At 73.4% G+C, this 57671-nt stretch carries 14 protein-coding genes (1 of these 14 running past the window's edge); 7 read left to right on the forward strand and 7 right to left on the reverse strand.

Annotated elements, in window-relative coordinates:
• Positions 1-284 (reverse strand): carboxyl transferase domain-containing protein (locus tag ABZZ17_RS13880; protein WP_356875468.1); only part of this gene is annotated, 284 nt, incomplete at its 3' end.
• A gap of 487 nt (positions 285-771) precedes the next feature.
• On the opposite strand from ABZZ17_RS13880, the gene ABZZ17_RS13885 reads away from it, so the two are divergent.
• The 4 genes from ABZZ17_RS13885 (at position 772) to ABZZ17_RS13900 (ending at position 7234) form a co-directional block, all read left to right on the forward strand.
• On the forward strand, positions 772-3702 hold the full coding sequence (locus ABZZ17_RS13885) for a LuxR C-terminal-related transcriptional regulator (RefSeq protein WP_356875470.1): 2931 nt from the start codon (positions 772-774) through the stop codon (positions 3700-3702).
• On the forward strand, positions 3683-4660 hold the full coding sequence (locus tag ABZZ17_RS13890) for a metallophosphoesterase (protein ID WP_356875472.1): 978 nt from the start codon (positions 3683-3685) through the stop codon (positions 4658-4660). The genes ABZZ17_RS13885 and ABZZ17_RS13890 overlap by 20 nt, the downstream gene beginning before the upstream one ends.
• On the forward strand, positions 4657-5397 hold the full coding sequence (locus ABZZ17_RS13895; RefSeq protein WP_356875474.1) for a 4'-phosphopantetheinyl transferase superfamily protein: 741 nt from the start codon (positions 4657-4659) through the stop codon (positions 5395-5397). Before ABZZ17_RS13890 ends, ABZZ17_RS13895 begins: the two co-directional genes overlap by 4 nt.
• 175 nt (positions 5398-5572) lie before the next feature.
• The gene (locus tag ABZZ17_RS13900) at positions 5573-7234 is read left to right on the forward strand and encodes an NAD(P)/FAD-dependent oxidoreductase (protein ID WP_356875476.1); all 1662 of its coding nucleotides are present in this window, start codon (positions 5573-5575) and stop codon (positions 7232-7234) included.
• A gap of 85 nt (positions 7235-7319) precedes the next feature.
• Here ABZZ17_RS13900 and ABZZ17_RS13905 read toward each other — a convergent pair whose 3' ends face one another.
• The 3 genes from ABZZ17_RS13905 to ABZZ17_RS13915 all read right to left on the reverse strand — a co-directional run bounded on the left by ABZZ17_RS13905 (position 7320) and on the right by ABZZ17_RS13915 (position 10344).
• Positions 7320-8732, reverse strand: a complete 1413-nt coding sequence (locus tag ABZZ17_RS13905; RefSeq protein WP_356875478.1) for a class I adenylate-forming enzyme family protein — start codon at positions 8730-8732, stop codon at positions 7320-7322.
• Between the two features lie 314 nt (positions 8733-9046).
• Positions 9047-9691: a thioesterase domain-containing protein gene (locus tag ABZZ17_RS13910; protein ID WP_356875480.1), complete on the reverse strand. Its 645-nt coding sequence runs from the start codon at positions 9689-9691 to the stop codon at positions 9047-9049.
• An 80-nt stretch (positions 9692-9771) separates the two neighbouring features.
• Positions 9772-10344, reverse strand: a complete 573-nt coding sequence (locus ABZZ17_RS13915; RefSeq protein WP_356875482.1) for a sugar phosphate nucleotidyltransferase — start codon at positions 10342-10344, stop codon at positions 9772-9774.
• Between the two features lie 320 nt (positions 10345-10664).
• On the opposite strand from ABZZ17_RS13915, the gene ABZZ17_RS13920 reads away from it, so the two are divergent.
• From ABZZ17_RS13920 to ABZZ17_RS13930, 3 genes are all read left to right on the forward strand, one after another.
• Positions 10665-11723 (forward strand): ABC transporter ATP-binding protein, encoded by a 1059-nt coding sequence (locus ABZZ17_RS13920; RefSeq protein WP_356875484.1) that lies wholly within the window; start codon positions 10665-10667, stop codon positions 11721-11723.
• Positions 11720-12580, forward strand: a complete 861-nt coding sequence (locus ABZZ17_RS13925) for an ABC transporter permease (RefSeq protein WP_356875486.1) — start codon at positions 11720-11722, stop codon at positions 12578-12580. The genes ABZZ17_RS13920 and ABZZ17_RS13925 overlap by 4 nt, the downstream gene beginning before the upstream one ends.
• Positions 12581-12757: 177 nt before the next feature.
• On the forward strand, positions 12758-13801 hold the full coding sequence (locus ABZZ17_RS13930; RefSeq protein ID WP_356875488.1) for an ACP S-malonyltransferase: 1044 nt from the start codon (positions 12758-12760) through the stop codon (positions 13799-13801).
• A 109-nt stretch (positions 13802-13910) separates the two neighbouring features.
• On the opposite strand, the gene ABZZ17_RS13935 is transcribed toward ABZZ17_RS13930, so the two are convergent.
• The 3 genes from ABZZ17_RS13935 to ABZZ17_RS13945 all read right to left on the reverse strand — a co-directional run.
• Positions 13911-30824 carry a type I polyketide synthase gene (locus ABZZ17_RS13935; RefSeq protein ID WP_356875490.1) on the reverse strand — a complete coding sequence of 5638 codons (16914 nt, stop codon included), beginning with the start codon at positions 30822-30824 and terminating at the stop codon, positions 13911-13913.
• A 67-nt stretch (positions 30825-30891) separates the two neighbouring features.
• The gene (locus ABZZ17_RS13940) at positions 30892-53343 is read right to left on the reverse strand and encodes an SDR family NAD(P)-dependent oxidoreductase (RefSeq protein ID WP_356875492.1); all 22452 of its coding nucleotides are present in this window, start codon (positions 53341-53343) and stop codon (positions 30892-30894) included.
• Positions 53344-53388: 45 nt separating this feature from the next.
• A protein-coding gene (locus tag ABZZ17_RS13945) for a type I polyketide synthase (RefSeq protein ID WP_356875506.1) crosses the window boundary here: on the reverse strand, positions 53389-57671 show its 3' portion. 5404 nt of this gene lie beyond the right edge of the window; 4283 of the gene's 9687 nt are visible here — the last part of the coding sequence; the start codon falls outside the window, past its right edge; it ends in the stop codon at positions 53389-53391.

The following is a 57671-nucleotide window of genomic DNA, read 5'->3' on the forward strand; positions in this document are numbered from 1 at the left end:
TGCGCGTACACGAAGACCGTCCGGCCCTCGACCGTCCCCCACCCCGTGATCACACCATCGGTGTAGGGCTTCTTCGCCTCCAGACCGAAACCGGTCGCCCGGTGCCGGCGCAGCTGCTCGACCTCCCGGAACGAACCCTCGTCGAGCAGGAGCGCGATCCGCTCCCGGGCGGTCAGCTTGCCCTTGGCGTGCTGCGCCTCCGTCGCCCGGTCACTCGGCCCACGCCGCGCCTCCTCACGGAGGGAGTGCAGCTCGGCCACTTTCGCGGTGAGGCTCGTCGTCATGTGCCCTCTCGACCCCTGCCCCGCGGTGCGGGCGGCTCATCGGTTCCCGCGGGCCTCCGAAGGCCCGCCCCCCACCATTGAACGAGCAGCCGCGGCGGCTTCTCCACCGCTTGCGACCCCTATTCTCCGCGCGCCCACCCCTAGAGCCGGAACTGTTGAATGCCCGTGCATTTGAGGTTTCCTTGAGGTTTCCCATCGTGACGGAACGGACTCGCGCCGATTTCGATGAACCAGACTCGACTTGGCCGCGTCTCATCTACGAAAGGAGTTCGAGCAGTTGTCCGTCCGGAAGTTGGTAGAGTTCCGTCCAACCTGCCGAACGGGAAGAACAGGTCTGCCGTTTGACCAGCGGTGAGCGCTGAATTCCATGCGCTCCTCGGGCACCCCTTCCTGCCCGCGCGGGAACTCGAAGGAATAGCCATGTCATGCCATGGAACCGACATGCAGCGTTTCGCATCTCATTGGGGAGGCTTCCACAGCCATGTTGGTGGAGCGGGATGAACAGATCGTCAAGCTGACCTCCTGGATGACCGGCGCCGCCCGGTCCCACGGCACCGCTCACGGAGCCGGACAGGCGATGCCGCACGGCCCCGCTCCCGACGACCCCTCCAGACCCGGCCGGACAGCGGTGATCAGCGGCCCGGTGGCGTCCGGCAAGACGGCACTGCTCCACCGCGTGCTGGAGCGGACGTCCGACGCGGGCGTCCGGCTCCTGAGCGCCGTGACGTCCGCCGCCGAACAGGACATCCCCTTCGGCGTGGCGGAGGAACTGCTGCGCGACACCCGGGACGCCTCCGGCCCCCTCCCGCTGCACGGGCAGCCGGGCAGTGAGGGACTCGTCCCCGCGCAGACCCTCGTGGCGTTCCACGCCCGGCTCGCGGGCCTGGCGGCACGCGGACCGCTCCTCATCGCCATCGACGACGTGCAGTACGCCGATCCGCAGTCCCTGCACTGCCTGCTGTACGCCCTCGGCCGGGCCCGCGGCACGGGGGCGGACCTCTCGCTGCTGGTGACACGTGGCCCCGACGCGGGGGCGACACCGCCGCACGTGCTGGAGGAGCTGCTCCGCCAGGCCGGGGGACCCCGCCTGCGGCTGGGCCCGCTCACCGCGCGCGGGGTGGAGGCACTGCTGGCCCACCGGACGGGGAACGCGGACCCCGCGGACTCCGGCACGGCGGCCGCGCCGGCGCACACCGCCCGCCTGGCCGCCTCCCTCCACGCGGCCACCGGCGGCAACCCGCTGCTGGTCCACAGCCTCGTCGACGAGCTGATACCCCGGCTCCGGGACGCGGAGCCGGCCGACGGGCCCGTCCACGCGGGCGAGCAGTTCCTCCAGAACGCGCTGATCTGCGTCCACCGCACCGGCATCGAGGGTCTGCGGGTCGCCCAGGGCATCGCGCTGCTGGACGACGCCGGCCCGCTGCCGCTCCTGGCCCGGCTGGTGAAGGCCGAGGAGCGCACGGTGGAACAGGTGGTCGCCGCCCTCGCCGAGGCGGGCATCCTCCACGGGGCGCGCTTCCGGCACGGGGCGGTGCGGACGGCCGTGCTGGAGAGCCTGGCCGACGACGCCGTGGCCCGGCTGCGCCGGCGGGCCGCGCGGCTGCTGTACGAAGCCGGGGCGGCGCCGGTGGCCGTCGCCGCGCACCTGCTGGGCCACGGGGCGGAGGTTCCCGACGAGGAGTGGGCCCCCGGCGTGCTGAGCGAAGCCGCGCACGCGGCGCTGGCCTCCCAGCGGATCGGGTTCGCGGTGCGCTGCCTGCGGCTGGCGGAGGAGTGCTCCCGGGACGAGCGGGAGCGGCTGCAGCTGCGTACCAGCATGGCCAAGTTCATCTGGCGGGTGAACCCCTCCGCGTGGGCCCACGAACTCCGGCCGCTGAACGCCGCCCTGCGGGACGGCACGCTGCCGGTCACCGACTCCCTGCGGCTCGTCGGCGACCTGCTGTGGAACGGCTGGATCGACGACGCGGCGACCGCCATCCAGTACGCCGTCACGGACATGCCGGGTACCGCCGACCCCACGCTCACCACCGAACTGCGCGGCGTGCGCCTCGTGCTGGCCTCCACGTACCCGACCCTGCTGGACCGGCTGGACGGCGCACTGGGGACGGCGGGGGTCGGTGCGGAGCACCCGGCGGGCGCCCCGAAGGACGGCATGACGGCCGCGATGGAGGTGCTCCAGGGTGTCCTCGGTACGCAGACGGGCACCCCGGCCGCGGACCGCCGGGACCGGGCCTCGGCGGACGAGGCGTTCACCGAGACCGCCGAGCGGATCCTCGCGGGCACCCGCCTCACCGAGGAGACCCACGTCACGGTACGGGCGTGCCTGCTGGCCCTGCTGTACGCGGACCGGCTCGGCCCGGCGGCCCTGTGGACGGACCGGCTGCTGGTGGAGGCATCCGAGCGCGACGCACCCGGATGGACCGCCGTGATGCAGGCGATGCGCGCGCACATGGCGCTGCGCCGCGGTGAACTCGTACAGGCGCGGCGCCTGGCCGAACAGGCGCTGGAGCAACTCCCGCCGCACGCCTGGGGCGTGGGCATCGGCATGCCGCTGGCCGCCCTCATCGAGGCCCGGACCGCCATGGGCGACCACGAGGCCGCGGCCGCGCTGGTGGACCACCCGGTGCCGGAGCAGATGCTGCTGACGCGCTACGGCCTGCACTACGTCTACGCGCGTGGCAGGCACCAGCTCGCCACCGGACGGCACCACGCGGCGCTCACGGACTTCATGACCTGCGGAAGGCTGATGCGCGACTGGGCCATCGACCGCTCGGGGCTGGCGCCCTGGCGGGTCGGGGTCGCGGAGGCCTCGCTGGCCCTCGGCAACCGGGAACAAGCGGAGCGGTTCGCCCGGGAGCAGCTCGCCGCCGACGCCGGACCGCGGGTACGCGGCATGGCCCTGCGCGTCCTGGCGGGCGCACGGCCCCTGCCCGACCGGCCCGCCCTGCTGGACCGGGCCGTGGCCCTGCTCCAGGAGGAGGGCGACTCCCACGAGCTCGCCCGGGCCCTGGCCGATCTCGGGGCGGCCTACGAGCGGCTCGGCGACGCGGCCCGCGGGAAGACCTGCACCCGCCGGGCGTGGCGGATCGCCGAGGCCTGCAACGGCCGGGAGGAACCCGCGCAGCCCCACCAGGGCGGCGACCAGCCCGCGCCGAGCGAGCCGCCGACGCCCGTGGCCGCCCCGCAGCCGGGCCCCGCGGGGCCGCGGCCCGCGGCGGTGTCCTCCCTGACGGACGCCGAGCGCAGGGTGGCGACGCTCGCCGCGCACGGGTACACGAACCGGGAGATCAGCGACAAGCTGTTCATCACCGTCAGCACCGTGGAACAGCATCTGACCCGGGTGTATAGGAAGATCAACATCACCCGTCGTCAAGACCTACCGGTCAGTTGGGACATCGATGTCGCGCACACTGCCTGATCCGCCCGCCCGCCCCGCTCCCGCCGACGGGTCCGCCACCGCGGCCGGACCCCGGCTGCTCGCGGTGAGCGACCTGCACATCGGGATGGCCGACAACCGGCCCATCACCGAATCCCTGCGGCCGACGCACCCGGACGACTGGCTGATCGTCGCCGGGGACGTCGGCGAGCTCAGCGAGGACATCGAGTGGGCGCTGCGCCTGCTGTCCGGACGCTTCGCCAAGGTGGTGTGGGCCCCGGGCAACCACGAGCTGTGGACGCCGCGCGAGGACCCGGTCCAGTCCCGCGGCGAGGAACGCTACCGGTACCTCGTGGAGCTGTGCCGCGGGCTGGGCGTGAGCACCCCCGAAGACCCCTGGCCGGTGTGGCGCGGCCCCGGCGGCCCCGTCGCCGTCGCCCCGCTGTTCCTGCTGTACGACTACACGTTCCGGGTGGCGGGCGTCACGACGAAGGAGGAGTCGCTGGCGCGGGCGCACGAGGCCGGTGTCGTCTGCACGGACGAGTACCTCCTGCACCCCGACCCCCACCCCGGCCGGGACGCCTGGTGCCGGGACCGGGTCGAGCGCACGCTGCGCCGGCTGGAGGCCCACGACCCCGCGGTGCCGCTGGTCCTGGTCAACCACTTCCCGCTGGTCCGCGAGCCCACCGACGTGCTGTGGCACCCGGAGTTCGCCCAGTGGTGCGGCACCGTGCTCACCACCGACTGGCACCGCAGGTTCCGTACGGCCGCCGTGGTCTACGGGCACCTGCACATCCCCCGGACCACCTGGTACGACGGGGTGCGCTTCGAGGAGGTGTCGATCGGCTACCCGCGCGAGTGGCGGCGCCGCGGCCACCCCAAGGGCCTGCTGCGGCAGATCCTGCCCTACACCGGCCTGCCCGAGGAGGGCACGGCCCGGACGGGGACCGCGGCCACCCTGCCGGGCCCCACGACCGACGACGGGAAGGCCCGGACGTGATCGAGACCCTGCTGCCCGATGCGGCGCGCGCCGACGAGGCCTTCGGGCCGGACGGATCCGCGGTCCTGTACCCGGAGGAGGCGGCCCTGGTCGCCACCGCCACGGAGGGGCGGCGCGAGGAGTTCACGACGGTACGGGGCTGCGCCCGGCGTGCGCTCAAGGCCCTCGGACTGCCGCCCGCTCCCGTCCTGCCGGGGAAGCGCAACGTGCCGCAGTGGCCCGCCGGGGTGGTGGGGGGCATGACGCACTGCGCCGGGTACCGGGCCGCCGTCCTCGCCCGGGACAGCGACCTGATGGCGGTCGGGATCGACGCCGAGCCGGACCGGCCGCTGCCCCGGGGAGTCCTGGAGTCGATCGCGCTCCCCCAGGAGCTGGCCTGGGCCCGCACCGCCCCGGTGGGCGGGGCGGCCGGGCTGTGCCGGGACCGGCTGCTGTTCAGCGCCAAGGAGGCCGTGTACAAGACCTGGTACCCCTTGGTGGGTACCGAGCTGGACTTCGAGGACGCCGCCCTGTCCTTCCGCACGGACGACGACGATCCGCGGACCGGCACCTTCCGGGCGCGGGTCCTGCGTCCGGGGACCGGCCCCGACGGCCGGCCGGTGACGGCGTTCACCGGCCGGTGGCTCGTGCGGCGCGGTCTGGTCGTGACCGCGATCGCCGTGCCCGCCCGCCGGGTGGCCGCGGCCGGCGCCAGTGCGGGCGGCGCCGCGGGCGGGGTGGGTCACCCGGGTCGATAGGGGTTGTCCGGCTCCGGGGCCGCTGCGTAGCGTGCGGGGACCGGACCGACCGTGCACGGCGGCGCGTGGGTCTCCCGCCGTCCGGTCCCGCTCCGACGCCGCGTCCCCGGCCGCGCCGGCTCGTCTCCGGTTTCCCCCTCGAAGCGATGCCGAACCGGCCCGAGAGGTACTCCAGATGACATCAGCAAGCCCGGCCCCCCTCACCATGCTCGTGCCGGACTTCCCGTTCTCCTACGACGGCTGGCTCCACCATCCGGCGGGCCTCGGGGCCCTGCCGCCGGGGCGCGCCGGAACGCCGGTGGCCGTCGTGGGCGGCGGCATGGCGGGGATGACCGCCGCCTACGAGCTGATGCGCCTCGGTCTGCGCCCGGTCGTGTACGAGGCCGGCCCGCTGGGCGGCCGGATGCGTTCGGTGCCCTTCCCGGGGCGGCCCGACTGCGTGGCGGAGATGGGCGCGATGCGCTTCCCGCTGTCGGCCCGCGCGCTGTTCCACTACATCGACCTGCTGGGGCTGCGGACCAGCCCGTTCCCCAACCCCCTCGCGGCGCACACCCCGAGCACCCTCGTCGACCTGGGCGGCGTGCGCCACACCGTGCGCCGCGCGGATCAACTGCCGGGCGTCTACCAGGAGGTGGCCGACGCCTGGGAGAAGGCGCTCCAGGAGCGGGCCGAGCTGGCGACGATGCGCGACGCGGTCCGGCGGCGCGACGTCGAGACGCTCAAGCACGTCTGGGACCGGCTGGTGCGGGAGTTCGACGACCAGTCCTTCTACGGCTTCCTCGCGACCAGTACGGCGTTCCGGTCGTTCCGGCACCGGGAGATCTTCGGGCAGGTGGGCTTCGGCACCGGCGGCTGGGACACCGACTTCCCGAACTCGCTGCTGGAGATCCTGCGCGTGGTCTACACGGGCGCCGACGACGACCAGGTGGCCATCCGCGGCGGCTCCCAGCAGGTACCGCGCGGGCTGTGGGAACACCGGCCGCGCCAGTGCGCGCACTGGCCGGCGGGCACCTCGCTGGCCTCCCTGCACGGCGGGGCGCCCCGGCCGGGGGTGCGGGCCGTCGCGCGCGACGGGGAGGAGTTCACCGTCACCGGCGCCGACGGGCGCGGGGACCGGTTCGCGGCCGTGGTGTACACCCCGCACGTGTGGACCCTGCTGAACCGTGTGGAGGCGGATCCGGAGCTGCTGAGCGCGCCGCTGTGGACGGCGGTGGAGCGGACCCACTACATGGGCTCGTCCAAGCTGTTCGTCCTGACGGACCGGCCGTTCTGGCGCGACGTGGACCCGGCCACCGGGCTGCCGGTGATGAGCATGACCCTCACCGACCGGATGCCGCGCGGGGTCTACCTGTTCGACGACGGCCCGGACCGGCCGGGGGTGATGTGCCTGTCGTACACGTGGAACGACGACTCGGCGAAGATGGCGACGCTGAGCGCACGGGAGCGGCTCGACGTGCTGCTGGAGAAGCTCGCGGCGATCTATCCCGGGCTGGACATCAGGTCGCACGTGATCGGCGATCCGCTGACCGTCACGTGGGAGAGCGAGCCGCACTTCATGGGCGCGTTCAAGTCGAACCTGCCGGGCCAGTACCGCTACCAGCGGCGGCTGTTCACGCAGTTCATGCAGCGCGGGCTGCCGGAGCGGCAGCGCGGGTTCTTCCTCTGCGGCGACGACGTGTCGTGGACGGCCGGGTTCGCGGAGGGCGCGGTGACCACGGCGCTGAACGCGGTGTGGGGCGTGGTGGACCATCTGGGCGGGGCGACCCACCCGGACAACCCCGGCCCCGGTGACCTCTTCGAGGCGCTGGCGCCCGTGGAACTGCCCTACGAGGCCTGACGCGGGACCGTGCCGGGGGCGTCAGCCCGTACGGGTGAGGGCGCCCCCGCCGGGCGGGGGCGCCCTCACCGTGCCGCCGGGACGGTCACGCCTGGGCGGCGGCCAGCTCGGTCAGCGCCTTCTTGTCGGGCTTGCCGTTGCGGTTGAGCGGGAACTGCTCCAGCACCACCACCTTGTTGGGCTGTTCGAAGGCCGGCAGCAGGGAGCACAGCCGCTCCCGCCAGTGGCCGGCGTCCCGCAGCTCCTCGTCCTCGACGAAGAACACCAGCTGCGAACCGCGCAGCTCGTCGGGCAGGGGCACGATGCGGGTGGGGCAGCCCTGGGCGGCCACCTTCCGTTCGATGAGCTCCGGGTAGAGGGTGTATCCCATCCGGTGCACGGCGAACTTGCGGCCCAGGACGTGCAGGTTGCCGTCGGCGTCGAGGTGGCCGAGGTCTCCGGTGGCCTGCCAGCCCGTGGCGTGGGCCGGGACGACGGTGCCGTCCTCGGCCACCTGTCCCAGGAGCGCGTCGGGGGTGTCGACCTCGATCTCGCCGGTCTCCCCCGCGGGCAGTTCGCCGCCGTCCTCGCCGGTGATCCGCAGGCGGATGCCCTCCATGGCCCGGCCGCAGGCGACCGGGTTGTCGAGGGTGGCGAAGGAGATGTTGCCGAGCTCCGTGGAGCCGTAACTGTCGAGGAGCGGCAGCCCGAACTCCTGCCGGTACCGCTCCACGAGCGGCGCGTCGAGGGGCGCGGCGCCGACGCAGAACATCCGGGTGTCGGCCAGGTGGGCGCGCAGCGAGGGCTTCCGGCCGATCAGGCCGAGGATGCTGCGGTAGCTGGACGGTGTCGCGTCGATGACCGTGACCCCGGCGTCGCGGGCCATGCGCAGGGCCCGGTCGAGACGGCGGTAGGGGGCGATCACCAGGGAGCAGCGGGTGAGCCAGGCGATGAGCACCATCGACAGGCCGTACTGGTGGGCGAAGGGCAGCAGCGGCATCAGCACGTCGTCGGCCCGGTGGCCGACCTGGTCCGCGTTGCGCCGGAGGTTGCGCAGGAACGAACCCCCGGACTTCACCACGCCCTTGGGGGATCCGGTGGAGCCGGAGGTCCACATGATGAGCCCGTCGGGGAGCTCGCCCCACGCGTCGAAGGACAGGGCGCTGTCCGTGGGCTCGTGGTCGGAGACGGCCACCATGAGTTCGTACAGGTGGACGGGGTCGGCGTCGGGGTAGACGGGCGTCTCGTCGTCGACGAAGGTGATCTTCACGCCGGTGCGGACGGCGATCCGGCGGGTCTCCTCGGCGTGTTCCTGCTGGTCGACGAGGACGATGGAGGCACCGACGTGCATGAGGGCGTACAGGACGCACACGTAGCTCGCCGAGTTGCCGGCCTTCAGCATGACCCGGTCGCCGAGGCCGATGCCGCGTTCGCGGATCGCCTCGGCCACCCGGAGGGCGTCCTGTTCGAACTCTTCGACGGGACGTACCGAGTCTGCTGCACATATCTTCGCGGTCATCGGTCGCACAATGTCCTTCCTCTGGGCCGGGACACGGCCGGGCGGCGTGCGGTGCGCCGGGCCGGCGGTGCGTCGGGCCCGTTCAGGGGTGGATCGCGGGATTCGCGAGCTTCACAGGGGATGCGGGGCCGGCCGGTGCCGTCCCCGTGGGTTGGTGCGGTGAGGCGTGTCGCGTGACGCGCCGCCGGCCGTGCCGTCGTCGCCGGTCACGTACGTGGACGACACAGCTCTCCACCCCGCACGCTAGGCACGGCTCCGGGGGCCGGGTACCCCTGAACGACCCCTGAGAGCCCCTGAGTACCCCTCAACACCCGTCATTCCGGGTCTGGTTCGCCGAGCGAGATGAGCTGGTCGTGGACGACGTTGACCACCTCCCTGCGGTACGACCTCAGGTAGCCCTGGGCTCCGGGGAAGACTTCCAGGTCGAAACCGCCGGACGTGCACCGCCGCCACGCCCGGACACCGGCCGGAGCGGCGTACCGGTCGTACTGGGCGGTCAGGGCGACGACCCGGCATGTCAGGGCGGGCGGGCCGAGGCTGCCGCGGTGGCCGGGGGCCGTCCGCCCGGAGACGAAGAGGGTCAACGGCGCGGCGTAGGTCTCGCGTTCCAGCCGGCACGCCACCGAGTAGGCCAGTTCGGCGCCCAGGCGGTGGCCGAAGAGGGCGAACGGCCGGTCGGCCCAGCCCCGTACCGCTTCGAAGACCTTGCCGGCGAGCAGGGCGCGCGCCGCCGGGTCGAGGTCCTCCTCCGCGGGCATGGCGGGGTACTGGACGACGAGCAGTTCCACGGTGGGCAGCAGCAGTTCGGCCATGGCGAGGTAGCAGAGCGGGGAGTTCCGTGAGCTGGGGAAGCAGATCATGCGGTAGCTGCTCTGGAGTGCGGGCTGCCGGATCTGTATCAGGCCGACCTCGTCGGGGGTGGTCTCCCCGTCGGGGGGCCGGCCGTGCGCATGGGTCATGCTCCCTGGAACTCCGCCTCGGGTGGGTGCCTTCGACTCGTGGTCGGGCGTACGGCCGACGCCTCCCGTGCGGAGGGCCTTCATGAAGGGGTCTGTGCCTCGCGGTGGTCGCCCGCGGTGCTGGAGACGACCTCCAGGCCCTGTCCGGCCAGCCACCGCAGGACGTCCTCGATCTCCGACTCGCCGTGGGCGGTGGGCCGGACGGCGTCGAGGGCCTCGTGCACGGCGTCCGTGAAGAAGTACACCCCGGCCCGGCCCGGTACGACCTGCGCCGCCGGACGGCGGCTGCGGAACTCCTCCAGCTGCCCGCCGATGCCGCCGGGGGCGAAGACGTCCCCCGGGTGCGTCACGAAGTCCTCCTCGCCCAGCCAGTCCCGCGCGGTGCGCACGGCGCGGGCGGGCCCCAGCGGCCCGCGTTGGGGGAGGTAGGTGACCGCGACGCCGAAGCGGGCGCCGTCGCCGACGGCCGCCCGTACGTCTTCGGCGGTGTCACCGAGGACGATGCCGACGTCCGTGATGCCCGCGTCGGCGATGCCCTCGATGACGTGGAACAGGACGGGTTTCCCCGACGCCGGGTGGAGCCGCACGGCAGGGGTGGCGGGCGGGGGGTGCGGACGGGAACCGGATCCCCCCGGCAGGACGAGTGCTTTCACGGGGTCTCCTCGCGAAAATGGTGAGGTGATCGGAGTTGGTCCGCCGCGATCACCCGGAGATGCTATGAGGATATTCATCGGGACCGCAATACGTGATCACCCCTATTCCCCCCTAGCGATTTCCTCATTCCCCCTAGGTCCGGGGCCTGTTGGCCCGTGGTGCGGCCTCGCGTGCTAGACAGGGCGCGCATCACTTCCGTGTCCTATTCAGTCGGCGCCCGACGCGCGGCCGGTCACGCGACATTCCCCGCGCGAACCCGCCGGACCGCCGTCGCCGCGTCCCGCTTGATTCGCAGGAACAAATGAAACCTGAACGACCCGTGGATTCCGCTGTCGTGGTCGACGGACTGGTCAAGAAGTACCGGGACCGTGACCGGCCGGCGGTGGACGGTTTGAGCTTCTCGGTCCGCAGGGGCGAGGTCTTCGGATTCCTGGGCCCGAACGGAGCCGGCAAGACGACGACCATCGGCATCCTCACCACCCGCGTCGCCCCGACGGCGGGTCGCGCGTTCGTGCAGGGCGTCGACGTCGTGGCCCATCCCGCCCAGGCCCGCCGGGCCTTCGCCGTCGTCCCGCAGCGCAACAACCTCGACCAGTCGCTGACACTGCGGCAGAACCTGACCTTCCACGCCGGCTACCACGGCATGCGGCGGGCCGAACGGAGCCGCCTGGCCGACGAATGCCTGGAGTGGGTGGGGCTCGCCGACCGCGGCAAGGACCGCGGGGACCAGCTCTCCGGCGGCCAGACCCAACGCGTCATGATCGCCCGCGCCCTGATGCACCGGCCCGACGTGCTGTTCCTGGACGAGCCGGCCAACGGGCTCGACCCGCAGGCCCGGCTGTTCATCCACGAGCGGGTCGCCGAGCTGGGCGGGCGCGGCGTGACCACCGTGCTCACCACCCACGACATGGACGAGGCGGCCCGGCTCTGTGACCGCGTCGGCATCGTGGACCACGGGCGGCTCCTCGCCCTGGACACCCCGCAGGCGCTGATGCAGAGCCTCAGCGGCACCGCCCTCACCCTGACGGTCCGGCCGGCGGAACCCGGTACGGCAGGCCCCGGCGGGGAAGCGTCCGGTGCGGCGGAGGTCATCCGCCTGCTGGAGAAGATCGAGGCGGTGACGCGGGTCGAACGGATCGAGCCGCCGCGCCCGGACGGCGCCGCGGCCGAGCCCGCGGACGGCCCGGCTCACGGTCCGGCGCTCGGCGTCGACGCACCCGTACGGCTCCGTCTCTACAGCGACGCGCCGCCCGGCGCGGTGCTTCCGGCCGCCATCACCACCCTGACGGCGGCGAGCTGCGACATCAAGGACATCAAAGTGGGGACCGCCACGCTGGAGGACGTCTTCATCGAGCTGACCGGCAGGGAGCTGCGATGAAGACCGCCACCGCCCCCGACTCCGTCTCCGACCCCGTCTCCGGGTTCCCCCGGCAGCTGCGGCCCGCGCCCACCGGCGTCCGCTCGGTGACCCGTACCTTCTTCTTCATCCTCTGGCGGGACGTCTTCGTCACCGGGCGCGAACTGGGCACCTTCCTCGCCCAGGTGCTCGTGGAGCCGTTCTTCATCCTGTTCGTCTTCGGCAAGGTCCTCGGCGAACTCGGCTACACCGGGGGCGGCTTCGAGCAGGTCCTGCTGCCGGGTGTGGTCGCGCTCAACAGTTTCCTGGTGAGCCTCCAGAACACCGCCCTCCCCCTGATCATCGACTTCTCCTGGAGCAAGGAGATCGAGGACCGGCTGCTGGCCCCGATCCCCACCACGCTGGTCGCCGTGGAGAAGCTGGTCTTCGGCATGATCCGCGGCATCATCGCCTCACTGCTGATGATCCCGATGGGTTTCCTGGTCCTCGACCACGCCTCCTGGCCGATGGACAGCTTCCCCGCCACGCTGGGCGTGCTGCTGATGGGCGCGCTGGCCGGCAGCACGGTGGGCCTGACCATCGGCACGCTCGCCCCGCCGCGGCACATCAGCATCGTCTTCGCGGTGACGCTGACCCCGCTGATGTTCACGGGCTGCACCCAGTTCCCGTGGCACGGGCTGGCGGACATCCGCTGGTTCCAGGTGCTGTGCGCCGTCAACCCGCTGACCTACGTCAGCGAGGGCATCCGCGCGCTGCTGCTGCCGCCGGGCGGACCCGGATCGATCCCGCTGGGGGTGGACCTGGCGGCGCTCACCGCGGCGATCCTGATCTTCGGGGCGATCGGCATCAAGGGCTTCCACCGCAGGGCCCAGGACTGACCCGCCCCGCCGACCCGAACCACCGTCCTTCCCCTCCCCTTCCTCTTCCCTTTCCCTTCCCGGCCTCGTGCCCGGACCGGCGCTCCGGCGCCCGGGCCGGGTGCGGGGTCTTTTCGCATCGCTTCACGGCGATTCCCTTCCCCGCACGACTTCTCCGAAGCAAAGGTATTCAGGACCATGACTCATTCCGATGCGACTGCCGCGGCAGGTGCCGCCGGCTCCTCGGACACCCGGACCGGGACCGCGATCGTATTCCCCGGCATGGGCCCCGCGTCGTTCGCCGAGGTCGGCAAGTTCCTGCTCCTCGACCCGTACGCACGGGTCCGCCTGGCGGAAGCCGACGAGGCGCTCGGGTATTCGGTGTTCGACCGTTTCCGGGACGCCGAGGAGGATTATTCCGTCGATTTCCAGATCGCGTTCCTCGTGAACTCGATGGCGCTGGCCGACCGTGCCGTGGACGCCCTCGGTGTCTCCCCGACCGTGTGCGCCGGGCCCAGCTTCGGCCAGAAGGCGACCGCGGCCTTCGTCGGGTCGCTGTCCTTCCCCGACGTGGTCCGGCTGACCGCCGAGCTGGCCCGCTGCGAGGAGGAGTACTTCTCCACCGCGTACGAGGACGTGGTCACCCACTGCTTCGTCCGTACCCCGCAGGACCGCCTGGACGAGATCCTCGCCGGGTTCGACGACCGCGGCGCCTGGTACGACTCCTCCGGCCGGCTCGACGCCGGCTTCCACATGCTGTCCGTACGGGAGAAGGACCTCGACGCCCTGACGGCGGGCATCAGCGCGGCGGGCGGCTACTCGATGTACTCGATGCGGCCGCCCGTGCACGCGGCGGCCTTCACGGCGCTGCGCCGCAAGGCGGAGGAGGAGGTCTTCGGCGCGTACCGGTTCGCCGACCCGGCGCTTCCCGTCGTCGTCGACCACGACGGCACGGTCGTACGGGACGCCGCCGGGATGCGCACGATGATGCTGGACACCTTCGACCGGCCGATCCACTGGCCGAGCATGGTGGAGTCCCTCAAGGGCCTCGATGTCGGGACGCTGTACGTGACCGGCCCCGACAACCTGTTCCACCGGCTCGACGTCACCAAGGGCAATTTCGAGGTCGTCGCGATGGGCCTGCCGAAGAAGCGGGCCCGCGAACGCGAGCGGGAGAGCGCCCTGGAGCGGTCCCGGGCGCGGCGGGCCCGGCGCGGCGCCCCGGGCCCCCTGACCGCCTGAGGACTTCGGGCCCCGTCCCCCCAGGACCTGGGACGGCGACCGCACCGGGCCGGGCCCCACCCCTCACAGGGGTGGGGCCCGGCCCGGTGTCGCCGGTCCCCTGCCGCCGTCAGGGGCGGGAGTCCAGCCACTGCTCGACGGCTCGCGCGGTCGTCGGCGCGTGCTGCTCCATCACGGTGAAGTGGTTGCCGGGAACGTCCACGACCGTGTGCTCCAGATCCCAGTAGGACCGCCAGTCGCCGTCCGTGGAGCGGGTCCAGTCGAAGAACCGCTCCCCGGCCCGGACCAGCAGCGTGGGCGCCTTCACGGCTTCCGGCTTCCAGCCGGCGAACAGCCGGAAGTACGCGCCCATCGCGAGCAGCCGGTTGTCGTCCACCGGGACGTAGCTTTCCTGGCGTTCGTCCACCCCCTTCGACAGGCCGGGCTGGATGCCCATGATGGCGTCGTCGTCGTGGGAGTAGATGTCGACCAGCACCACGGCCTCCGGGAAGACCCCGGCGCTCTCCAGCCTCCCGGCCACCGCGTGGGCGAGCATGCCGCCCGAGGAGTGTCCGAACAGGACGAACGGCGCCCCGTCGGCGTGCTTGAGGACGGCCTCGGCCTGCGCCTCGATCACCGCGTCGGGGGTCGCGGGCAGTTGTTCGCCGCGCAGGAAGCCGGGGGCCGCCATCGCGTGGATGTCCCGCCGGCCGCGGAACGCGGACGCGAACCGCGCGTACTGGTGCGGGCCGGAGATCGACAGGATCGAGGAGAAGCAGACCAGTCCGGGACCCGTGTCGCCGCGCGAGAGGCGCACCAGGCCGGGTGCCTTGCGCAGCTCGGCCGCCGAGGCGAACGAGGGCCGGAACCGCGAGGCCTGCATGAGGAGTTCCGTGAACTGGCCGGCCGTGCCCTGCGTTCCGGCCTCCTGGAGCATGGCTCCGAGGAGCCCGTCGGCCCCGTCCGGTTCCGCCTCGGCGCCGGCTCCGGCCCGGCCGCCGCGGGCCGCGGCGAGCTCGGCGCGCAGCCGTCCGGCGACCAGGAGCGGGGTCGGGTGGTCGAAGAGCAGGGTCGCGGGCAGCCGCAGTCCCGTCGCCGCGTTCAGCTGGTTGCGCAGTTCGACCGCGGTCAGCGAGTCCAGGCCCAGTTCCAGGAACTCCTGGGACTCGCCCACCGCGTCGGGCGACGGGTAGGCCAGTACTGCGGCGGCCTGGGCCCGCACCACCTCCAGGAGCACCCGCTCCTGCTCCTCCTCCGGCAGGGCGGACAGGCCCGCCAGCCGTCGCGCGGCAGCGGACGCGGCCGCGTCGGCGGCGCCTCCGGCGGCCTTCCGCAACCCGCCGCGCACCAGCCCCCGGAAGACGGCCGGGAGTGCTCCGGCATCGGCCTGGGCCCGCAGCGGGGCGGTGTCCAGCCTGATGGCGACGAACACACCGCCGTCGGGTGCGGAGCCCGCGTCGCCGTCGGGGCCCGCGGCCGTCAGCGCGCACGCCGTGTCGAAGAGGGCGAGGCCCTCCGCGGAGGTGAGCGGGGCCAGTCCGGCGCGCGCCATCCGCTGGAGGTCGGCGTCGGTGAGCTCGCCGGTCATCTCGCTGCGCTGTTCCCACAGCCCCCAGGCCAGCGACAGGGCGGGCAGGCCCGCCGCGCGCCGGTCCTGGGCCAGGGCGTCGAGGAAGGCGTTGGCCGCCGCGTAGTTGGCCTGTCCGGGGCTGCCGAGCGTGCCGGCCGCCGAGGAGAACAGGACGAACGCCCCGAGGTCCAGGTCCCTGGTCAGTTCGTGCAGGTGGTGGGCCGCATCAACCTTCGGCCGCAGGACCGTGTCGATCCGCTCGGGGGTCAGAGAGGGTACGAGTCCGTCGTCGAGGTGGCCCGCCGTGTGGATGACGGCGGTGAGCGGGTGCTCGACCGGGACGCCCGCCAGGAGTGCCGACAGGGCCTTCCGGTCGGAGGCGTCGCAGGCGACGACAGCCGCCTCGGCGCCCAGCCCGGCGAGTTCCGCGACGAGTTCCGCGGCGCCTTCGGCGCGCGGTCCGCGCCTGCTGGTCAGCAGCAGGTGCCGCACTCCCCGCTCGGTCACCAGGTGCCGGGCCAGCAGGCTACCGAGGACTCCGGTGCCGCCGGTGATGAGGACGGTGCCGTCCGGGTCCAGCGCGGGGGCCGCCGCGGGCCGGTCCGCCGCTTCGTGGGCGGGGCCGTCCGCCGCGGGGCGTACTGCGGGGACCCTTGCCAGCCGGGCGGCGTGCAGGGCTCCGCCGCGGACGGCGAGCTGGGGTTCCCCGCTCGCCACCGCCGCGGCGAGCAGCGCGCCGAGGTCCACCGGAGCGTCCTCGGGCGCGCCGGTGCCGTGTTCGGGGTCGACGTCGGGGGCGAGGTCGGTGTCGGGGTCGGTGTCGGGGTCGGTGTCGGGGTCGAGGTCGAGGAGCAGGATCCGTCCGGGATTCTCCGACTGCGCGGAGCGCAGCAGCCCCCAGACGGCCGCGTGCGCCAGGTCCGGTACGCCGTCACCCGGCCGTACCTCGACCGCCCCGCGGGTGACCACCGCCAGGCGTGCTCCGGCGAGGGACTCCTCGGCCAGCCAGGTCTGTACGAGCTCCAGGGCGTCGCGGGCCGCCCGCCGGGCGGCCTGCGCGGTGTCCGCGGCGTGCTGCCCGCCGAGGGCGGAGCAGGAGACCAGGACGGTGTCGGGCACCGGCTTGCCGGCGAGCACCGTGTCCGCGAGCGCGTCCACGTCCCCGTAGGCGTCGGCCGGGATGCCCGCCGCGCGCAGCGTGGCTTCGAGACCGAGGGGGTCGGACCCGATCACGGACCAACGCCCGCTCGGTGCGGGGAGGTTACCGGTGAGCGCGGGCCACTCCAGTCGGAACAGCGACTCGTGGAACGCGGGCCCGGCCGTCCGCAGGCGGGCCGGGTCGATCGCCCTCAGCAGCAACGACTCCACCGAGAGGACCGGTTCGCCGCGCTCGTCGAACGCCGCGAGGGACACGGCGCCGGATCCCGCCGGAGCCAGCCGCACCCGCAGCGAGCCCGCACCGACGGCGTGCAGGCCCACGCCGGTGAAGGAGAACGGCAGGCGGATCCCGCCGTCCTCGCTCGCCTCGTCGCCGCCGGTCGTGAGGAAGGAGCCCAGGGCGAGGCCGTGCAGGCCCGCGTCGAGCAGCGCCGGGTGCACGCCGAAGTGCGCCGCGTCGGCCTGGGGGCCGTCGGACAGGGCCAGTTCGGCGAACAGTTCGTCGCCGAGCCGCCATGCGCCCCGCAGGTTCCGGAAGGCCGGACCGTACGCGTACCCGAGGGCGGCGAACCCGTCGTACAGATCGGCCACGTCGAGCTGTTCGGCCCCCGTCGGAGGCCAGGCCTCCGAGCCGGTCGCCGGCGGCGGGGTCACCGCGTCGACGGCGCCGAGCACCCCGCTGGCGTGCCGGGTCCAGGACTCGTCCCGGTTCGGATCGGCCTCGCCGCCGCCGGACTCCGCACGCGAGTGCACGTGCAGCAGGCGCCGTCCCGCTTCGTCGCGGGCGGCCACCGACAGGCGTAGTTGGAGCGCACCCTGTTCGGGCAGCACCAGCGGTGCCTCCAGGGTGAGTTCCTCCAGGAAGGCGGTGCCGGCCCGCTGACCGGCGTGCAGCGCGAGCTCCACGAAGGCGGTGCCGGGCAGCAGTACGGCGTCCGCGGCCCGGTGGTCGGCCAGCCAGGGGTGGGTCTGGAGCGACAGGCGTCCCGTGAACAGGAACCCGTCCGAGTCGGGCAGTTCGACGGCCGCCCCCAGCAGCGGGTGCCCGGCCGGACCCAGCCCGGCGGACGCCACGTCCCCGACCGGGGACACCGGTACCTCGATCCAGTACCGGTCGTGCTGGAAGGCGTACGTGGGCAGGTCGACGCGCCGGGCGCCCGTGGCGGCGAAGACGGCGTCCCAGTCCACGGTGACACCACGGACGTAGGCCTCGCCCAGGGACAGCCAGAACCGCTCCAGGCCCCCCTCGTTACGGCGCAGCGAACCGAGGACCGCCGCCTCACGGCCCGCGTCCTCGACGGTTTCCTGCATGCCGACGGTGAGGACGGGGTGGGGACTGGACTCGATGAACACGCCGAAGCCCTGGTCGAGGAGGGTGCGGGTGGCGTCCTCCAGTTCCACCGTCCGGCGGAGGTTCCGGAACCAGTAGGCGCCGTCCAGCTCGGGCCCCTTGACCCACTCGCCCGTGACGGTCGAGAGGAACGGCACCTCGGCCGCCCGGGGGCTGATGGGTGCCAGCAGTTCGTCGAGTTCCTCGCGGAGCAGCTCGACCTGCGCGGAGTGCGAGGCGTAGTCAACCGCGATCCGCTTGGCACGTATCCCGTCCACCTCGCAGGCGTCCAGGAACTCCTCCAGGGCCTCCACCTCGCCCGAGACGACGACCGAGGAAGGACCGTTGACGGCGGCGACCGAGATCCGCTCCTCACCCCAGGGCGCGATCCGCTCCCGGACATCGACGGCCGGCAGGGGCACGGACACCATGCCGCCGAGACCGGCCAGCACCCGCCCGATCGCCTGACTCCGCAGAGCCACCACCCGGGCCGCGTCCTCCAACGACAGGATCCCGGCGACGCAGGCGGCAGCGATCTCGCCCTGCGAATGCCCGATCACCGCACCCGGACGCACACCCGCCGCACGCCACACCTCGGCCAGGGACACCATCACCGCGAACAGCGCAGGCTGCACCACATCCACCCGGTCCAACGACGGCGCACCCTCGGCCCCACGCAGTACCTCCACCAACGACCAGTCGGTGAAGGGTTCTAGGGCCTTCGCACACTCGTCGATCCGCGCTTCGAACACGGGTGAGGTGTCCAGCAACGCGGCAGCCATACCCACCCACTGCGAACCCTGGCCCGGGAACACGAACGCGGTCTTTCCGCCGCCCGTGGAGCCGCGTACCAGTCCAGCGGCCGCAGCCTCGTCCTCGAGTGCGGTCAAGCCCCGCAGGAGTTCCTCGTGGTCCGCAGCCACGATCACGGCACGGTGGTCGAACGCGGCACGGGTCGTGGCCAGCGAATACGCGACGTCGCCCGTCGCGAGCTCGGCCGCGTCCGCCAGGTGGGCCCGCAGCCGGGCCGCCTGGCCGCGCAGTGCGTCCGCCGACTTCGCCGAGAGGACGTACGGCAGTACGGACGACGGAACCGGCTCGGTGTTCCGTGCGGGCGCGAACTCCGGCTCTTCCGGGGCCTGTTCGATGATCGTGTGGGCGTTGGTGCCGCTGATTCCGAAGGAGGAGACGGCGGCGCGGCGCGGGCGGCCGGTCTCCGGCCAGGGAGTGGCGGCTTCGAGCAGGGAGACGGCTCCCGCCGACCAGTCGACGTGCGGGGTCGGCTCGTCCACGTGCAGGGTCTTCGGAAGCACCCCGTGCCGTATCGCCTGGACCATCTTGATGACACCCGCAACGCCGGCCGCGGCCTGGGTGTGGCCCATGTTCGACTTGATGGAGCCGAGCAGGAGCGGCTGCTCGGCGGGATGTTCCTGCCCGTACGTCGCCAGCAGCGCCTGGGCTTCGATCGGGTCTCCGAGGGTCGTGCCAGTGCCGTGCGCCTCGACCACGTCCACTTCAGCGGCGGTGAGGCGGGCATTGGCGAGGGCCTGGCGGATCACGCGCTGCTGGGACGGGCCGTTGGGGGCCGTCAGGCCGTTGCTGGCGCCGTCCTGGTTGATCGCCGAGCCCCGGAGGACGGCCAGGACCGGGTGGCCCTTGGCGCGGGCGTCCGACAGCCGCTCCACGAGGAGCATGCCGACACCCTCACCCCATGCCGTCCCATCGGCCGCGGCGGCGAACGGCTTGCAACGGCCGTCACTCGCCAGCCCGCGCTGGATGCTGAAGGCGACGAAGGTACCGGGGGTTGCCATGACGGTGACGCCGCCGGCGAGTGCGAGATCGCATTCGCCGCTGCGGAGTGCCTGGGCGGCCAGGTGGAGTGTGACGAGGGAAGACGAGCAGGCGGTGTCGACGGTGACGGCCGGGCCTTCGAGACCGAAGGTGTAGGAGACGCGTCCTGAGGCGACACTGCCCGAGCTGGAGGTGCCCATGTAGCCTTCGAGGCCTTCGGGTGCCCGGTGGAGAAGAGTGCCGTAGTCGTTGTACATGACACCGGCGAACACACCCGTCCGGCTGCCCCGCACGGTCGCCGGGTCGATCCCGGCCCGCTCGAACGCCTCCCACGAGGTTTCCAACAGGAGCCGCTGCTGCGGGTCGGTCGCGAGGGCCTCGCGCGGGGAGATCCCGAAGAACGTCGGATCGAAGTGGTGCGCGTCGTACAGGAATCCGCCCGTGGGGCTGTATCCGGTCCCCTGACCATCCGAACCGGGCATGAGGCCGTCGAGGTCCCAGCCGCGGTCCTCCGGCATACCGGCGATCGCGTCCCTGCCCTCCAGTACGAGACTCCACAGGTCCTCGGGAGAGCGGATACCGCCGGGGAACCGGCAGGCCATGGACACGATCGCGATCGGCTCGTCATCGCGTGCCCCGGCGGCAACCGGAGCCGCGGCTGCGGACGCTTCTTGGCTGCCGAGGAGCTCTGCGAGCAGGAACTCCGACAGGGCGGTGGGGGTCGGGTAGTCGAAGACGAGGGTGGCGGGCAAGCGTACGCCGGTGACGCCGCCGAGGCGGTTGCGGAGTTCGACGGCGGTCAGGGAGTCGAATCCGACCTCGCTGAACGACCGTGCCGGATCCACCGCTTCGGGCCCGGCAAAGCCCAGGACCGCAGCCACCTGACCGCGCACCAACGCCAGTACTGCACCCGGCTGTTCTTCCCGAGCCAGCGCGGCAACCTGCCGGGCGAAGGCACCACCGGCGGCACCACCCCGGGCCGCACGACGTACCGGCATCCGCACCAGCCCGGACAGCAGCGGCGGAAGCATCCCGCTGCCGGCCTGGGCCCGCAGTGCGGCGAGGTCGAGCTTCACCGGTACGAGGAGTGACTGCCCGGAGGCCGAGGCGGCATCGAACAACGCCACCCCCTCGCCTGCGGACAGGGCGTTCACACCGCCACGGCCCAGACGCGACACGTCCTCGGCATCCAGGGCATTCCCCATACCGCCGGCTTCGGCCCACAGGCCCCAAGCCAGGGACGTACCCGTCAGGCCCTCAGCCCTGCGGTGAGCGGCGAGGGCGTCGAGGAAGGTGTTCGCCGCCGCGTAGTTGGCCTGCCCCGCGCCACCGAACACACCGGCGGCGGAGGAGAACAGCACGAACGCCGACAGATCGAGATCCCGGGTCAGTTCGTGGAGGTTCCAGGCCGCGTCCACCTTCGGACGCAGGACTGCCGACAGCCGCTCGGCGGTGAGCGAACCGACCACACCGTCATCCAGCACACCAGCCGTGTGCACCACAGCCGACAGCGGACGGTCAGCGGGAACGTTCGCCAGTACGGCCTTCAAGGATTCCCTGTCGGCCACATCACACGCCGCCCACGACACCTCGGCACCCAAAGCCAACAGCTCAGCCGTCAGCCCCGAATCGCCCTCACCACGACGGCTCACCAGCAACAGGCGGCGCACACCGTGCTCAGCGACCAGATGACGCGCGAACAGCCCGCCCAGCGAACCACTCGCACCCGTCACCAACACCGTGCCGTCGGCATCCCAGGCGGCAGCCAGCTCATCGGCCGAGAGCACCGCACGTGCCAGCCTAGGCACCAGAACAGCGCCACCCCGGACCGCCACCTCGGACTCACCCGAAGCCAGCGCAACCGAAAGCCCGGACTCCACCTCACCGTCCGCGTCGAGGTCGACCAGGACGAACCGGCCCGGATTCTCCGACTGCGCCGACCGCACCAGGCCCCACACCGCAGCATGCACCAGATCCGAGACGCCCTCGCCCGGCCGAGCGCCAACCGCACCCCGCGTCAAGAACACCAGACGCGCATCCACGAACCGGTCATCCGCCAACCACCCCTGGACCAGCTCCAGCACACGAGCCGTAGCCCCATGCACCGCACCCGCCACGTCATCAACAGCCGGCCCGACACACGGCACCACCACCACCGGCGGAACCACACCAGGCACATCCGCCAGCGACGACACGTCCTCACCGAGCATCAGCCAGTCGTCGAAGGACTCCCCCGACGCCGCCGATGCCAACTCGGTCCACTCCACACGGAACAGGGAATCGCGCAGACCACCCGCCTGCTGACCGAGTTGCTCGGGCGAGAACGCACGCAGCGCAAGCGAATCCACGAAGGCCACCGGAACACCGTCGACGTCGGCGATCTCCAGCCGCACCGCATCCCGACCGACCCCGGAAAGCCGCACCCGCAAGGTATCCGCACCCACCGAATACACCGACACACCCGACCACGAAAACGGCAGCCTCGCCGCACCCGAATCCTCCACCAGCGAACCCAGACCGATCGCATGCAGCACCGAATCAAGAAGCGCCGGATGGATCGCGAACTGCTCAACCCCCGGACCCGACACCTCCCCCAGACTCACCTCGGCGAACACCTCATCGCCCCGCCGCCACACCGCACGCAACCCCTGGAACCCCGGCCCGTACCCGAACCCGGAATCCGCAAGACCCTCGTACAGGCCCTCCACCGACACCGCGTCCGCACCAGCCGGAGGCCACTCGGCCAAACCGAACTCCGGCGAAACCACCGCCTCATCCGCCAACACCGCAGTCGCGTTCCGCACCCACGGCTCACCCTCATCCGCACGGTCATCACGCGAATGGAAGACAACAGACCGCCGACCCGACACATCAGGCGCCGCAACCGCAATCTGAAGCTCCACCCCACCGTCCTCCGGCAGCACCAACGGCGCAGCCAGCGTCAGCTCATCCACCAGAGCACAACCGACCTGCTCACCCGCCCGCAACGCAAGCTCCACGAAAGCCGTACCCGGAAGCAGTACGGATCCCATAACCATGTGGTCCGCGAGCCAAGGGTGGGTCGCCAACGACAGCCGCCCCGTGAGGAGCAGCCCTTCCGCATCGGCCAGGGCCACCGAGGCGCCCAGCAGCGGGTGATCGGCGGACCTGAATCCCGCGGTGGTGACGTCCCCGCCGAACGCGCTGATGTCGAGCCAGTACCGCTGGTGCTGGAAGGCGTACGTGGGCAGGTCGACGGTTCGTGCACCCGTGCCGGCGAAGTACGCCTCCCAGTCCACGGTCGCGCCGTGGCTGTGGGCGTGGGCGAGGGCGGTGTTCAGGGTTTCGGGTTCGGCGCGGCCGGCCCGGAGGGCGGGCGCGAAGCGGGCGTTCGCGGTGGTGTCCTCGGTCAGGGTCAGGCAGTCCTGGGCCATCGCCGAGAGGACGCCGTCGGGGCCGAGTTCGAGGTACGTCGTCACGCCGGCGGCTTCCAGCGTGCGGACACCGTCGAGGAAACGGACCGCTTCGCGGACGTGCCGGACCCAGAACTCCGCCGAACCCATCTCGTCCGACACCAGGGCACCGGTCAGGTTCGACACGACCGGGATGCGCGGAGCGGCGAAGGACAGTCCCTCCAGCACCCGCCGGAAGTCGTCCAGCATGCCGTCCATGTGCGGCGAGTGGAAGGCGTGGCTGACCGTGAGGCGCTTGCTCTTGCGGTCGGGGAACGACCCCAAGACCGCCATCGCCGCGTCCTCGTCACCGGCGATCACCACCCCACGCGGGCCGTTGACCGCGGCCACACTCACCCGGTCCGTCAACAGCGGCAGGACCTCATCCTCGGAAGCCTGGAGGGCGATCATCACACCGCCGGAGGGCAGCGCCTGCATGAGATGGCCGCGGGCCGCGACCAGCACGCACGCGCCCTCCAGGGACAGCACGCCCGCCACGTGCGCCGCGGCGATCTCGCCGATCGAATGCCCGGACAGGAAGTCCGGCCGCACGCCCCACGACTCCAGCAGGCGGAACAGGGCGACTTGGATCGCGAACAGCGCCGGCTGGGCGTGTTCCGTGCGGTCCAGCAGACCGGCGTCTGCTCCGAACACCACATCCATCAGTGGCAGTTCGGGGGCGAATCGCGCACACACCTCGTCCAGGGCGGAGGCGAACACCGGGTAGGTGTCGTACAGTTCCCGGCCCATGCCCGGGCGCTGGCTGCCCTGCCCCGTGAACAGGAAGGCCAGCTTTCCGGCCCCGGCCGCGCCCACGACGCCCTGGGTGATCCCGGCAGGGGCCGGATCGCCGCTCTCCAGCGCGGTCAGGCCGCGCAGCAGCTCCTCCCGGTCCCCCGCCACGAGCACCGCACGGTGGTCGAACGCGGCACGCGCCGTGGCCAGTGAACGGGCCACATCCGCCGATCCGGCGTCGGGCGTGCCCTCCAGGTGGGCCCGCAGACGGGCCGCCTGGTCCCGCAGCGCGTCTGCGGACTTCGCGGACAGCACGTACGGCAGCACCGGCAGCACCGGCCGGACGGACTCCGCAGCCGGCGCGCCGGGCTCGTCCGGGGCCTGCTCGATGATGGTGTGGGCGTTGGTGCCGCTGATGCCGAACGACGACACGCCCGCGCGCCGCGGGCGGCCGGTCTCGGGCCACGGAACCGACTCCGTGAGCAGCGACACCGCGCCGTCCGCCCAGTCGACGTGGGGGGTGGGCTGGTCCACGTGCAAGGTCTGGGGCAGGATGCCGTGGCGCATGGCCTGGACCATCTTGATGATGCCCGCGACACCGGCGGCGGCCTGGGTGTGTCCCATGTTCGACTTGATGGAACCGAGCAGGAGCGGCTGGTCGGCCGGGCGTTCCTGCCCGTACGTGGCCAGCAGTGCCTGGGCTTCGATCGGGTCGCCCAGGGTCGTGCCGGTGCCGTGCGCCTCGACCACGTCCACCTCGGCGGCCGACAGGCCGGCGTTGGCGAGGGCCTGGCGGATCACACGCTGCTGGGACGGGCCATTGGGCGCGGTCAGGCCGTTGCTGGCGCCGTCCTGGTTGATCGCCGAGCCCCGGAGGACGGCCAGGACCGGGTGGCCCTTGGCGCGGGCGTCCGAGAGCCGCTCCACGAGGAGCATGCCGACACCCTCACCCCAAGCGGTGCCATCGGCGGCGGCCGCGAAGGGCTTGCAACGGCCGTCGGTCGCGAGACCGCGCTGTCGGCTGAAGGCGATGAACGTTCCCGGGGTGGCCATGACGGTGACGCCGCCGGCCAGTGCGAGATCGCATTCGCCGCTGCGGAGTGCCTGGGCAGCCAGGTGGAGCGTGACGAGAGAAGACGAGCAGGCCGTGTCGACGGTGACGGCCGGACCTTCGAGACCGAAGGTGTAGGAGACGCGTCCCGAGGCGACACTGCCCGAGCTGGAAGTGCCCATGTAGCCTTCGAGGCCCTCGGGTGCCCGGTGGAGAAGCGTGCCGTAGTCGTTGTACATGACACCGGCGAACACACCGGTCCGGCTGCCCCGCACGGTCGCCGGGTCGATCCCGGCCCGCTCGAACGCCTCCCACGAGGTCTCCAGCAACAGCCGCTGCTGCGGGTCGGTCGCGAGGGCCTCGCGCGGGGAGATCCCGAAGAACGTCGGATCGAAGTGGTGCGCGTCGTACAGGAATCCGCCGGTCGTGCTGTAGCTGGTCCCCTGACGGTCGGGATCGGGGTCGAAGAGGCCGTCGAGGTCCCAGCCGCGGTCTTCCGGCATGCCGGCGATCGCGTCCCTGCCCTCCAGTACGAGGCTCCACAGGTCCTCGGGAGAGCGGACACCGCCGGGGAACCGACAGGCCATTGCGACGATCGCGATCGGCTCGTCATCGTGAAGGGTGGAGGCGACCGCAGTGGCGGCCGCCTCCTGACCGCCGAGCAGTTCCGCGTGGAGGTACTCCGACAGGGCGATGGGGGTCGGGTAGTCGAAGACGAGGGTGGCGGGCAGGCGCACACCCGTGATCGCTCCGAGTCGGTTGCGGAGTTCGACGGCGGTCAGGGAGTCAAAGCCGACCTCGCTGAACGAGCGCGCCGGATCCACCGCTTCGGGCCCGGCGAAACCGAGGACCGCAGCCACCTGACCGCGCACCAACGCCAGTACTGCACCCGGTTGTTCGTCCCGAGCCAGCGCGGCAACCTGCCGGGCGAAGGCACCACCGGCGGCACCACCCCGGGCCGCACGACGTGCCGGCATCCGCACCAGGCCGGACAGCAGCGGCGGAAGCATCCCGCTCCCCGCCTGGGCCCGCAGTGCAGCGAGGTCCAGCTTCACCGGTACGAGAAGCGGGTCGTTCGTGCGCGCGGCCGCGTCGAAGAGCGCGAGGCCGGTCTCCGGCGAAAGCGCGTTCACACCACCACGGCCCAGACGCGACACGTCCTCAGCGCCCAGCGCGTCACCCATACCGCCGACTTCGGCCCACAGACCCCAGGCCAGGGAGGTACCCGTCAGACCCTCAGCCCTGCGGTGGGCGGCGAGGGCGTCCAGGAAGGTGTTCGCCGCCGCATAGTTGGCCTGACCGGCGCCACCGAACACACCGGCGGCCGAAGAGAACAGCACGAACGCCGACAGATCGAGATCCCGGGTCAGTTCGTGGAGGTTCCAGGCCGCGTCCACCTTCGGACGCAGAACAGCCGACAGCCGCTCGGCGGTGAGCGAACCGACCACACCGTCATCCAGCACACCGGCCGTGTGCACCACAGCCGACAACGGGTGCTCCACCGGAACACCGGCCAGTACGGCCGCGAGAGCCTCACGGTCGGCCACATCACACGCCGCCCACGACACCTCGGCACCCAAAGCCAACAGCTCAGCCGTCAGCCCCGAATCACCCTCACCACGACGGCTCACCAGCAACAGACGCCGCACACCGTGCTCGGTCACCAGATGACGCGCGAACAGCCCGCCCAGCGAACCACTCGCGCCCGTCACCAACACCGTGCCCTCGGCACCCCACCCGACAGCCGGCTCATCAGCGGAGACCACCGCACGCGCCAGCCGCGGCACCAGAACAGCGCCACCCCGGACCGCCACCTCGGACTCACCCGAAGCCAGCGCAACCGACAGACCCGACTCCAGCTCACCCTCGACGTCGACCAGGACGAACCGGCCCGGATTCTCCGACTGCGCCGACCGCACCAGGCCCCACACCGCAGCATGCACCAGATCCGAGACGCCCTCGCCCGGCCGGGCGGCAACCGCACCCCGCGTCAAGAACACCAGACGCGCATCCACGAACCGGTCATCCGCCAACCACCCCTGGACCAGCTCCAGCACACGAGCCGTAGCCGCATGCACCGTACCGGCCACATCTTCCGGGTCGGTCGGCTCCACACACGGCACGACCAACGTCGCCGGTATCGCGCCGCCCTCGGCGACAGCCATGCCCAGGCCGGCGAGGTCCGCGGCTGCCTGCGCATCGTCGCCCAGCATCAGCCAGTCGTCGAAGGACTCCCCCGACGCCGCCGACGCCAACTCGGTCCACTCCACACGGAACAAGGAGTCACGAAGACCACCGGCCTGCTGACCGAGCTGCTCGGGCGAGAACGCACGCAGCGCAAGCGAATCCACGAAAGCCACCGGAACACCGTCGACGTCGGCGATCTCCAGCCGCACCGCATCCCGACCGGCCCGGGAAAGCCGCACCCGCAAGGTGTCCGCACCCACCGAATACACCGACACACCCGACCACGAGAACGGCAGCCTCGCCGCACCCGAATCCTCCACCAGCGAACCCAGACCGATCGCATGCAGCACCGAATCAAGAAGCGCCGGATGAATCGCGAACTGCTCAACCCCCGGACCCGACACCTCCCCCAGACTCACCTCGGCGAACACCTCATCGCCCCGCCGCCACACCGCACGCAGCCCCTGGAACCCCGGCCCGTACCCGAACCCGGAATCCGCAAGACCCTCGTACAGGCCCTCCACCGACACCGCGTCCGCACCAGCCGGAGGCCACTCAGCCAAACCGAACTCCGGCGAAACCACCGCCTCGTCCGCCAACACCGCGGTCGCGTTCCGCACCCACGGCTCACCCTCATCCGCACGGTCATCACGCGAATGGAAGACAACAGACCGCCGACCCGACACATCAGGCGCCGCAACCGCAATCTGAAGCTCCACTCCACCGTCCTCCGGCAGCACCAACGGCGCAGCCAGCGTCAGCTCATCCACCAGAGCACAACCGACCTGCTCACCCGCCCGCAGCGCAAGCTCCACGAAAGCCGTACCGGGCACGAGGGCGGAACCCATCACACGGTGGTCAGCGAGCCAGGGGTGGGTCGCCAGCGACAGCCGGCCGGTGAGGAGCAGCCCTTCCGCGTCGGCCAAGGCTACCGAGGCGCCTAGCAGGGGGTGATCGGCGGACCTGAGGCCCGCGGTGGTGACGTCCCCGCCGAGGGTGCCGGCGTCGAGCCAGTAGTGCTCGCGCTGGAAGGCGTAGGTGGGCAGGTCCACGTGCTCGGCGCCGGTGTCGGAGTGGTACGCGTGCCAGTCGACGGCGGTGCCTCGGACGTGGGCCAGGGCGAGGGCCGTGGTGACGGTCCGCGGCTCGGGGCGGGCGTGGCGGAGCATCGGGGCGAAGGCCGCGGAGCCGGGTTCGCCGGTGAGGCAGGCCTCCGCCAGCGCGGAGAGGACGCCGTCGGGGCCGAGTTCGAGGTACGTCGTCACGCCGGCGGCTTCCAGCGTGCGGACACCGTCGAGGAAACGGACCGCTTCGCGGACGTGCCGGACCCAGAACTCCGCCGAACCCATCTCGTCGGACACCAGGGCACCGGTCAGGTTCGACACGACCGGGATGCGCGGAGCACCGTACGTCAGTTCCTGCGCGATCTCGCGGAAGTCGTCGAGCATGCCGTCCATGTGCGGCGAGTGGAAAGCGTGGCTGACGGTGAGGCGCTTGCTCTTGCGGTCGGGGAACGACCCCGCGACCGCCATCGCCGCATCCTCGTCACCGGCGATGACCACCGCACGCGGGCCGTTGACCGCGGCCACACTCACCCGGCCCGTCAGCAGCGGCAGGACCTCATCCTCGGAAGCCTGGAGGGCGATCATCGCGCCGCCGGCCGGGAGCGCCTGCATCAACCGGCCGCGCGCCGCGACCAGCACGCACGCGTCGTCCAGCGAGAGGACCCCGGCCACGTGGGCGGCCGCGATCTCGCCGATCGAGTGCCCGGACAGGAAGTCGGGCTTCACGCCCCAGGACTCCAGCAGCCGGAACAGGGCTACCTCGACGGCGAACAGCGCCGGCTGCGTGTACTCCGTCCGGTCCAGCAGCTGCGCGTCGGAGCCGAACAGTACCTCTCGCAGGGGCAGTTCGAGGGCGAAGCGTGTGCACACCTCGTCGAGCGCCGCGGCGAACACCGGGTAGGCGTCGTACAGTTCCCGGCCCGTGCCCAGGCGCTGGCTGCCCTGCCCCGTGAACAGGAAGGCCACCTTGCCCCGGGCTCCGGTCTCACCCCGTACGACGTGCGAGGCGGTGGCGTCGTCGGAGGCCAGGGCCGCGAGGTCGGCGAGGGCCTCCTCCCGGTCTCCGGCCACGACGACGGCACGGTGTTCGAGGGAGGCGCGGCCGGTGGCCAGCGAGCGGCTGATGTCCACGGCCGTCTGGTCGGGGTGGGCGCGCAGGTGGGTGAGCAGGCGGTCGGCCTGGGCCCGCAGGGCCTCTTCCGTGCGGGCCGAGACGGGCCACGGCACGACCGGAGGCACGACGGTCCGTCGCTGCGGGGCGGCCTCGGGGGCGGTTCCTTCCGCGTCCACGTCTGCGCCCGGATCCGCATCCCTATCCGTATCGGAGGGGCCGGCGGGCGTCGCCGGCGGGGCCTGCTCGATGATCGTGTGCGCGTTGGTGCCGCTGATGCCGAACGACGATACTGCGGCGCGCCGGGGCCGGCCGGTCTCCGGCCATTCCATGGTCCGGCGCAGCAGCGATACGGCGCCGGCGGACCAGTCGACCTTGGTCGACGGTTCGTCCACGTGCAGGGTCTTCGGGATCCGGCCGTGCCGGATCGCCATGACCATCTTGATGATGCCCGCGACACCGGCGGCGGCCTGTGTGTGACCGATGTTCGACTTGACCGAGCCCAGCCAGAGCGGGCTGTCCTCGGTGTGCTCCCTGCCGTACGTCGCGAGCAGGGCCTGGGCTTCGATCGGGTCGCCCAGGGTCGTGCCGGTGCCGTGCGCCTCGACGACGTCGATGTCGGCCGCGGTGAGCCGGGCGTCGTGCAGGGCCTGGCGGATGACGCGCTGCTGGGAGGGGCCGTTCGGGGCGGTCAGGCCGTTGCTGGCGCCGTCCTGGTTGACGGCGGACCCGCGGACGACGGCCAGGATGCGGTGTCCGTTGCGCTGGGCGTCGGACAGCCGCTCTACGAGGAGCATGCCCGCGCCCTCGCCCCATCCGGTGCCCTCCGCGGCGTCCGCGAAGGACTTGCAGCGGCCGTCGAAGGACAGGCCGCGCTGCTTGCTGAACTCGGTGAAGGTGCCGGGTGTCGGCATGACGGTGACGCCGCCGGCGAGGGCGAGCGAGCACTCGCCCTTGCGGAGGGCCTGCATGGCCAGGTGCAGTGTGACGAGGGAGGACGAGCAGGCCGTGTCGACGGTGAGCGCCGGGCCTTCCAGGCCGAACGTGTACGAGACGCGGCCGGAGGCGATGCTGCTGGAGCCGCCGGTGCCGAGGTAGCCCTCGACTTCCGGAGGTACGGCACGCAGACGCGACGCGTAGTCGTGGTACATGACGCCCGTGAACACGCCGGTCCGGCTGCCGCGCACCGAGGTGGGGTCGATGCCTGCCCGTTCGAAGGCCTCCCAGGAGGTCTCCAGCAGCAGCCGCTGCTGCGGATCCATCGCCACGGCCTCGCGGGGCGAGATCCCGAAGAACTCCGGGTCGAACCGGTTGGCGGAGTGGAGGAAGCCGCCTTCCTGCACGTAGCTGGTGCCCCGGCCGTCCGGGTCCTCGTCGAACAGTTGCCCCGTGTCCCAGCCCCGGTCGGTCGGGAAGGCGGAGATGGCGTCGGTTTCCTCGGAGACCAGCCGCCACAGGTCCTCGGGGGACTCGACGTCTCCCGGGTAGCGGCAGCTCATCCCGATGATCGCGATCGGCTCCTGCTCCTCGGACTCGACCTCCTGGAGCCGGCGGCGCGTCTCGTGGAGATCGGCCGTCACCCGCTTCAGGAAATACCGGAGCTTTTCCTCGTTCATGCCTTCATCCCTCGTGCAGAAACCTGAAAGTCAGAGTGGTTGGAGCGGGCGGGGCGGGACTGCCGCGTCATGAGATGCCGAACTCCTTGCCGATGAAGTCGAAGAGGTCGTCGTCGGTCGCGCTCTCCAGGGCCTCGGCGACATCGGCGCCGTCGGCGTCGGCAGGGTCGGCGGCCCGGTCGCCGGCTTCGCTCCAGGCGGCCAGCAGGGCCGCGAGGCGCTCGGTGATGCGGTCGCGCCCGGCGTCGTCGGGCGTCGACCCGACGAGCGTCTTCTCCAGCCGGTCGAGTTCGGCGAGCAGCGGGGGTACCGCCGCGGCTCCGTCCTGCCAGAGCTCGTCCCGCAGGTACTCCACGAGAGCCGTCGGCGTCGGGTAGTCGAAGACGAGGGTGGCGGGCAGCCGTACGCCGGTGGCGGAGCCGAGGCGGTTGCGGAGTTCGACGGCCGTCAGGGAGTCGAAGCCGACCTCGTTGAACGACCGTGCCGGGTCGACCGCTTCGGGCCCGGCGAAGCCGAGGACGCCGGCGACGTACGTGCAGACCAGCTCCAGCAGTGCTTCGTTGCGCGCAGCCGGCGAGAGCCCGGTGAGGCGCTCGCGCAGTTCGGCCCCGCCGTCCGCGCCGGGGGCGGCGCTGCCCGCGGCCCGGCGGGCGGGCGTACGGACCAGGCCGGACAGGAGCGGCGGAAGCATCCCGCTGCCCGCCTGGGCGCGCAGTGCGGCGAGGTCGAGCTTCACCGGTACGAGGAGCGACTGCCCGGAGGCCGAGGCGGCATCGAACAACGCCACCCCCTCGGCTTCGGACAGGGCGTTCACGCCGCCACGGCCCAGACGCGACACGTCCTCGGCGGCGAGCGCGTCACCCATACCGCCGACTTCGGCCCACAGACCCCAGGCCAGGGACGTACCCGTCAGGCCCTCAGCCCTGCGGTGGGCGGCGAGGGCGTCCAGGAAGGTGTTCGCCGCCGCATAGTTGGCCTGCCCCGCGCCACCGAACACACCAGCGGCGGAGGAGAACAGCACGAACGCCGACAGGTCCAGATCGCGGGTGAGTTCGTGGAGGTTCCAGGCCGCGTCCACCTTCGGACGCAGAACGGCCGACAGCCGCTCGGCGGTGAGCGAGCCCACCACACCGTCATCCAGCACACCGGCCGTGTGCACCACGGCCGACAGCGGACGGTCAGCGGGAACGTTCGCCAGTACGGCCTTCAGGGATTCCCTGTCGGCCACATCACACGCCGCCCACGACACCTCGGCACCCAGGGCCGACAGCTCAGCCGTCAGAACCGACGCGCCCTCCGCGCCGGAGCCACGACGGCTCACCAGCAGCAGACGCCGCACACCGTGCTCGGTCACCAGATGACGCGCGAACAGCCCGCCCAGCGAACCGCTCGCGCCCGTCACCAACACCGTGCCCTCGGCACCCCACCCGACAGCCGGCTCATCGGCGCCGACCACCGCACGCGCCAGCCTCGGCACCAGAACCGAACCTCCCCGGACCGCCACCTCGGACTCGCCCGAGGCGAGTACGGCGGGCAGGGTGCGGTAGGACGCGTCGGTGCCGTCCGTGTCGGCGAGGACGATCCGGCCCGGGTTCTCGGACTGTGCCGAGCGCACCAGACCCCACACCGCGGCGTGGACCAGGTCGGCCACGCCCTCGCCCGGCAGGGCCGCTACCGCGCCCCGCGTCAGGAACAGCAGGCGCGCATCCGCGAATCGGTCGTCGGCCAGCCATTCCTTCAGCAGGTCCAGTACGCGGCCGGTCGACTCGTGGACGGCACCCGCCACGTCCTGCGGATCGGTGACCGGGGGCAGCGGGAGGCACACGAGGGCCGGGGTCTTGAGCGTCGCGAGTCCGTCGTGGGGTTCGTGGCGGATCCCCACGGAGTCGAGGCCGGAGTGCCCGTCGGCGAGCAGGGCCCAGGGGCGCTGGCCGGTGGCGGGTACCGGGGTGAGCGGTACGGCGGTCCATTCGACCTGGAACAGGGAGGCGTGGCGGCCGCCGCGTGTGGCGACGCCGATCTGTTCGGGCGATACGGTCCGCAGTGCGAGGGAGTCGACGGAGGCGACGGGTACGCCCGCCGTGTCGGCGAGTTCGATCGACACCGCGCCGTGGCCGGCGGGGGCCAGCCGGACCCGTACCGCGGAGGCGCCGGTCGCGTGCAGCCTGACTCCGGTCCAGGCGAACGGGAGTCGTCCCTGTCCGGTGTCCTCGACGAGCGTGCCGAGGCCGGCCGCGTGGAGGGTCGCGTCGAGGAGTGCCGGGTGGAGGCCGAACCAGTCGGCCGTCTGCCCGGTCTCCTCGTCCAGGCTCACCTCGGCGTACACGGCGTCGCCGTGGAGCCAGGCCGACCGCAGGCCCTGGAAGACGGGGCCGTAGTCGAATCCGGCGGCGGCGAGTCCTTCGTAGAGGCCGTCGACGTCGACCGGTTCGGCTCCAGCCGGCGGCCAGGCGGTGAGGTCGGTGGCCGGGGCCGCAGTGTCGGTGCCGCGGGTGGCGAGGACGCCGGCGGCGTGCCGGGTCCACGGTTCGTCGGCGGCGCCGTCCTCGTCGCGGGAGTACAGGGACAGGGCTCGGCGGCCGGACTCGTCGGCTGCGGCGACGGAGAGCCTGAGCTGGACCCCGCCGCGGTCGGGGAGGACGAGCGGGGCCTCCAGGGTCAGTTCCTCCAGGAGGTCGCAGCCGACCTGGTCGCCCGCGCGGACCGCGAGTTCCACGAAGGCCGTTCCCGGCAGGAGGACCGAGCCGAGGACGGTGTGGTCGGTGAGCCAGGGGTGGGTGGCCGAGGACAGCCGGCCGGTGAAGAGGAACCCGTCCGAGTCGGGGAGTTCGACGGCCGCGCCGAGCAGCGGGTGGTCCGTCGCGCCGAGTCCGAAGCCGGCCGCGTCGCCCGGGGCGTGCGGGGCGGTGGGGGCCGAGTCGAGCCAGTACCAGTCGCGTTGGAAGGCGTAGGTGGGCAGTTCGACCTGGGCGGCGCCGGTCGGGGCGAAGTACGCGTTCCAGTCGGGCGTCGCTCCGTGGGCGTGGGCGTGGGCGAGGGCGGTGGTGAGGGTTTCGGGCTCGGCGCGGCCGGTGCGGAGGGTGGGCGTGAAGCGGGCGTTCGTGGCGGGTTCCGCGGCCGTCAGGCAGTCCTGGGCCATGGCGGAGAGGACGCCGTCGGGGCCGAGTTCGAGGTACGTCGTCACGCCGGACGCTTCCAGTGTGCGGACGCCGTCGAGGAAGCGGACGGCCTCGCGGACGTGCCGGACCCAGAAGTCCGCCGAGCCCATTTCGTCGGTGACGAGGGCGCCCGTGAGGTTGGAGACGACCGGGATGCGCGGGGCGGCGTAGGACAGGCCTTCGGCGACCTTGCGGAAGTCGGCGAGCATGCCGTCCATGTGCGGTGAGTGGAAGGCGTGGCTGACGGTGAGGCGTTTGGTCTTGCGGTCGGGGAAGGACCCTGCGACGGCCAGTGCCGCGTCCTCGTCTCCGGCGATGACCACCGCACGCGGGCCGTTGACCGCGGCGATGCCGACCCGGTCGGTCAGCAGGGGCAGGACCTCTTCCTCCGTGGCCTGGAGGGCGATCATCACGCCGCCGGCCGGGAGTGCCTGCATCAACCGGCTGCGCGCCGTGACGAGTTCGCACGCGGCGTCGAGGGAGAGGACGCCGGCCGCGTGGGCGGCGGCGATCTCCCCGATGGAGTGCCCGGACAGGAAGTCCGGGCGCACGCCCCATGATTCGAGGAGTCGGAACAGGGCCACCTCGACGGCGAACAGTGCGGGCTGCGTGTACTCCGTCCGGTCCAGCGATTCCGTACGGGTGCCGAAGAGCACGTCCTTCAGGGGGAGTTCGAGGTGCATGCGGTCGCAGACAGCGTCCAGGGCGGCCGCGAACACCGGGTGGGTGTCGTACAGCTCACGGCCCATGCCCGGGCGCTGGCTGCCCTGCCCGGTGAACAGGAAGGCGAGTTTCCCGGCCCCGGCCGCGCCCACGGCGCCCCGGGTGACCCCGGCAGCGGCCGGGTCGTCGTCCTGCAGCGCGGTCAGGCCGCGCAGCAGCTGCTCCCGGTCCCCCGCGACGACCACGGCGCGGTGGTCGAACGCGGCGCGTGTGGTGGCCAGTGAACGGGCCACGTCGGCGTCACGGAGCTCTGGCGAGTCCTCCAGGTGGGCCCGCAGGCGGGCCGCCTGCCCGCGCAGCGCCTCGGCGGACTTCGCGGAGAGGACGTACGGCAGTACCGGCGGGACGGGTCCGGTCGCCGGCGTGCCGGGTTCGTCGGGGGCCTGCTCGATGATCGTGTGCGCGTTGGTGCCGCTGATGCCGAACGAGGACACGCCCGCGCGCCGCGGACGGCCGGTCTCCGGCCACGGAACGGACTCCGTGAGCAGCGACACCGCGCCGTCCTCCCACTCCACGTGCGGGGTGGGCTCGTCCACGTGCAGGGTCTTCGGCAGGACGCCGTACCGCATCGCCATGATCATCTTGATGACGCCGGCGACTCCTGCGGCGGCCTGTGTGTGACCCATGTTCGACTTGATCGATCCCAGCCACAGCGGTTCGTCCGCCGCGCGTTCCCGGCCGTACGTGGCCAGCAGTGCCTGGGCTTCGATGGGGTCGCCCAGGGTGGTTCCGGTGCCGTGGGCCTCGACCGCGTCGATCTGGTCGCCGGTCAGGCCGCCGGAGGCGAGGGCCTGCCGGATGACGCGCTGCTGGGCGGGTCCGTTGGGGGCGGTGAGGCCGTTGCTGGCGCCGTCCTGGTTGACGGCGGAGCCGCGGACGACGGCGAGTACGGGGTGGCCGTTGCGGCGGGCGTCCGAGAGGCGCTCGACGAGGAGCATGCCGGCGCCCTCGGCCCAGCTGGTGCCGTCGGCGGCGGCGGCGAAGGACTTGATGCGGCCGTCGGCGGCGAGACCGCGCTGGCGGCTGAACTCGGTGAAGGTGCCCGGCGTCGACATGACGGTGACACCGCCGGCGAGCGCCATGGTGCATTCGCCGTTGCGGAGGGCCTGGATCGCCCAGTGCAGGGCGACGAGGGACGAGGAGCAGGCCGTGTCGACGGTGACCGCCGGGCCCTCCAGACCGAAGGCGTAGGAGACGCGGCCGGAGGCGATGCTGCCGGAGTTGCCGGTGCCGAGGTAGCCCTCGACTCCGTCCGGCACGGAGGTGATCCGGGTGGCGTAGTCGTGGTACATGATGCCGGCGAAGACGCCCGTGCGGCTGCCGCGCAGGGTGGCGGGGTCGATGCCCGCGCCCTCGAAGGCTTCCCACGAGGTTTCCAGCAGCAGCCGCTGCTGCGGGTCCATCGCCACGGCCTCGCGGGGGGAGATCCCGAAGAACGCCGGGTCGAAGCGGCCCGCGTCGTGCAGGAAGCCGCCGGAGCGGGTGTAGCTGGTGCCCTTGCCGTCGGGGTCCGGGTCGTACAGCGACTCCAGGTCCCAGCCGCGGCCCTGCGGGAACTCCGAGATGGCGTCGACGCCGCCCACGACCAGGCGCCACAGGTCCTCGGGGGTCTCGACCCCTCCGGGGTAGCGGCAGCTCATGCCGACGATCGCGATGGGGTCGTCGTGGAGCGCCGTGCCGGGGGATGCGGCCGTGGCCGCTTCGGCGCTCTCCCCGTCCGGGGACAGTCCGAGGACCTCGGTCCTCAGGTACTCCGCGAGGACGGTCGGCGTCGGGTAGTCGAACACGAGCGTGGCGGGGAGCCGTTCGCCGGTGACGGCGCCGAGGCGGTTGCGGAGTTCGACGGCGGTCAGGGAGTCGAAGCCGAGCTCCTTGAACGCCCGGTCGGCCGGTACCGCGTCGGTCGAGGCGTGACCGAGCACGGCGGCCACCTCGGCCCGGACCGCCGCCAGGAGGGTAACCGCCCGCTCGTCGGCGGGCAGCGCGGCCAGCCGGGTACGGAGCTCCGGCTCGTCGCCGCCGGCGGTCTGCCCCGCCGCCCGGCGGGCCGGTACGCGGACCAGGCCGCGCAGCAGGTCGGGCACCGCGCCGGTGCGGGCCCGGGCCCGCAGGGCCGCCAGGTCGAGCGGGAGGGGGACGAGCAGCGGGCCGTCCGTGCGGCGGGCCGCGTCGAAGAGGGCCAGGCCGGTCTCCGGCGTGAGGGTGCCGATGCCGCCGCGGTTGATGCGTTCGCGGTCCCCGTCGGCCAGGTCTCCGCCCATGCCGCCGACGCCGGTCCACAGGCCCCAGGCCAGGGAGGTGGCGGCGAGCCCCAGGGCCCGCCGGTGCGCGGCCAGGGCGTCCAGGAAGACGTTGCCCGCGGCGTAGTTGGCCTGACCGGGGCCGCCGAAGACGCCGGCGGCGGAGGAGAACAGGACGAACGCGGAGAGGTCGAGGTCCTGGGTCAGTTCGTGGAGGTGCCAGGCGGCGTCCGCCTTCGGGCGCAGTACGGCCGACAGCCGCTCGGGGGTGAGGGAACCGAGCACACCGTCGTCCAGCACACCGGCCGTGTGCACGACCGCGGTCAGCGGGTGTGCGGCCGGGACGCCGGCCAGTACGGCGGCCAGCGCGTCCCGGTCGGCCACGTCGCAGGCCGCCCAGGTGACTTCGGCGCCCAGTCCGGTCAGTTCGGCCGTCAGCTCCGGGGCCTCACCGCGGCGGCTGACGAGCAGCAGGTGCCGGATCCCGCACTCGGTCACCAGGTGGCGTGCGAAGAGCCCGCCGAGCGAGCCGCTCGCACCGGTCACCAGTACGGTGCCCGTGGTGTCCCATGCGGCGGCCGCGCCGTCGGTCCTCGTCGTCCGCGCGAGCCTCGGTACGAGCACGGAGCCGTTGCGCAGCGCCACCTCGGGCTCGCCGGAGGCCAGGGCGGCCGACAGTCCGTCGGTGAGGTCGGTTTCGGAGTCGATGTCGACGAGGACGAACCGGCCCGGGTTCTCCGACTGCGCCGACCGCACCAGACCCCACACGGGGGCGTGCACCAGGTCGGAGACGCCTTCGCCCGGTACGGCTTCCACCGCGCCCCGGGTCAGGAACACCAGGCGCGAGTCCGTGGGGTCGCCGTCCGCGGTCCAGTCCTGCAGCAGTCCCAGTACCCGGCCGGTCTCGGCGTGCACCGCGGCGGCCAGGTCCCCGCCGGCGGGCTCCACGCACTGCACCACCGAGGCGGTGGCGGTCCCGTCGCCCTCGCCGCGCATCGACCAGTCGTGGAAGGTTCCGCCACCGGCCGATCGCGTCCACTCGACACGGAACAGGGCGTCGCGGGCCGGGTCGGGCGCGGTGCCGAGCTGGTCGCCGCCGACCGTGCGCAGGGCCAGTCCGGCGACCGAGGCGACGGGCGCTCCGGTGGCGTCGGCGAGGGTGAGGGCCACTTCGCCGTTGTGGGCGGTGGTCAGGCGTACGCGCAGCTCGCAGGCTCCGACCGCGTGCAGGCGGACGCCGGACCAGGAGAACGGGAGTCGTCCTTCGGTGCCGTCGCCGTCCGGGGTGCGCAGTCCGAGCGCGTGCAGGGCGGCGTCGAGGAGGGCGGGGTGCAGGCCGAACCGGGCGGCGTCGTCACGGGCGGTGTCGGGCAGGGCCACCTCGGCGTAGTAGGCGTCGTCGTGCCGCCAGGCGGCGCGCAGGCCCCGGAACACCGGTCCGTACCCGAAGCCGGAGTCCGTGAGTCCCTCGTACAGGCCTTCCACCGGGACGGCTTCCGCGCCGGCCGGCGGCCATGCGGTGAGGTCCTGCGGGGCCGGACCGGCGGCGGTGGTGAGGGCGCCGGCCGCGTGGCGCGTCCACGGGGCGTCCGGGTCCGCGCCCTCGGGGCGGGAGTGCAGGGTAAGGCTGCGGCGGCCCGCGGGGTCGGCGGCTCCGGCGGAGAGCCTCAGCTGTACGCCGCCGTGCTCGGGGAGCACCAGGGGGGCTTCCAGGGTGAGTTCCTCGACCAGGTCGCAGCCGACGTGTTCGCCGGCGCGGAGCGCGAGCTCGACGAATGCCGTACCCGGCAGGAGGGCCGCGCCCGCGACCCGGTGGTCCCCGAGCCAGGGGTGGGTGGCCAGCGACAGCCGGCCGGTGAAGAGGTGGCCGTCGGAGTCGGGCAGTTGGACCTCGGCGCCGAGCAGCGGGTGGCCCGCGGTGCCGAGTCCGGCGGCCGCGACGTCGCCGTCCGCGCGGCCGGCGTCGAGCCAGTAGACGGCCCGCTGGAAGGCGTACGTCGGCAGGTCGTGGCGCTGGGCTCCGAGCGGGGCGTAGAACGCCCGCCAGTCGACGGTGGCGCCGCGCACGTACGCGGTGGAGAGCGCCGAGAGGAGGGTCTGGGTCTCGTCGCGGCCGGAGCGCAGGGCGGGGGCGAAGGCCGTGGCGGCGGGGTCTCCCGTCAGGCAGGTCTGGGCCATGGCGGAGAGGGTGCCGTCGGGGCCGAGTTCGAGGTAGGTCGTCACGCCGGCGGCTTCCAGTGTGCGGACGCCGTCGAGGAAGCGGACCGCTTCGCGGACGTGCCGGACCCAGAAGTCCGCCGAGCCCATCTCGTCGGTGACGAGGGCGCCGGTCAGGTTGGAGACGACGGGGATGCGGGGGGCGGCGAAGGACAGTCCCTCCACCACCCGCCGGAAGTCGTCCAGCATGCCGTCCATGTGCGGCGAGTGGAAGGCGTGGCTGACGGTGAGGCGCTTGCTCTTGCGGTCGGGGAACGACCCCGCGACCGCCATCGCCGCGTCCTCGTCACCGGCAACCACGACCGAACGCGGGCCGTTGACGGCGGCGATGGCCACCCGGCCGGTCAGCAGGGGCAGGACCTCATCCTCGGAGGCCTCGACGGCGATCATGGCCCCGCCCGCGGGCAGCGCCTGCATCAGCCGGCCGCGCGCCGCGACCAGCACGCACGCGTCCTCCAGCGAGAGGACACCGGCCACGTGCGCGGCCGCGATCTCGCCGATCGAGTGCCCGGACAGGAAGTCGGGCTTCACACCCCAGGACTCCAGCAGCCGGAACAGGGCCACCTCGACGGCGAACAGCGCCGGCTGCGTGTACTCCGTCCGGTCCAGCAGTTCTCCGTCCGTCCCGAACAGCACGTCCTTCAGGGGCAGTTCGAGAGCGAGGCGTTCGCAGACCCCGTCCAGCGCGGCCGCGAAGACCGGGTGCGCGGCGTACAGCTCGCGGCCCGCGCCGAGGCGCTGGCTGCCCTGTCCGGTGAACAGGAAGGCGAGCTTCTCCCCCGCGTGGGGCGAGCCCTGGAGCAGTCCTGTCGCCGGGCGTCCCTCGGTGAGGGCCGTGAGGCCGGCGCGGAAGCCGTCGAGGTCCGCGGCGACGACGGTCGCCCGGTGTTCGAAGACGGCCCGGGTGGTCGCCAACGCGTTCCCGATGTCGACGGGTTCGGCCGCCGGGTGCGCTTCCAGGTGGGACAGGAGCCGTTCGCCCTGGGCGCGCAGCGCCTCCGGGGTGCGGGCGGTCAGGTGCCACGGGAGCGCCACCGGCGCGGCCGGGACGGCCGGGACGGCCGGGGCGGGCGGGGCGGGCGGGCTCGCGGGGAGTTCGACGATGGCGTGCGCGTTCGTACCGCTCATGCCGAAGGAGGAGACCCCCGCGCGGCGCGGGCGGCCGGTGTCGGGCCAGGACCGCTGCTCGGTGAGCAGCGAGACGGCTCCGGCCGACCAGTCCACGTGGGGCGACGGCTCGTTGACGTGCAGGGTCTTCGGCAGGATGCCGTGACGCATCGCCTGGACCATCTTGATGATGCCGGCGACACCGGCGGCGGCCTGGGTGTGACCGAAGTTGGACTTGACGGAGCCCAGCCACAGCGGGCTGTCGTCCGGCCGGTCCTGGCCGTACGTGGCGAGCAGCGCCTGCGCTTCGATGGGGTCGCCGAGCCGGGTGCCGGTGCCGTGGGCCTCGACGGCGTCGACGTCGGCGGCGGTCAGGCCGGCGTTGGCGAGGGCCTGGCGGATGACGCGCTGCTGCGAGGGCCCGTTGGGGGCGGTGAGGCCGTTGCTGGCGCCGTCCTGGTTGACGGCGGTGCCGCGGACCACGGCCAGCACCTGGTGGCCGTGGCGGCGGGCGTCGGAGAGCCGCTCGACGAGCAGCATGCCGACGCCCTCGCCCCATGCGGTGCCGTCCGCGGCGGCCGCGAACGGCTTGCAGCGGCCGTCGGCGGCGAGGCCGCGCTGGCGGCTGAACTCGGTGAAGACGTCGGGGGTGGTGATGATGGTGACGCCGCCCGCCAGGGCGAGGGAGCACTCGCCGGACCGCAGCGCCTGCGCGGCGAGGTGCAGGGCGACGAGGGAGGAGGAGCAGGCGGTGTCGACGGTGACGGCCGGACCCTCGAAGCCGAAGGTGTAGGAGACGCGGCCGGAGGCGATGCTGCTGGAGCCGCCGGTGCCGAGGTAGCCCTCGACACCTTCGGGGACGGTGTTCAGGCGGGACACGTAGTCGTTGTGCATCTGGCCGACGAACACGCCGACCTGCTCGCCGCGCAGCCCCGTCGGGTCGATGCCGGCGCGTTCGAACGCCTCCCAGGAGGTTTCCAGGAGCAGCCGCTGCTGCGGGTCCATGGCGAGGGCCTCGCGCGGGTTGATCCCGAAGAACGCGGGGTCGAAGTGGTGGGCGTCGTAGAAGAAGCCGCCTTCGCGGGCGTACGAGGTGCCGGGGTTGTCGGGGTCGGGGTCGTAGAGCGCCTCGGTGTCCCAGCCCCGGTCGGCGGGGAGGTGCGCGATGCCGTCGCGGCCTTCGGCGAGCAGCTCCCACAGGTCCTCGGGGCTGCGGACGCCGCCGGGGAAGCGGCAGCTCATGGCGACGATGGCGATGGGGTCGTCGGTCTCGACGGTGGTGGTGGCCGGGTGGCGCGGGAGGGCGGCCGCGGCCTCGGAGCCGAGGAGTTCGTCCTTCAGGTAGCCGGCGAGGACCGTGGGGGTGGGGTAGTCGAAGACGAGGGTGGCGGGGAGGCGGACGCCGGCGGTGGCGCCGAGCCGGTTGCGGAACTCGACGGCGGTCAGCGAGTCGAAGCCGAGGTCCTTGAAGGCGCGGCCGGGCTCGACGGCGTCGGGGCTGGCGTGGCCGAGGACGGCCGCGACCTGGTCCCGTACGAGGTCGAGGAGCAGCTGGTCGCGCTCGTGGTCGGGGAGCCGTACGAGCCGCTCCACCAGCGGGGTTCCGGTGCCGGCGGCGGTGGCTTCGGCGGCCCGGCGGGCGGCGGGCCGGACCAGGCCGCGCAGCAGGGCGGGGACCATGCTCGCGTCGGCCTTGCGCAGGGGTGCGAGGTCGAGCTGCATGGGGACGAGGTGGGCGTCGCCGGTGCGGTGGGCGGTGTCGAGGAGGGCCAGGCCCTCCTCGGAGGAGAGGCCGAGGACGCCGGAGCGCGTCATGCGGTCCTTGTCGGCGGTGTCCAGTTCGCCGGTCATGCCGCTGGCTTCGGCCCACAGGCCCCAGCCGAGGGAGGTGCCGGGCAGGCCGTGGGCCTGGCGGTGGCGGGCGAGGGCGTCGAGGAAGACGTTCGCGGCCGCGTAGTTGGCCTGGCCGGCGCCGCCGAAGGTGCCCGCGGCGGAGGAGAAGAGGACGAAGTCGGCCAGGTCGAGGTGGCGGGTCAGCTCGTGCAGGTGGAGGGCGGCTTCGGCCTTGGGCCGCAGGACGCGGTCGACGCGCTCGGGGGTGAGCGCCTCGGCGATGCCGTCGTCGAGGACTCCGGCGGTGTGGATGACGGCGGTCAGGGGGTGTGCGGCCGGTACGGAGGCCAGGAGGGCGGCGAGCGCGTCGCGGTCGGCGGCGTCGCAGGCGGCGACGGTGACGTCGGCGCCCAGGGCCCGCAGGTCCGCGGCGAGTTCGGTGGCTCCGGCGGCGGCCTCGCCGCGGCGGCTGGTCAGGATCAGGCGGCGGGCGCCGCGGGTGGTGACGGCGTGGCGGGCCACGAGGGCGCCGAGGGTGCCGGTGCCGCCGGTGATGAGGACGGTGCCGTCGGGGTTCCAGTCGGTGGGGACGGTCAGCACGATCTTGCCGGTGTGGCGTGCCTGGCTGAGGTAGCGGAACGCTTCGGGGGCCTGGCGCAGGTCCCAGGCCGAGACCGGTACGGGGCTCAGGGAGCCGGCCCGGAAGAGGGAGAGGAGCTCGGTGAGCATCTCCTGGATGCGGTCGAGGCCGGCTTCGGTCAGGTCGAAGGCCTGGTAGCCGACGCCGGGGTGGGCGGCCGCGACGTCCTGGGGGTCGCGGACGTCGGTCTTGCCCATCTCGACGAAGCGTCCGCCGCGCGGCAGGAGCCGCAGGGAGGCGTCGACGAACTCGCGGGCGAGGGAGTCGAGGACGACGTCGACGCCGCGTCCGTTGGTGGCCGTGCGGAAGGTGTCCTCGAAGTCGAGGGTGCGGGAGGAGGCGATCTTGTCGTCGGTCAGGCCGAGTCCGCGCAGGGTGTCCCACTTGGCGGGGCTGGCGGTGGCGTAGACGTCGGCGCCCCAGTGGCGGGCCAGCTGGACGGCGGCCGTGCCGACTCCGCCGGCGGCGGCGTGCACGAGGAGGGATTCGCCCGCGCGGAGTCCGGCGAGGTCGTGGAGGGCGTAGTAGGCCGTCATGAAGACGATCGGTACGGCCGCGGCCTCGGCGAAGGTCCAGCCCTCGGGCATCGGGGCGATCATGCGGCGGTCCACGACCGCGAGCGGGCCGAAGGCGCCGGGCAGCATGCCCATGACGCGGTCGCCGGGGGCGAGGTCGGTGACTCCGGGGCCGGTCTCCACGACGGTGCCGGCGCCTTCGCTGCCCATGAGGCCGGGGTCTCCCGGGTACATGCCGAGGGCGTTGAGGACGTCGCGGAAGTTGAGGCCTGCGGCGCGGACGGCGACGCGGACCTGTCCGGGTTCCAGGGTCGCCCGGGACTCGGGGCTGGGGACGAGGGTGAGGTGGTCGAGGGTGCCCTTGTCCTCGATGTCCATGCGCCACGCCGGTTCGCCGGGGGGCGGGGTCAGGCGCGTGGTGGCGGGGATCCGGGCGAGGCGGGGGGCGTGGACGGTGCCGCGGCGGACGGCGAGCTGCGGCTCGCCGGTGGCGAGGGCGGCGGCGAGGAGGGCGCCGTCGGGGGTCGGGCCGTCGAGGTCGGCGAGGACGAAGCGGTCGGGGTTCTCCGACTGTGCGGAGCGGACCAGGCCCCAGACGGGGGCGTGGACGGGGTCGGCGAGGTCCCAGTCTCCCTGGGTGGCGACGGCGCCCCGGGTGACGAACACCAGGCGGGACGTGGCGAAGCGGTCGTCGGCGAGCCACGCCTGGACCAGGGCGAGTGCCCGGTGGGTGGCGGTGCGGACGGCGTCCGCGGTGAGCGCGCCCGCGGAGCCGGCGGGCGGGCAGGGGGCCAGGACGTACGAGGGGACCGTGGCGCCCGCGTCCACGGCCGCCGCGAGGGCCGCGAGGCCGGCGTGTGCCCGGCCGGGCAGACCGGCGGCGCCGTCGGTTCCGGTGCCGGTGTTCTCGGTGCCGTGGTCGCCGTCGGTGCCGATGACGGCCCACGTGGCCGTGGTGTCCTCGGCGGAGGAGGAGCCGGCCGGCAGGGGCACGGTGGCCCACTCGATCCGGAACAGCGACTCGTGGTGGGCCGTGCGCGGGGCGGCGGCGAGCCGGTCGACGGAGACGGGCCGCACCGTCAGCTGCTCGACGGCGGCCACGGGCGCGCCCGTGGTGTCGGCCAGCTGGAGGGAGAGGGTGTCCTCGCCGTGCGTCGTGAGGCGGACGCGCAGCGCGGCGGCGCCGACGGCGTGCAGGGACACGCCGCGCCAGGAGAACGGCAGCCCGGCGGGGCGGTCCGTGCCGGACGGCCGGACGAACGTGCCGTGCAGGGCGGCGTCCAGGAGCGCCGGGTGCAGGCCGAAGCGGGTGGCCTCGGTCTGCCGGTCCTCGGGCAGGGCCACCTCGGCGTAGACGTCGTCGCCGAGGGTCCAGGCGGCCCGCAGGCCCTGGAAGACGGGACCGTAGGCGAAGCCGCCCCGGCCGAGGTGTTCGTACAGCCCGTCGACGGTGACGGCCTCGGCGCCCGGCGGGGGCCAGGCGGTGAGGTCGAAGCCGGGGAGCGGTGCGCCCGTGGCGAGGACGCCGGTGGCGTGCCGGGTCCACGGTTCGTCGTCGGCGGCGTCGGGGTCGCCCGAGTACAGGTCGAGGGTGCGGCGGCCGTCTCCGTCGGGCGCACCCACCACGATCTGGAGGCGTACCGCGGTGTGCGGGACCAGGACGAGCGGTGCTTCGAGGGTCAGTTCCTCCAGGACGTCGCAGCCCGCCTGGTCGCCGGCGCGGACGGCGAGTTCGACGAAGGCGGTACCGGGCAGCAGGACGGTGCCCATGACGGCGTGGTCGGCGAGCCAGGGGTGGGTGTCGAGGGAGAGCCGCCCGGTGAAGAGGAAGCCCTCTCCGTCGGCGAGCGGTACGGCGGCGCCGAGCAGCGGGTGGTGGGCGGCGCCCAGGCCCGCCGATTCGACGTCCCCGATGTGGCCGGGCGGGGCTTCGAGCCAGAACCGGCGGCGCTGGAAGGCGTAGGTGGGCAGGTCGACCCGGCGGGCGCCGGTCGTGGCGAAGTACGCGGGCCAGTCGAGCGGGACGGCGCGGGTGTGGACGGCGGCGATCGCGGCGGCCAGCGCCTCGGCCTCGCCGCGGTCGCGGCGCAGTGCCGGGACGAACACGGCGTCGCCGGAGGTGTCGGTGAGGCAGTCGCGGCCGAGGCCGGACAGGACGCCCTGCGGGCCCAGTTCGAGGTAGGTGGTGACGTGTTCGGCGTCCAGGGTGCGGATGCCGTCGAGGAAGCGGACGGGTTCGCGGACGTGGGCGACCCAGTGGTCGGGGGTGCGCAGTTCGTCGCCCGCGACGGTTCCGGTGAGGTTGCTGACGACGGGGACGGCGGGTGCCCGGTAGGTGAGGGAGGCGGCGACGTCGCGGAAGGCGTCGAGCATGCCGTCCATCAGCGGGGAGTGGAAGGCGTGGCTGACGGTGAGCCGCTTGGTGCGGCGGCCGCGCCGCTCGAACTCGGCGGCGATCTCCAGGGCGAGGGTCTCGTCGCCGGAGACGACGGTGCTGGAGGCGGAGTTGACGGCGGCGATGCCGATGCGGTCCTCGTGGCCGGCGAGCAGCGGCCGGACCTCGTCCTCGGTGGCGGTCAGCGCGATCATCGCGCCGCCCCGGGGCAGTTGCTCCATGAGGCGGCCGCGGGCGGCAACCAGGGTGGCCGCGTCGGGCAGGGTGAGGACGCCGGCGACGTGGGCGGCGGTGATCTCGCCGATGGAGTGGCCGGAGACGAAGTCGGGGCGCAGGCCCCACGATTCGACGAGGCGGTAGAGCGCGGTCTCCAGGGCGAACAGGGCGGGCTGGGTGTAGCCGGTCCGGTTCAGGAGGTCGCCGTCCTCGTCGAACATGACGTCCTTGAGGGGCTGTTCGAGGTGCGGGTCCAGGGCGGCGCAGACCTCGTCGAGGGCTGCGGCGAAGACCGGGTGGGTCGCGTAGAGCTCGCGGCCCGTACCGGGGCGCTGGCTGCCCTGGCCGGTGAACAGGACGGCGGTGCGGCCGTCGGCGGTGTCGTGGCGGACGAGGCCGACGCTGTCGCGGCCCTCGGCGAGGGCGGCGAGGGCGGTGCGGAGCCCTTCGTGGCCGGGGGCGACGACGGCGGCCCGGCGGTCCAGGGCGGTGCGGGTGGTGGCCAGGGAGTACGCGACGTCGGCGGGGGCCGTGTCGGGGTGTTCCGCGAGGTGGGCGGCGAGGCGGGCGGCCTGGGCGCGCAGCGCGTCGGGAGTCCGGCCGGAGAGGACGAACGGCAGCGGGGTGCCCGCGGGCGTCCGGTCCCCGTCGGCGGTGCCGTCGGCGGGTGCGGGTCCGGCGTCCTGGCCGGTGGGCGGCTGCTCGATGATGACGTGCGCGTTGGTGCCGCTGACGCCGAAGGAGGAGATGCCCGCGCGGCGGGGGCGGCCGGTCTCGGGCCAGGCGGTGGCCTCGGTCAGCAGCTCGACGGCGCCGGCGGTCCAGTCGATGTGCGGGGACGGCTCGCCGATGTGCAGGGACGCCGGCAGGATGCCGTGGCGCATCGCCTGGACCATCTTGATGATGCCGGCGGCGCCCGCCGCGGCCTGGGTGTGGCCGATGTTGGACTTGACGGAGCCCAGGCGCAGGGGGGTGCCGTCGGGGCGGTCCTGGCCGTAGGTGGCCAGGAGGGCCTGGGCTTCGATGGGGTCGCCGAGGGTGGTGCCGGTGCCGTGGGCTTCGACGGCGTCGACGTCGGCGGCGGTCAGGCCGGCGTGGGCGAGGGCCTCGCGGATGACGCGCTGCTGGGAGGGGCCGTTGGGGGCGGTGAGGCCGTTGGAGGCGCCGTCCTGGTTGACGGCGGTGCCGCGGACCACGGCGAGGACCGGGTGGCCGTTGCGGCGGGCGTCGGAGAGCCGTTCGACGAGGATCATGCCGGCGCCCTCGGCCCAGCCGGTGCCGTCGGCGTCGGCGGAGAAGGACTTGCAGCGGCCGTCGGTGGCGAGGCCGCGCTGGCGGCTGAAGTCGATGAAGGTGTCGGGGGTGGACATGACGGTGACGCCGCCGGCGAGGGCCATGTCGCATTCGCCGCTGCGCAGGGCCTGTGCGGCCAGGTGCAGGGCGACGAGGGAGGAGGAGCAGGCCGTGTCGATGGTGACGGCGGGGCCCTCGAGGCCGAAGGTGTAGGAGATGCGGCCGGAGGCGACGCTGCCGGCGCTGCCGGTGCCGAGGTAGCCCTCCAGGCCCTCGGGTACGGCGGGGAGCCGCGTCAGGTAGTCGTGGTACATGACGCCGGCGAACACGCCGGTGCGGGTGCCGCGGACGGAGGCGGGGTCGATGCCGGCCCGTTCGAATGCCTCCCAGGAGGTTTCCAGCAGGAGCCGCTGGTGCGGGTCCATGGCGAGGGCTTCGCGCGGGTTGATGCCGAAGACGTCGGGGTCGAAGTCGGCGGCGTCGTGGAGGAAGCCGCCCTCCCGGGTGTAGGAGGTCCCGGCGCGGCCGGGGTCGGAGTCGTACAGCGCGTCGAGGTGCCAGCCGCGGTCGGTGGGGAACGGGGAGATCGCGTCGACGGAGCCGGCGACGAGCTGCCACAGCTCCTCGGGGGTGGTGACGCCGCCGGGGTAGCGGCAGCTCATGCCGACGATGGCGATGGGCTCGTCGGCGGTGGCCCGGGCGGCGGGCGTGATTGCGGTGGCGGTGGGGGCGGTCCGGTCGCCGAGGAGTTCGGTGCGCAGGAACGCGGAGAGCGCGTGGGGGGTGGGGTAGTCGAAGACGAGGGTGGCGGGGAGGCGGACTCCGGTGGCCGAGCCGAGGCGGTTGCGCAGTTCGACGGCGGTGAGCGAGTCGAAGCCGAGTTCCTTGAAGGCGCGGCCGGGGTCGACGGCGTCGGGTCCGGGGAAGCCGAGGACGGCGGCGACCTGGACGCGGACGGTGGCGAGCAGCAGCCGGTCGCGTTCGGCGGCGGTCAGCGGCAGCAGTCGTGCGGTGAGGCCGTCGGCGGGGGCGGCGTCCTGGGCGGCGGTGCGGCGGGCGGCGGGCCTGACCAGGCCGCGCAGCAGGGCGGGAACGCTGTGCGCGTCGGCGTGGCGCAGGGCGGCCAGGTCGAGGTGCATGGGGACGGCGGTGGGGTCGCCGACGGCACGGGCGGTGTCCATGAGGGCGAGGCCCTCGGTGGAGGACAGGGCGGCGACTCCGGCGCGGGTGATGCGTTCGAGGTCGGTGTCGGCGAGGTCGCCGGTCATGCCGCTGCGTTCGGCCCACAGGCCCCAGGCGAGCGCGGTGGCGGTGAGGCCGTCGGCGCGGCGGCGCTGGGCGAGGGCGTCGAGGAAGGTGTTGGCGGCGGCGTAGTTGGCCTGGCCGGCGGCGCCGAGGGTGCCGGCGGCGGCGGAGAACAGGACGAACGCGGCGAGGTCGAGGCCGGAGGTCAGTTCGTGCAGGTTGACGGCGGCGTCGACCTTGGCGGGCAGGACGTGGTCGATGCGCTCGGGGGTGAGTGCTTCGAGGATGCCGTCGTCGAGGACTCCGGCGGTGTGGACGACGGCGGTGAGCGGGTGTGCGGCCGGTACGGAGGCCAGGAGGGCGGCGAGCGCGGCACGGTCGGCGGCGTCGCAGGCGGCGAGGGTCACCTCGGCGCCCAGCGCGCGCAGCTCTTCGAGGAGTTCGGCTGCTCCGGTGGCGGCCTCGCCGCGGCGGCTGGTGAGCAGCAGGCGGCGTACGCCGTGGGCGGTGACGAGGTGGCGGGCGACGAGGCCGCCGAGGGTGCCGGTGGCGCCGGTGACGAGGGCGGTGCCGTCCTGGTCGAGGGGGCGGGCTTCCTGGCCGGGGGTGGCGGGGACGCGGGCGAGGCGGGGTACGACGGCGCGGCCTTCGCGGAGGGCGAGTTGCGGTTCGGCGGTGGCCAGCGCGGCGGGCAGGGCTCGCAGGGACTCCTCGCGGTCGTCGAGGTCGAGCAGGACGAACCGGTCGGGGTGCTCGTTCTGGGCGGAGCGGAGCAGGCCCCACAGCGGGGCGTGCGCGAGGTCGGGCACGTCGGAGCCGGAGGTGGTGGCGACGGCGCCGTGGGTGACGAACACGAGCCGGGAGCCGGCGTAGCGGTCGTCGGCGAGCCAGGCCCGGGCCAGGTCGAGGGCGTGGTGCAGGGCGTCGCCGACGGCGGCGGGCAGTGCGGCGTCGACGGGGGTCCGCGACAGCCCGCCGGGGGCCGCTACGGAGACGAGGACGGCCTGCGGTACGGGGCCGCCGTCGGCGAGGGCCGTACCGAGGGCGGGGAGGCCGGTGTGGGTGGCGGCCGTGGGCAGGACGGCGGTGAAGCGGGGGCCTGCCGCGCCGAGCAGGGCCCACTGGGCGGGGGCGACGGTGGTGGCGGCGGGCAGCGGCAGCGGGGTCCATTCGACGCGGAAGAGGGCGTCGTGGAAGGCGGTGCGGGCGGCCCGTACCTGGTCGGGGGTGACGGGGCGGAGCAGTAGCGCGTCGACGGAGGCGACGGGGGCTCCGGTCTCGTCGGCGAGGTCGACGGAGACGGTGTCCTGGCCGCCGGGGGCGAGGCGGACGCGCAGGGTGCGCGCGCCGACGGCGCGGAGGGTGACGCCGCTCCAGGAGAACGGCAGCCTGCCGTGCTCGGTCTCCGCCAGCAGGGAGCCCATGCCGACGGCGTGCAGGGCGGCGTCGAGCAGGGCGGGGTGGAGGCCGAACAGGGCCGCTTCGGCGTGGGCCTGCTCGGGGAGGCGGACTTCGGCGAAGACCTCGTCGGCGCGCTGCCAGGCACCGGTCAGGCCCTGGAAGACGGGCCCGTAGGCGAAGCCGGAGGCGGTGAGGTGTGCGTAGAGGCCGTCGACGGGGAGGGCGGTGGCGTCCTTCGGGGGCCAGGTGGCCAGGTCGGTGCCGGCGCGCGGGGTGTCCTGGGCGGTGGCGGGGGCGAGGAGGCCGGTGGCGTGCCGGGTCCAGGCGCCTTCGCCCCAGGTGTCGTCGGCGGCGTCCTCGGGCCGTGAGTGCAGGGTCAGGGAGCGGCGTCCGTCGGGGTCGGGGGCGCCGACGGCGAGCTGGATCTGTACTCCGCCGTGCGGCGGCAGGGCCAGGGGTGCCTGGAGGGTGAGTTCGTCGAGGAGTTCGCAGCCGGTGTGCTCGCCGGCCCGCAGGGCGAGTTCGACGAAGGCGGTGCCGGGCAGCAGGACGGTGTCCATGACCGTGTGGTCGGCGAGCCAGGGGTGGGTGGCCAGGGAGAGCCGGCCGGTGAACAGGTAGCCGTCGCCGTCGGCGAGGGCGATGGCCGCGCCGAGCAGCGGGTGGTCGGCGGAGCCGATGCCGGCGGCGGTGACGTCGCCGGTCCAGGCGGTGGGCTGTTCGGGCCAGTACAGGCTCCGCTGGAAGGCGTACGTGGGCAGGTCGATGCGGGTGGCGGGGCGGCCGGCGAAGACGGCGGACCAGTCGACGGGGACGCCGTGGACGTGGGCGCGGGCGACGGCGGCGGCAAACGCGGCCGCTTCGGGCCGGTCGCCGCGCAGGGCGGGGACGAACACGGCGTCGTCCTGGCCGGTGAGGCAGTCCTGCGCGAGGGCGGTGAGGACCCCGCCGGGGCCGACCTCGACGAAGGTGGTGACGCCGAGTGCGGCGAGGCCGCGTATGCCGTCGTGGAAGCGGACGGCCTCGCGGACGTGCCGGACCCAGTAGTCGGCGGTGCAGATCTCCTCGGCGGTCACGGAGGCGCCGGTGAGGTTGGAGACGATCGGGATGACGGGCGGCGCGTAGGAGACGGCTTCGGCGGCCTCGCGGAACGCGTCGAGCATGCCGTCCATGAGCGGCGAGTGGAAGGCGTGGCTGACCGGGAGGCGCTTGGTGCGGCGGCCTCGGGCGCGCAGGGCCTCGGCGATGTGCTCGGCGGCGTCCGCGTCGCCGGAGACGACCACGGAGCGGGGGCCGTTGACGGCCGCGACGGACACCCGGTCGGTGAGCAGCGGGGTGACCTCGTCCTCGGTGGCCTCGACGGCGATCATCGCGCCGCCCGCGGGCAGGGCCTGCATGAGGCGGCCGCGGGCGGCGACGAGGGCGGCCGCGTCGGGGAGGGTGAGGACGCCGGAGACGTGGGCGGCGGCGAGTTCACCGATGGAGTGCCCGATGAGGAAGTCGGGGGTGACGCCCCACTGTTCGAGCTGCCGGTGGAGGGCGACCTCGACGGCGAACAGTGCGGCCTGGGTGTGGGCGGTGGCGTCGAGCAGCGCCGCTTCGGGGCTGTCTTCGGCGGCGAACAGGACGTCGTACAGGGGCCGTTCGAGGTGCCGGTCGAGTTCGTCGCGGACGGCGTCGAGGGCGCGGGCGAAGCCGGGGTGGGTGGCGTACAGTTCGCGGCCCATGCCGAGGCGCTGGCTGCCCTGGCCGGTGAACAGGAACGCGGTGTTCCCGTCGTCCACGGCGCCGAGCACGGCGGTCGGGGGCTGCTCGCCGGCGGTGAGCGCGTCGAGGTCGGCGAGGAGCCGTTCGCGGTCGGCGGCGAAGAGGACGGCCCGGCGGTCGAGCGCGGAGCGGCTGGTGGCGAGGGAGAAGCCGAGGTCGGTCAGGGACGCGGGGTCCGCGGCGAGTTCGGGGTGGGCGCGCAGGTGGGCGGCGAGGCGGCCGGCCTGGGCGGCGAGGGCTTCGTCGCCGTGGCCCGACAGCAGCAGCGGTACCGGTCCGGTGGCGCCCGCGGCGCTGTCCGGGGTGGCCGTGTCCGGCCGGCCCGTCGTGCCGGGTCCGGCCGGGGCGGGTTCGGCGGGCGGGGCCTGCTCGATGACGGTGTGGGCGTTGGTGCCGCTGACGCCGAAGGAGGAGATGCCGGCGCGGCGCGGCTGCCCCGTCTCGGGCCAGGGTACGGCCCGGGTGAGCAGTTCGACGTCGCCGGTGGCCCAGTCGACGGCCGTGGACGGCTGGTCGATGTGGAGGGATTCGGGCAGCACGCCGTGCCGCATCGCGAGGACCATCTTGATGATGCCCGCGACGCCGGCGGCGGCCTGGGTGTGCCCGATGTTGGACTTGACCGAGCCCAGCCACAGCGGCCGGCCCTCGGGCCGGTTCTGGCCGTAGGTGGCCAGGATGGCCTGCGCTTCGATGGGGTCGCCGAGGGTGGTGCCGGTGCCGTGCGCCTCGACGGCGTCGACCTGCGCCGGGGTGAGCCCGGCGTTGGTCAGTGCCTGGCGGATGACGCGCTGCTGGGAGGGCCCGTTGGGGGCGGTCAGGCCGTTGGAGGCGCCGTCCTGGTTGATGGCGCTGCCCCGCACGAGGGCGAGGACGGGGTGGCCGTTGCGTCGGGCGTCGGAGAGCTTTTCGACGAGGAGCATGCCGACGCCCTCGCCCCAGCCGGTGCCGTCGGCGCCGTCGGCGAACGGCTTGCACCGGCCGTCGGGGGCGAGTCCGCGCTGCCGGCTGAACTGTACGAAGGCGCGCGGGCTGGACATGACGGTGACACCGCCGGCCAGGGCCATGGAGCACTCGTCGTTCCGCAGCGCCTGGACGGCGAGGTGGAGGGCGACGAGCGAGGCCGAGCAGGCGGTGTCGACGGTGACGGCGGGACCTTCGAGGCCGAAGGTGTAGGACAGCCGGCCGGAGACGACGCTGGCGGCGTTGCCGGTGAGGAGGTACTGCTCGACGCCCTGGGGGACCTCGCGGAGCAGGTCGGGGTAGTCCTGGCCGTTGGTGCCGATGAAGACGCCGGCCTTGCTGCCGCGGAGGGTCGCCGGGTCGATGCCGGCGCGTTCGAAGGTCTCCCACGAGGTTTCGAGGAGCAGGCGCTGCTGCGGGTCCATGCCGAGGGTTTCGCGGGGGCTGATCCCGAAGAAGGCGGCGTCGAACTCGCCGACCCCGTCGAGGAATCCGCCTTCGCGGGTGTACGAGGTGCCCCGCTGCTCGGGGTCGGCGTCGTACAGGGACTCGATGTCCCAGCCGCGGTCGGCGGGGAAGTCGGTGATGGCGTCCCGGCCGCCCGCCACCAGGCCCCACAGGTCCTCCGGCGACTGGATGCCGCCGGGGAACCTGCAGGCCATGCCGACGATCGCGATCGGCTCCGGCTCCTGGGCCTCGACTTCGCGAAGGCGCTGCCGTGTCTGGTGCAGATCGGCCGTCACCCGCTTCAAGTAGCCGAGGATCTTGTCCTGATCCGCCACCTGATCCGCCATTGGAACCTCACCCATGCTCGTCACAAACCCTTGTGCTGCTACTGCCTGCTGACCGCTGTGCTAGATGCCGAGCTCGTTCTCGATGAAGTCGAAGAGCTCGTCGGGGGTGGCTTCCTGGAGCTTCTCGGCCACGGCCCCGTCGCTGGATTGGGCTTGCGGTTCACCCCATTTCGCCAGGAGGGCCTGCAGGCGCGAGGCGATGTCGGCGCGCGTCTCCCCGTCGGGGTCGAGGACGGACAGCGCGGATTCGAGCCTTTCGAGCTCCGCGAGACCGGGCGCGGCGGCGGTGCTGCCGTCCTGGACGATCTCGGCCCGGAGGAACTCGGCGAGTACCGCCGGCGTCGGGTGGTCGAAGACCAGCGTGGCCGGGAGCTTCAGTCCGGTGGCGGCGTTCAGGCGGTTGCGGAGCTCCAGCGCGATCAGGGAGTCGAAGCCGAGCTCCTTGAACGCACGGCCCGCGCCCACCTCGTCGGTGGTGGGGTGCCCGAGCGCGGTCGCCGCGTGCGAGCGGACCAGTTCCAGGACGGCCAGGGCCTGTTCGGTCTGCGGCATCACCGACAGCCGTCGGCGCAGCGCCTCGGCCGGGGTTCCCTCCTCGCCCGCGCCGCCCGCTGCACCGGTGGCCTGCGCGGTCGGTGCCAGCCTGCGGACGTCGGGCAGGTCGCCGAGGAACGGGCTGGGGCGTACCGCGGTGTAGCCGGGGGTGAAGCGTTCCCACTGGATGTCGGCGACGGCGACGGCCGGCTCGGTGTGGTCGAGGGCCTGCTGGAGTGCGCGGATCGCGGCGCCCGGCGCCATGGCGGGTACGCCGCCTCGGTCGAGGCGTTCGCCGATGGCGCCGCCCGCGGCCAGCCCGCTGTCACCCCAGCGGCCCCAGGCCACCGAGGTCGCGGGCAGGCCGTCGGCGTGCCGCTGCTCGGCGAGGGCGTCGAGGTAGGAGTTGGCGGCGGCGTAGTTGCCCTGGCCGGCGTCGCCGAGCGTGCCCGCGATTCCGGAGAAGAGCACGAACGCGGACAGGCCGAGGTCGCGGGTCAGCTCGTGCAGGTGCAGGGCGGCGTCCGCCTTGGGGGCGAGTACGGTCGCGAACCGTTCGGGGGTCAGCCCGTCGATGACTCCGTCGTCGAGGACACCGGCGGTGTGGACGACGGCGGTCAGGGGCTGGTCGGCGGGGACGGTGGCGAGGAGCGCGACGAGCGCGGCGCGGTCGGCGACGTCGCAGGCGGCGAGGGTGACCCGGGCGCCGAGCGCGGTGAGCTCCTCACGCAGCGCCTCGGCGCCGGGAGCGTCAGGTCCGCGGCGGCTGGTCAGGACCAGGTGCCCGGCTCCGTTCTGGGCGAGCCAGCGGGCCACGTGCGCGCCCAGCGCCCCCGTGCCGCCGGTGACCAGCGTCGTGCCGTGCGGCTTCCAGGCGGGCGCGGTCGGCGCGTCGGCGAGCGGCGCGCGAGCCAGTCGCCGGCCGAAGAGCCCGGAGGTACGGACGGCGACCTGGTCCTCGGCTCCGTCGCCGGCGAGGACGCCCGCGAGGCGTTCGAGGGTCCGGTCGTCGGCCTGCGCGGGCAGGTCGATCAGGCCGCCCCAGCGGTCGGGGAACTCCAGTGCGGCGGTCCGGCCGAAGCCCCACAGGAGCGCCTGTGCCGGATCCAGGAGCCTCTCCGACCGGGCCACGGAGACGGCGCCTCGGGTCAGGCACCACAGGGGCGCCGACACGTCGGCGTCGCCGAGGGCCTGGACGAGCGCGGCGGTGCCGAGGAGTCCGGTGTGCGCACCCGGTGACGGCGTGGCGCCGGCGCCGGCGTCGAGGGCGAGGAGGGAGAGGACTCCGGCGGGGTCGTCCTGACCGTCGGTGGCGGCCTTGAGGGTGGCGGCGAGCGCGTCCCGGCCGGCCGCGTCGGCGGCCACGGTGACGGTACGGACTTCGGCGCCACGGTCGGCGAGGGTACGCAGGACCGCGCGGGCCCGCTCGTCGGCGGGACCGGTCAGGCCCTCGGGTACCACGACCAGCCACGTTCCGGTGAGCCGGGTCGTGGTGGCTTCGGTCAGGGGCTTCCAGGTGACGCGGTAGCGCCAGCCGTCGACGGTGGACTGTTCGCGGCTCTGCCTGCGCCAGGAGGACAGCGCGGGGAGCAGGGCGGTCAGTGGCTGGTCGCCCTCGACGCGCAGTTCGGCGGTGAGCGCGGCGAGGTCCTCGCGTTCGACGGCTTCCCAGAAGCGTGCGTCGACGGCGCTCTCCGCGGCCGGAGCCTCCGCCTCGACGGGCGCGGCCTCCGGCCAGAACCGCTGCGACTGGAACGCGTAGGTCGGCAGGTCGACCCGGCGGGCACCCATCCCCGCGAATACAGCCTCCCAGTCCACGGTGACGCCGCGTACATAGGCCTCGCCCAGGGACAGCCAGAACCGCTCCAGACCCCCCTCGTTACGGCGGAGCGAACCGAGTACCGCCGCCTCACGGCCCGCGTCCTCCACCGTCTCCTGCATCCCGACGGTGAGGACGGGGTGGGGGCTGGACTCGATGAACACACCGAAGCCCTGACCGAGGAGGGTCCGGGTGGCATCCTCCAGCTCCACCGTCCGGCGAAGGTTCCGGAACCAGTAACCGGCATCCAGCTCCGGCCCCTTCACCCACTCCCCCGTGACCGTCGAGAGGAACGGCACCTGCGCGGGCTGCGGGACGACCGGCGCCAGGAGCTCGTCGAGTTCCTCCCGGAGCAGTTCGACCTGCGCGGAGTGCGAGGCGTAGTCCACCGCGATCCGCTTGGCACGTATCCCGTCCGCCTCGCAGGCGGCCAGAAGTTCTTCCAGGGCCTCCACCTCGCCCGAGACGACCACGGAAGATGGGCCGTTGACGGCGGCGACGGAGATCCGCTCCTCACCCCAGGGCGCGATCCGCTCGCGGACTTCGGTGGCCGGCAGGGGCACGGACACCATGCCGCCCAGACCGGCCAGCACCCGCCCGATCGCCTGACTCCGCAGAGCCACCACGCGGGCGGCGTCTTCGAGGGAGAGGATCCCGGCGACGCAGGCGGCAGCGATCTCGCCCTGGGAATGCCCGATCACCGCACCCGGACGCACACCCGCCGCACGCCACACCTCGGCCAGGGACACCATCACCGCGAACAGCGCAGGCTGCACCACGTCCACCCGGTCGAACGAGGGCGCGTCATCGGCACCCCGGAGCACGTCCACCAACGACCAGTCGGTGAAGGGTTCCAGGGCCTTGGCGCAGTCATCAACCCGGGCAGCGAACACGGGTGAAGCGTCCAACAGGGCGTCGGCCATGCCCACCCATTGCGACCCCTGTCCGGGGAACACGAACGCCGTCTTGCCCCCGATGACCGACCCCTGGACGAGCAGGGGTGCGGTGCCTCCGGCGGCCAGCGTGGCCAGGCCCGCGAGGTGCTCGTCCCGGTCCCGTCCGATGAGTACCGCGCGCCGGTCGTGCGCCGTGCGGCTGGTGGCCAGGGAATGGCCGATGTCGGACTGTCGCAGGTCAGGACGGGTGGCGAGGTGGTTCAGGAGGCGTTCGGCCTGGCCGCCGAGCGCCTTCTCGGTCTTGGCCGTCAGCGGCCAGGGCAGCGGCGTCGACGGGTCGGTACCGGTGTCGTGCGGGGTCGTCGTGGTCAGTAGGGGGTGGCCGGTCGCGGACGCAGGGGTCCCCCGCCCGTCGGCCCCCCGCCCGTCCGGCCCCTGTTCCGAGGTGCCCGGTTCCGGGGAGCCGGCTGCGGCCGGGGCCTGTTCGATGATGGCATGGGCGTTGGTCCCGCTGAACCCGAACGACGACACACCCGCGCGCCAGGGGCGGTCGGGGGTCTCGGGCCAGGCCCGCTGTTCCGTCAGCAGGGCGACCTCGCCCGCGCTCCAGTCGACGTGCGGGGTGGGTTCGGCGATGTGCAGGCTCTGCGGCAGCACGCCGTGCTGCATGGCGAGCACCATCTTGATGACGCCGGCGACGCCGGCCGCGGCCTGCGCGTGCCCGATGTTGGACTTGATCGAGCCGACCAGCAGCGGCCGGCCGGCCGGGCGGTCCTGCCCGTACGTCGCCAGCAGCGCCTGGGCCTCGATCGGGTCGCCCAGGGTCGTACCGGTGCCGTGCGCCTCGACCACGTCGACCTCTGCGGCCGACAGGCGGGCGTTGGCGAGGGCCTGGCGGATGACGCGCTGCTGGGACGGGCCGTTGGGCGCGGTCAGGCCGTTGCTCGCGCCGTCCTGGTTGATCGCCGTCCCCCGGATGACGGCCAGTACCGGGTGCCCGTTGCGCTGCGCGTCCGACAGGCGCTCCACGAGGAGCATGCCGACACCCTCGGCCGGGCTGAAGCCGTCGGCGTCGGAGGAGAAGGCCTTGCAGC

The organism is Streptomyces sp. NPDC006512, from assembly GCF_040611935.1.
GTDB lineage: Bacteria > Actinomycetota > Actinomycetes > Streptomycetales > Streptomycetaceae > Streptomyces.

What these genes read in the sequence shown, in the direction of transcription:
- ABZZ17_RS13935 (WP_356875490.1), bottom strand. Translation starts at nt 30,824, where the DNA reads ATGAACGAGGAAAAGCTCCGGTATTTCCTGAAGCGGGTGACGGCCGAT.
- ABZZ17_RS13930 (WP_356875488.1), top strand. Translation starts at nt 12,758, where the DNA reads ATGACTCATTCCGATGCGACTGCCGCGGCAGGTGCCGCCGGCTCCTCG.
- ABZZ17_RS13890 (WP_356875472.1), top strand. Translation starts at nt 3,683, where the DNA reads ATGTCGCGCACACTGCCTGATCCGCCCGCCCGCCCCGCTCCCGCCGAC.
- ABZZ17_RS13940 (WP_356875492.1), bottom strand. Translation starts at nt 53,343, where the DNA reads ATGGGTGAGGTTCCAATGGCGGATCAGGTGGCGGATCAGGACAAGATC.
- ABZZ17_RS13925 (WP_356875486.1), top strand. Translation starts at nt 11,720, where the DNA reads ATGAAGACCGCCACCGCCCCCGACTCCGTCTCCGACCCCGTCTCCGGG.
- ABZZ17_RS13910 (WP_356875480.1), bottom strand. Translation starts at nt 9,691, where the DNA reads ATGACCCATGCGCACGGCCGGCCCCCCGACGGGGAGACCACCCCCGAC.
- ABZZ17_RS13900 (WP_356875476.1), top strand. Translation starts at nt 5,573, where the DNA reads ATGACATCAGCAAGCCCGGCCCCCCTCACCATGCTCGTGCCGGACTTC.
- ABZZ17_RS13905 (WP_356875478.1), bottom strand. Translation starts at nt 8,732, where the DNA reads ATGACCGCGAAGATATGTGCAGCAGACTCGGTACGTCCCGTCGAAGAG.